Origin of the sequence: Pseudomonas sp. zjy_15 (assembly GCF_043101865.1) — a bacterium.
GTDB lineage: Bacteria > Pseudomonadota > Gammaproteobacteria > Pseudomonadales > Pseudomonadaceae > Aquipseudomonas > Aquipseudomonas putida_Y.
This window is the reverse complement of sequence record NZ_JBICII010000134.1, coordinates 1-43,711: the sequence shown is the minus strand read 5'-3', so window position 1 is coordinate 43,711 and position 43,711 is coordinate 1. Positions and strand designations below refer to the sequence as shown.

At 59.9% G+C, this 43,711-nt stretch carries 37 protein-coding genes, 4 tRNA genes and 1 pseudogene; 26 read left to right on the top strand and 16 right to left on the bottom strand.

Annotated elements, in window-relative coordinates; all coding sequences use genetic code 11:
* Positions 1 to 133: 133 nt before the first annotated feature.
* The 5 genes from ACF8EF_RS24925 (at position 134) to ACF8EF_RS24905 (ending at position 1,762) form a co-directional block, all read left to right on the top strand.
* Positions 134 to 209: transfer RNA gene (locus ACF8EF_RS24925), tRNA-Val, on the top strand.
* 65 nt (positions 210 to 274) lie between these two features.
* Positions 275 to 351, top strand: a tRNA-Asp gene (locus tag ACF8EF_RS24920).
* 99 nt (positions 352 to 450) lie between these two features.
* Positions 451 to 527 (top strand) — tRNA-Asp (locus ACF8EF_RS24915).
* Positions 528 to 668: 141 nt separating this feature from the next.
* Positions 669 to 745: transfer RNA gene (locus tag ACF8EF_RS24910), tRNA-Asp, on the top strand.
* 198 nt (positions 746 to 943) lie between these two features.
* Complete coding sequence (locus ACF8EF_RS24905) at positions 944 to 1,762, top strand: DUF2242 domain-containing protein (protein ID WP_392461022.1); 819 nt, start codon at positions 944 to 946, stop codon at positions 1,760 to 1,762.
* Between the two features lie 92 nt (positions 1,763 to 1,854).
* On the opposite strand, the gene ACF8EF_RS24900 is transcribed toward ACF8EF_RS24905, so the two are convergent.
* A complete protein-coding gene (locus tag ACF8EF_RS24900) occupies positions 1,855 to 3,201 on the bottom strand; it encodes an MFS transporter (RefSeq protein WP_392461021.1) in 1,347 nt (448 codons plus the stop codon).
* Between the two features lie 412 nt (positions 3,202 to 3,613).
* Positions 3,614 to 4,450 (bottom strand): IclR family transcriptional regulator, encoded by an 837-nt coding sequence (locus ACF8EF_RS24895; protein ID WP_176684517.1) that lies wholly within the window; start codon positions 4,448 to 4,450, stop codon positions 3,614 to 3,616.
* An 83-nt stretch (positions 4,451 to 4,533) separates the two neighbouring features.
* On the opposite strand from ACF8EF_RS24895, the gene ACF8EF_RS24890 reads away from it, so the two are divergent.
* The 7 genes from ACF8EF_RS24890 to ACF8EF_RS24860 all read left to right on the top strand — a co-directional run bounded on the left by ACF8EF_RS24890 (position 4,534) and on the right by ACF8EF_RS24860 (position 13,745).
* A complete protein-coding gene (locus ACF8EF_RS24890; RefSeq protein WP_392461020.1) occupies positions 4,534 to 5,340 on the top strand; it encodes an enoyl-CoA hydratase/isomerase family protein in 807 nt (268 codons plus the stop codon).
* Between the two features lie 3 nt (positions 5,341 to 5,343).
* Complete coding sequence (locus ACF8EF_RS24885) at positions 5,344 to 7,425, top strand: acetate--CoA ligase family protein (protein ID WP_392461019.1); 2,082 nt, start codon at positions 5,344 to 5,346, stop codon at positions 7,423 to 7,425.
* Positions 7,426 to 7,640: 215 nt separating this feature from the next.
* Positions 7,641 to 8,468, top strand: a complete 828-nt coding sequence (locus ACF8EF_RS24880) for an ABC transporter ATP-binding protein (protein ID WP_176684514.1) — start codon at positions 7,641 to 7,643, stop codon at positions 8,466 to 8,468.
* A 26-nt stretch (positions 8,469 to 8,494) separates the two neighbouring features.
* Positions 8,495 to 9,262 (top strand): ABC transporter permease, encoded by a 768-nt coding sequence (locus tag ACF8EF_RS24875; protein ID WP_176684513.1) that lies wholly within the window; start codon positions 8,495 to 8,497, stop codon positions 9,260 to 9,262.
* A gap of 39 nt (positions 9,263 to 9,301) precedes the next feature.
* Complete coding sequence (locus ACF8EF_RS24870; RefSeq protein WP_176684512.1) at positions 9,302 to 10,300, top strand: ABC transporter substrate-binding protein; 999 nt, start codon at positions 9,302 to 9,304, stop codon at positions 10,298 to 10,300.
* Positions 10,301 to 10,382: 82 nt separating this feature from the next.
* Positions 10,383 to 11,633 (top strand): OprD family porin, encoded by a 1,251-nt coding sequence (locus tag ACF8EF_RS24865; protein ID WP_392461024.1) that lies wholly within the window; start codon positions 10,383 to 10,385, stop codon positions 11,631 to 11,633.
* A gap of 27 nt (positions 11,634 to 11,660) precedes the next feature.
* Positions 11,661 to 13,745 carry a 3-hydroxyacyl-CoA dehydrogenase NAD-binding domain-containing protein gene (locus tag ACF8EF_RS24860; protein WP_392461018.1) on the top strand — a complete coding sequence of 695 codons (2,085 nt, stop codon included), beginning with the start codon at positions 11,661 to 11,663 and terminating at the stop codon, positions 13,743 to 13,745.
* Between the two features lie 9 nt (positions 13,746 to 13,754).
* Here ACF8EF_RS24860 and ACF8EF_RS24855 read toward each other — a convergent pair whose 3' ends face one another.
* A complete protein-coding gene (locus tag ACF8EF_RS24855; RefSeq protein ID WP_176684509.1) occupies positions 13,755 to 14,864 on the bottom strand; it encodes an AbrB family transcriptional regulator in 1,110 nt (369 codons plus the stop codon).
* Between the two features lie 100 nt (positions 14,865 to 14,964).
* Here ACF8EF_RS24855 and ACF8EF_RS24850 point away from each other — a divergent pair, with 100 nt between their 5' ends.
* From ACF8EF_RS24850 to ACF8EF_RS24835, 4 genes and pseudogenes are all read left to right on the top strand, one after another.
* Positions 14,965 to 15,867, top strand: coding sequence for a LysR family transcriptional regulator (locus ACF8EF_RS24850; protein WP_176684508.1), 903 nt, complete (start codon positions 14,965 to 14,967; stop codon positions 15,865 to 15,867).
* 160 nt (positions 15,868 to 16,027) lie between these two features.
* Positions 16,028 to 16,120, top strand: a pseudogene (locus ACF8EF_RS24845) (helix-hairpin-helix domain-containing protein); the annotation flags it as partial.
* A 19-nt stretch (positions 16,121 to 16,139) separates the two neighbouring features.
* The gene (locus ACF8EF_RS24840) at positions 16,140 to 16,853 is read left to right on the top strand and encodes a YafY family protein (RefSeq protein ID WP_176684507.1); all 714 of its coding nucleotides are present in this window, start codon (positions 16,140 to 16,142) and stop codon (positions 16,851 to 16,853) included.
* Positions 16,854 to 16,896: 43 nt separating this feature from the next.
* Positions 16,897 to 17,205, top strand: a complete 309-nt coding sequence (locus ACF8EF_RS24835) for a hypothetical protein (RefSeq protein WP_176684506.1) — start codon at positions 16,897 to 16,899, stop codon at positions 17,203 to 17,205.
* 144 nt (positions 17,206 to 17,349) lie between these two features.
* Here the strand turns inward: ACF8EF_RS24835 and ACF8EF_RS24830 are convergent, their stop codons facing one another.
* The 7 genes from ACF8EF_RS24830 to ACF8EF_RS24800 are packed head-to-tail and all read right to left on the bottom strand — an operon-like array spanning position 17,350 to position 23,805.
* Positions 17,350 to 18,243 (bottom strand): alpha/beta fold hydrolase, encoded by an 894-nt coding sequence (locus ACF8EF_RS24830; protein WP_392461017.1) that lies wholly within the window; start codon positions 18,241 to 18,243, stop codon positions 17,350 to 17,352.
* A 3-nt stretch (positions 18,244 to 18,246) separates the two neighbouring features.
* Entirely contained in the window at positions 18,247 to 19,053 is an 807-nt protein-coding gene (locus ACF8EF_RS24825; protein WP_392461016.1) for a molybdate ABC transporter substrate-binding protein, read from the bottom strand.
* A 25-nt stretch (positions 19,054 to 19,078) separates the two neighbouring features.
* A complete protein-coding gene (locus ACF8EF_RS24820) occupies positions 19,079 to 20,014 on the bottom strand; it encodes an SMP-30/gluconolactonase/LRE family protein (protein WP_392461015.1) in 936 nt (311 codons plus the stop codon).
* A gap of 36 nt (positions 20,015 to 20,050) precedes the next feature.
* Positions 20,051 to 20,995 carry an amidohydrolase family protein gene (locus tag ACF8EF_RS24815; RefSeq protein WP_392461014.1) on the bottom strand — a complete coding sequence of 315 codons (945 nt, stop codon included), beginning with the start codon at positions 20,993 to 20,995 and terminating at the stop codon, positions 20,051 to 20,053.
* A gap of 57 nt (positions 20,996 to 21,052) precedes the next feature.
* Complete coding sequence (locus ACF8EF_RS24810) at positions 21,053 to 21,871, bottom strand: SDR family NAD(P)-dependent oxidoreductase (RefSeq protein WP_392461013.1); 819 nt, start codon at positions 21,869 to 21,871, stop codon at positions 21,053 to 21,055.
* A gap of 9 nt (positions 21,872 to 21,880) precedes the next feature.
* Entirely contained in the window at positions 21,881 to 22,441 is a 561-nt protein-coding gene (locus tag ACF8EF_RS24805; RefSeq protein WP_392461012.1) for a carboxymuconolactone decarboxylase family protein, read from the bottom strand.
* An 11-nt stretch (positions 22,442 to 22,452) separates the two neighbouring features.
* The gene (locus ACF8EF_RS24800) at positions 22,453 to 23,805 is read right to left on the bottom strand and encodes a cation:dicarboxylate symporter family transporter (protein ID WP_392461011.1); all 1,353 of its coding nucleotides are present in this window, start codon (positions 23,803 to 23,805) and stop codon (positions 22,453 to 22,455) included.
* Positions 23,806 to 23,971: 166 nt separating this feature from the next.
* Between ACF8EF_RS24800 and ACF8EF_RS24795 the strand changes: the two genes are divergently transcribed.
* Both ACF8EF_RS24795 and ACF8EF_RS24790 read left to right on the top strand, forming a co-directional pair.
* Positions 23,972 to 24,898 carry a LysR substrate-binding domain-containing protein gene (locus ACF8EF_RS24795; RefSeq protein ID WP_176684499.1) on the top strand — a complete coding sequence of 309 codons (927 nt, stop codon included), beginning with the start codon at positions 23,972 to 23,974 and terminating at the stop codon, positions 24,896 to 24,898.
* Between the two features lie 355 nt (positions 24,899 to 25,253).
* Entirely contained in the window at positions 25,254 to 26,135 is an 882-nt protein-coding gene (locus ACF8EF_RS24790) for an alpha/beta fold hydrolase (protein WP_176684498.1), read from the top strand.
* Between the two features lie 427 nt (positions 26,136 to 26,562).
* Here ACF8EF_RS24790 and ACF8EF_RS24785 read toward each other — a convergent pair whose 3' ends face one another.
* From ACF8EF_RS24785 to ACF8EF_RS24770, 4 genes are all read right to left on the bottom strand, one after another.
* Positions 26,563 to 27,603 carry an AraC family transcriptional regulator gene (locus ACF8EF_RS24785; protein ID WP_392488471.1) on the bottom strand — a complete coding sequence of 347 codons (1,041 nt, stop codon included), beginning with the start codon at positions 27,601 to 27,603 and terminating at the stop codon, positions 26,563 to 26,565.
* 4 nt (positions 27,604 to 27,607) lie between these two features.
* Entirely contained in the window at positions 27,608 to 28,726 is a 1,119-nt protein-coding gene (locus ACF8EF_RS24780) for a carbon-nitrogen hydrolase family protein (protein WP_339444511.1), read from the bottom strand.
* A gap of 189 nt (positions 28,727 to 28,915) precedes the next feature.
* On the bottom strand, positions 28,916 to 30,559 hold the full coding sequence (locus ACF8EF_RS24775; protein WP_392461008.1) for a TULIP family P47-like protein: 1,644 nt from the start codon (positions 30,557 to 30,559) through the stop codon (positions 28,916 to 28,918).
* Between the two features lie 25 nt (positions 30,560 to 30,584).
* Entirely contained in the window at positions 30,585 to 31,817 is a 1,233-nt protein-coding gene (locus ACF8EF_RS24770; protein ID WP_245354941.1) for a TULIP family P47-like protein, read from the bottom strand.
* Positions 31,818 to 32,143: 326 nt separating this feature from the next.
* Between ACF8EF_RS24770 and ACF8EF_RS24765 the strand changes: the two genes are divergently transcribed.
* Positions 32,144 to 34,180: an NADPH-dependent 2,4-dienoyl-CoA reductase gene (locus ACF8EF_RS24765; protein ID WP_176684494.1), complete on the top strand. Its 2,037-nt coding sequence runs from the start codon at positions 32,144 to 32,146 to the stop codon at positions 34,178 to 34,180.
* A gap of 273 nt (positions 34,181 to 34,453) precedes the next feature.
* Positions 34,454 to 35,347 carry a 1-aminocyclopropane-1-carboxylate deaminase/D-cysteine desulfhydrase gene (locus tag ACF8EF_RS24760; RefSeq protein WP_392461007.1) on the top strand — a complete coding sequence of 298 codons (894 nt, stop codon included), beginning with the start codon at positions 34,454 to 34,456 and terminating at the stop codon, positions 35,345 to 35,347.
* Here ACF8EF_RS24760 and ACF8EF_RS24755 read toward each other — a convergent pair.
* Entirely contained in the window at positions 35,338 to 35,883 is a 546-nt protein-coding gene (locus ACF8EF_RS24755) for a cytochrome b (protein ID WP_176684492.1), read from the bottom strand. The genes ACF8EF_RS24760 and ACF8EF_RS24755 overlap by 10 nt on opposite strands.
* 279 nt (positions 35,884 to 36,162) lie before the next feature.
* Positions 36,163 to 37,185, bottom strand: coding sequence for a DUF1853 family protein (locus tag ACF8EF_RS24750; protein WP_392461006.1), 1,023 nt, complete (start codon positions 37,183 to 37,185; stop codon positions 36,163 to 36,165).
* On the opposite strand from ACF8EF_RS24750, the gene ACF8EF_RS24745 reads away from it, so the two are divergent.
* From ACF8EF_RS24745 to pepN, 6 genes are read left to right on the top strand one after another with little or no spacing between them, the layout of a single operon-like run.
* Entirely contained in the window at positions 37,184 to 38,074 is an 891-nt protein-coding gene (locus ACF8EF_RS24745; protein ID WP_003247220.1) for an NAD(+) kinase, read from the top strand. The two genes, ACF8EF_RS24750 and ACF8EF_RS24745, sit on opposite strands and share 2 nt — an antisense overlap.
* Positions 38,074 to 39,045, top strand: coding sequence for a metallophosphoesterase (locus ACF8EF_RS24740; protein ID WP_176684490.1), 972 nt, complete (start codon positions 38,074 to 38,076; stop codon positions 39,043 to 39,045). Before ACF8EF_RS24745 ends, ACF8EF_RS24740 begins: the two co-directional genes overlap by 1 nt.
* Complete coding sequence (locus ACF8EF_RS24735; RefSeq protein WP_176684489.1) at positions 39,042 to 39,929, top strand: rhomboid family intramembrane serine protease; 888 nt, start codon at positions 39,042 to 39,044, stop codon at positions 39,927 to 39,929. The genes ACF8EF_RS24740 and ACF8EF_RS24735 overlap by 4 nt, the downstream gene beginning before the upstream one ends.
* A 13-nt stretch (positions 39,930 to 39,942) precedes the next feature.
* Positions 39,943 to 40,203 (top strand): YeaC family protein, encoded by a 261-nt coding sequence (locus tag ACF8EF_RS24730; RefSeq protein ID WP_003247224.1) that lies wholly within the window; start codon positions 39,943 to 39,945, stop codon positions 40,201 to 40,203.
* A complete protein-coding gene (locus ACF8EF_RS24725) occupies positions 40,200 to 41,030 on the top strand; it encodes a DUF2797 domain-containing protein (protein WP_392461005.1) in 831 nt (276 codons plus the stop codon). The genes ACF8EF_RS24730 and ACF8EF_RS24725 overlap by 4 nt, the downstream gene beginning before the upstream one ends.
* Positions 41,031 to 41,043: 13 nt before the next feature.
* Complete coding sequence (pepN, locus tag ACF8EF_RS24720) at positions 41,044 to 43,701, top strand: aminopeptidase N (protein ID WP_176684487.1); 2,658 nt, start codon at positions 41,044 to 41,046, stop codon at positions 43,699 to 43,701.
* The last annotated feature ends 10 nt before the right edge of the window (positions 43,702 to 43,711 follow it).

Sequence of the window (43,711 nt, the reverse complement as noted above, 5' to 3'; positions counted from 1 at the left end):
GCGAAGAGGCCGGCACAGGCAATCACATCACGTTGCCTTTTTGAAAAAAATTCAATGGGGCTATTGACTTAGCTTCGCCACCTGCGTAAATTTCGCGGCCTCAGCGAAGCAAACGCAACAAGCAACATCGCGAGGGTGATTAGCTCAGCCGGGAGAGCATCTGCCTTACAAGCAGAGGGTCGGCGGTTCGATCCCGTCATCACCCACCACTTCCTGAGATGTTCCTGGAGCATCGGATTCGCAAGAAGCCGATAGCCAGAGAGGAACGCACTGCGCAGCGGTAGTTCAGTCGGTTAGAATACCGGCCTGTCACGCCGGGGGTCGCGGGTTCGAGTCCCGTCCGCTGCGCCATTTTTCAGTAACAGATGGGTGCCTGGCACCGGTCTGAAGCCACAAGGCGAACGCCTTGGGCTGATCCCAGTTTCAATCGGGCGCAAGCCTGAACGATACGCAGCGGTAGTTCAGTCGGTTAGAATACCGGCCTGTCACGCCGGGGGTCGCGGGTTCGAGTCCCGTCCGCTGCGCCATCTTCGTTTCAAGGTCCCTAGAACGCCTTGAAGCAAACACAAAAGAAGCGATCACGTTATCGCTTTTTTTGTGCCTGCCCTGAGGCCATTGCGTCGGAAGGGTAGACCCAGGTTTCAATCGGGCGCAAGCCTGAATGATACGCAGCGGTAGTTCAGTCGGTTAGAATACCGGCCTGTCACGCCGGGGGTCGCGGGTTCGAGTCCCGTCCGCTGCGCCATCTTCGTTTCAAGGCCCCATGAACGCCTCGAAGCAACGTTAAAGCGACCTTCGGGTCGCTTTTTTCGTTGGTGCACCTGGCAAATGCCGGCCTTTGCCAGGCTTTACACCAACCTGACAGATTCTTCACCGACCAGCGGTTCCTGTGCCTGCCTGCTGTGTTGCACAATAGGCACTTTCCATATACCCGGAATTCGCAATGACCAGATCTTCCGTCTTTGGTGCGCTCGGGCTGGCCCTGGTGCTGGCGGGCGTGACCGGTTGTTCCTCGAAAAAAGCGGCCGTCTATGAGCACGAGAATTTCGATGACTCGGGCACCTTCTCACGCAGCTTCCCGGTGAGCGATGCCGGCTCTTGCGAAGCCGCCCGGCGTGCCTTGCTTAGTCAGGGATACATCATCACCAGCAGCGGCGCCAACCAGGTGGTGGGTAACAAGAGCTTTCAGCAAAACAGCGAGAACCACCTGCAGATCAGCTTCAATGTCACCTGTGCACCGGACGTGAGCGACGACCAGCACTCGACCATGTTCGCCAACGCCCTGCAGGACCGCTATGCGCTGAAAAAGTCCAACACCTCGGCCAGCCTGGGCGTGGGGGTGCTGGGTTCGGTGTCGATGCCGATCGGCTCCAGTGACGATTCGATGGTCAAAGTAGCCAGTGAGACGGTGACTGCGGCGCAGTTCTATGACCGTTATTTCGCCTTGGTGGAGAGCTACCTGCCCAAGCCGAAGAAGGTCGAAAAGGCCAAGGTCGAGGCGCCCAAGGTGGAAAAGCCGGCGGTGGACCTGGGGCTGCCGGAGCAGGCTGCGGCGAACCCGGTGGCGCCGGCTCCGGCAGCAGCACCGTTGATTGAAGCGGCACCTGCACCCGCGGGCGTAGCCCCGGCCAGCGAGGCGGCAGCGGCGCCGGTGGTGGATGACAGCCAGGGTTCGCAGCCGGTGGCCCCGCCGGTGGAAGCTGCACCCATTCAGGTACAGCAGGATGCCCAGCCGGCCGAACCTGCTGCCCCCTCCCTTTGATTGCGAGCGTGAAGCGCTACCCCCTGTGGGAGCAAGAGGCCGTAGCCCTGACGAAGGTGGCCAGGCAGTCCCCTCGTACTGCAGTGCAAGTCTTATGACGTGCCCGAGGCGTGGGCGTCACCGTTCTGTCTCATCAGTTGCCCAGGTTTCTCCTTGACCATGCAACCCAGTACAACGGTCAGCACGGTGGCTAAGCAAAGCATGAACGCCATGCCCATCAAACCGGCGCTGAACGAGCCGGTAACGTCTTTTAGCCAGCCGACAGCGTAAGGACCCACCAATCCGCCCAAGCTTCCTGTTGCGTTGATGAATGCAATGCCACCAGCGGCTGCTTGCTTGCTTAGAAAGGTAGAGGGAATACTGTAGAAGCAGGTACGTACGGAACCCAGGCCGATGAGGGCAACTGTCAGCCCGAATAAAGCGGGCAGGAGGTCACTGTAGACCACCGAGAATATGAAACCGGCAGCCCCGGTGCCGCAGGTGAGTGCCAAGTGAAGGATATAGCGTCTTTTATGAGCAAGTACCTTGGCCCACAGCAGCATGGCAACACTGGCAATCATGTAGGGCGCGGCGGAGATCCATCCGATCTGCATGGTCGTCAGGTTATGACTCTTCAGAATTTGTGGGAGCCATACACCGATGCCCAAAATGCCGATGATGTAGCTGAACAGAATGCCTGCGAGCAACCAGACACGTGGGTCTTTGAGTGATTGGCGGAAGCTGTGCGCGCTTTTGGATTCGTGCTCAGCGTCCAAAACAGCTTGCAGAGCTGCTTTCTCTTCCATCGTAAGCCAGTTGGCATCTGCCGGTTTGTCGGCCAGCAGGCGTAAACACAAAAGGCCCAGGAAGCATGCTGGAAGCCCTTGGAGAACGAGCAACCATTGCCAGCCAGCGAAGCCCCAGATGCCATCCATTTGCAACATGGCGGCAGACAAGGGGCCGCCAAGAACGGACGACATAGGGATTGCGAACAGAAACCACGCCATAACCTTCGTACGGTAGTGAGCGGGAAACCACAAGGAAAGGAAGAAGATGACGCCAGGGAAAAATCCTGCCTCAGCAATCCCCGCGAGCAAGCGGATCACCGCATAGCTGGTGGGGCCTTGTGCCAGGGAGGTTGCGGCGGCAAACAGTCCCCACGTGATCATTATTCTGGCAATCCACCGTCGAGCCCCATATTTGTAGAGTGCCAAGTTGCTCGGGACTTCAAATATGCAGTAACCCAAATAGAAAATACCCGCTGCGAAACCAAACTGCGACGCGGTTAGCCCTAGGTCATCATTCATCGTTAGGGAGGCGAACCCGACGTTGGTGCGATCCAGATAGTTGAAAAAATAAGCAAGGGCCAAAAGCGGAACAAGCCGTAGTGCGGCTTTTTTACACGCGCGTATTTCCGCAGGATCTCTTTCCTGCGCAGTTGAAACAGTCAAGGTAGTCATCTGGCGACCATTATTTTTTTAGAGAAAGAGCTCGGCAGCATAGAGCAGCTAAAACTCAGACCGCCAAGACCTTTAGACCATGACTTGCCATACCATCACGGCATACGTTTGCCATGCCCTACAGGCATTGCACTCTATAAAGACAAAGCATTAGTGTTTTTTCGGATAATGAATAATATCGCTGGTCACGTTCCGGCCCTGGTGGGTATCCACTCTACCGACCAGAACAGAATTCTCATGTTTGGTCGTGGCGTCTGGCTTATGCTCAGGCCTTTCACACACCGCTTGGCTACCGTGCGGGTATGCCAGGCGTTTTTTTTGCCCGAGTTTCGTGGACGGTGCGGGGCATAACGGCTGTAGGCCTGCTTATCGCCGTCTGGAAGGAGCCATCGCGAGGATCGAACCTGAATGCTTACTCATCCTCAGGCAGACTAAGTGATGCACGGATGGCGTCTGCGAGGGTCAGGAGGATCGGCGCGTACCGTTCGATCACATTTTCCGGCGCTTCGGCGGTTGAGAGGCTGATGTTCAGAGCGTGTGTCTTGTAAACCGGGTGATCAAGCGGAGTCGCGATAGCAATGACCTCAGGCTGCCAAGAGGCTGCGCAATAGCCATTGGCTTTCACATCAGCAATCGCCGCTTCAATATCTCGCACCAATTGCCCCGCCTTGGCTTCGCATCGTCTCGAACTGAACAGCTCGATCAGCGGTCTTCGTTGCGCAGCGTCCAGAATCGAAAGGTAGGCCCTGCCCAGGGATGTCATATCCATGGGCAGCCGTTGGCCGGTCAGTACGTTTCGCGGGGATTTGCGTTTACTGAAGCGTATGGATTCCAGGTAGATCATCTCGTCACCGTCCGCTGCGGCAAGGCCAACATTCACTTGGTGTTCCCGAGCCACCTGCGCCATCAGAGGCGTAGCGACTTGAAGCAGGAAACTGCCGTGATACATGGAGTGAGCCATGGCCAATACCGAGGGCGCTAGCCTGTAGCCACCTGAAATGGTGTCGTAGTCGAGAAAGCCAGAACGAACGAGGGTTTGTGAAAGCCTGCTTACAGTTGATTTGGACAAACCTGTGGTTTCGCTCAGGTCACCGTTGGTGAGGTGCTCGCTGCCTGGCCTGAATGCACGAAGGATATCCAATCCGCGTTCTAGCGAGCGATTCAATGGTGCCTTGCCCTGCCCGGGAATGTAGGGGGAGGTTTTACCTCCCTCGCCTTGTTCCAACAGGTGGAACGGTCGCGTTGTCATGAAAACCCCTCTCCCTCAGATTGCAAACAAGCTTGGCTCATCGCCGGGCGGTCAATCAACCCGAATAATAAGAGAGGTACCGCATGACGACTTCCCCGGAACTGTCGACGCCGATCGACCTTGCCGTTACCGACGGTATTGCAACGCTGACGCTCAACCGCCCAGAGGCGCGTAACGCCATCAGCGACGATATGCGGACTTTGCTCATCGATCACCTCGAGCATGTCGCAGCGGACAGCAGCATCAAGGCGCTGATCGTGACTGGCACTGGCAAAGGGTTCTGCGCGGGGGGCGACATCAAGGGCATGCAAGCCCGGATGAGTGCACCGGCCGGTTCGGTCGCCTTCAACGGTTGGAAGCGTCAGCAACGCGTCCATCACGCGGTATCGCTGCTTCATAACCTGCCTAAACCCACCATTGCTGCGGTCAATGGCGCGGCGACCGGTTTGGGCTGCGATATGGCCCTGAGCTGCGACTTCATCATCGCGTCCGAGCAAGCCTCGTTTGCCATGAGCTACATCGCCCGAGGACTGATCCCTGATGGCGGTGGTTTGTACTTCCTTCCCCGCCGTGTTGGGCTGAGCAAGGCCAAAGAGTTGATTTTCAGCGGCCGTAACGTTAGGCCATCCGAAGCACAGCAAATCGGCATGATCGACCGTGTGGCCGCGCATGAGAACCTTCTCCAGGAGGCTCAAGACTGGGCTCTGCAAATTTCTGCTGGTTCGGCAACCGCTTTGGCGCTGAGCAAGTCGATTCTCAACAACACCTTCGAGCTGACCCAGAGCCAGATTTTCTCCATGGGCAGTCAAGCCCAAGGTATCTGTTACACCTCCAGCGAGCATCAAGAGTCGGTCGCTGCCTTCCTTGCTCGCAAGGCAGAGCGGAGCTGAATCATGGACCAGATTGCACGCCTTCTCAGCCCCGGCAGCGTCGCCGTCATCGGCGCATCGGGTGATGCCCGGAAGACCTCTGGCCGTCCCATCGCATTTCTTCGCAAACACGGCTTCAAGGGCCGACTGTACCCGGTGAACCCGCGGTATGAAGACATTGACGGATTGCGCTGTTACCCCTCCGTGGAGGCTTTGCCTGAGGTGCCGGACGTCGCAATCATTCTGCTTGGGCCGGAGCGGGCCAACCAGGCTGTCGCCGAGCTGGCTGCTCGCGGCTGCCCAGCAGCAATCGTACTGGCGGGAGGTTATGGTGAGACCGGCACGACCGGAGCGCTACGCCAAGAGGAGCTCAAGGCAGCACGAGGCTCGATGAGAGTTCTTGGCCCTAATACCATCGGGCTGGTTAACCTCACGGAGCGCGTGACCCTGTCTGCGAGTGGTGCTTTGGACATGGACGAACTGCTCGCCGGCCACATCGCTGTGGTTTCCCAGAGCGGCGGTATCCTGGGGGCACTTCTCTCTCGCGGTGTCGCTGCTGGAATCGGGTTCTCGAAGCTTGTTTCGACCAGCAACGAAGTGGATCTGGACGTCGCAGATTTCGTTGATTACCTCGCTGATGATCCAGCCACATCGGTCATCGCGCTCTACATAGAAGGGCTGCGCGACAGCGAGAAATTCAGCCGAGCCGCTGGCAAAGCCCGCAATGCTGGCAAGCCAGTGGTGGTCTACAAGGTTGGGCGTTCCGAGGCAGGTGCCCACGCCGCCAATTCGCACACTGGCGCGTTGGCCGGCTCCGATGACTTGTACTCCGCTTACTTCCGACAGCTAGGTGTGATTCGCGTGGAGACCTTCGCCGATCTGCTCGATATCCCCTTTGCTTTGGCTAGCGGCAGACCGATGAATGGCCACCGTGTGGCAATCCTGACCTCGACCGGTGGCGCCGGGACGCTGATTGCCGATAACCTCGGCATGAGTGGTTTCGAGACGCCTGCACCTGGGCCGGAAACTGCTGAAAAGCTGCGCAACCTGGATATCGGTGACCAGGCAGTGCTCGATCGCAACCCTATCGATCTGACGCTTGCTGGCTTGCAGCCCGAGTTGATGCGCAGCGCCATCGGCATCCTGCTGGACAGTGATGACTATGATGCTGTGGTCAGCGTGGTTGGCTCATCGGGAGTCGCGCAACCCCATTTGATGGCGGACGCTATCCGCGACAGCCTGGCCAGCTCGGAGAAACCAGTCCTGGCTTACATCAGTCCGCACGCCCCCGCTGCGGCTCAGCGAATCAACGGTTCGGGGGGAGTGGCGTTCACCGCCCCTGAGAGCTGTGCCAGCGCGCTCCGGGCTTTGCTGATGCGCACCAAGTCAAGCCCGCCAGGCGAGCCTGGGGTCGCTCCATCTGCTGCTGAAGGTTCGACCCAAGCGCTGCCAAGTGGCCCGCTTGATGAAGCACGGAGCAAGCGCTTGTACGCGAGCTTTGGCATTCCTGTTACTCGAGAGCGGGTGGTGAAGAATGCCCTCGAGGCAGCGCAGGCTGCGCGTGAGCTCGGCGGGCATGTAGCCCTGAAAGTACTGTCTGAGCGGATCCCGCATAAGAGTGAAGTAGGCGGAGTGGCCCTGCATCAGTCTTCGGACACCGTCGGTGATTGTCTGGAACGGATGCGTGACAAGGTTGGCGGTCATGTTGGCTTTACCCCGGAGTCGTTCCTTGTCCAGGAGATGGTCACTGGTGGGCAGGAGTTGATTCTCGGTTTCCATCGAGACCCTCAGCTCGGTCCGGCACTGCTGCTCGGAATGGGAGGCGTCACTGCAGAGCTTTTTCAGGATACGACTCTGCGTCTGCTTCCTGTAAGTGAAGATCAAGCCCGCGAGATGCTCAGTGAGCTGAAAACCTACCCACTTTTGGATGGCTTCCGAGGAATGCCGAAGGCAGATGTCGACGCTGCCGCCAGGTGCATCGCAGCGTTTTCGAAAATGGCCATGGCGCTCGGCGAGCGATTGGTTGAGGCGGAAATCAATCCGCTGCTTGTTCGCCCCGCAGGTCATGGAGTGGTCGCGCTCGATGGTTTGACGATCGTTGCATGAATACTGGCTGTTCCACTCTGTGGAACAGTCTCTTTGACCCTGTATTTCGCACTTGCATAATCAAAGAACGCTTCATTTCTGACTCATAAAAATAAGTAGGTCGCTATGAACACTCTCTATACCGCCTCTTCAAGGCCCAGCGCTCTGTCGACCACTTCGGTAGCGACGCTCGAGAATCTTGAGCTGAACGCCGCCTTGGTGCCGGGAGTATTGCCATGACCGCCGTGTTGAAAAGTGCCACCTCACCCGAGCCCATCGGCGCAAGAGCCGCCTCGCCGACGGTCATTTCATTTGAAGGGGTTTCAAAGTCTTTCACCGTGAAGGGCGTTGCCAAGCAAGCCTCACACAGTATCAATGTCGATATTCAACAAGGTCAGGTAGTAACCATCATCGGCCCCTCGGGCTGTGGCAAGTCCACACTGCTGAACATGGTCGCCGGGCTGTTTGCACCCACCACGGGTGAAGTGCTGTATCGGGGGCAGGCCGTTCAAGGCATCAACGGTCGCACTGGCTACATGACCCAAAGCGATCATTTGCTGCCATGGCGTGACGTGACCGGCAACATCGCCATTCCTCTGGAAATCCAGGGTGTCCCTAAAGCCAGGCGCCAGGCGCGAATCCGCGAACTGCTCTCCCTTGTAGGGCTCGAAGGGCATGAGAAGGCCTATCCCAGTCAGCTTTCCGGAGGCATGCGCAAACGCGCGGCCCTGGCTCGCCTGCTGGCTTACGATCCAGAAACCTTGCTGATGGACGAGCCGTTCGCGGCCCTCGACGCACAGTTGCGCATGCGCATGCAAACCGAACTGTTCAAGCTCAGCCGTCAGCTCAACAAAACCGTGTTGTTCGTGACGCACGACCTGGATGAGGCCGTTGCCTTGGGCGACCGTTGCCTGATCTTCTCTGGACGTCCAGGCACTATCGTTCGCGATGTGAATATCCCGCTAGGGGATGACCGCAACATTCTCCAGCTACGCAAGGACCCGCGTTATCACGAGTTGTGCGGCGACCTTTGGGAGTTCATCACTCCCTCCCATGACGCCTAAGGTCCTTCTTCCGGAGAGTTACGAACATGAAAATCTTCCTCGGCCGTGTCGCCATCTTTGCAGTGCTCTTTCTGTCGTGGCAATTCGCTTCAGGCCCCTTGATCGACCCGTTTTTCGTGAGTTCGCCATTGGAAATCGGGAGCCGCTTCATTGACCTGGTTGCCAGTGGTCGCCTGTTCTCGCATGGTTGGATCACCGTCGTTGAAACCCTTGCAGGCTTCTTCTTTGGTGCTTGTGCGGGTATATCGGTAGGCCTCATCCTCGGTCGCAATGAGCTTTTGGCTAAATTGCTCGACCCGATCCTTGTCTCGATTTACAGCCTGCCGAAAGTTGCGTTGGCACCGCTGTTCATCATGTGGTTCGGTATCGGCATCGAGATGAAAATCATCCTTACCGCCACCATCGTCTTCTTCCTGGTGTTCCTGAACACCTATAGCGGCGTTCGTGCCGTAGAACGCGAGCAGTTGGAAATTCTTCGGTTGATGGGTGCCAAAGAGCATCACCTGATCACCAAAGTCGTTCTGCCTTCGGCCATTCAGTGGGTCTTTACCGGCCTCAAGATGTCGGTGCCCTACGCGCTGATTGGCGCCATCGTGGGGGAGATCATGGCCGCCAACCGAGGTCTGGGTTATCTGCTGCAAGATGCCGCCGGTCAGCTGGATACGGCAGGGGTGTTTGCCGCACTGATTGCAATCATCTCGCTTGCACTGATCCTCCAAGCCGCTGTGCGCAAACTTGAAGCGTCCTTGATGCCTTGGAAAAAAGATCAAGAAGAACGTGAACTGTCCGTTTGATTGACACCAACACAACAACAAGAAGAAGAGGTCCTCGCCATGTCTATAAAAAGTCTGATCTCTGCGCTGGGGTTGAGCGTTGCCATGAGTGCAACCAGCTTTTACGCGCAGGCTGCCGAAACCGTTAAAGTTGCTCTGGGTACAGAGGGGTTCGTTCACATGCCCCTGTTTGTGGCTCTGGACGGCGGCCTGTTCAAAAAGCACGGGCTCGACGTCGAGCTGGTGAAATTCAAAGGCGGTGGCGCAGCGGCCTCTGGCCTTGCCAGCCGTTCGGTGGAGTTCTGCTCTTGTGCGACACAGAACGCAATCAATGCCAAAGTAAAAGGAGCGGATATCACCTTGCTGGGGCGCATGGTCGGCCAGTACGCAAGCAACGTGGTCATTCACAAGGACCTGGCTGATCGCCTCGGCCTGACGGCCGATTCCACCGTTGAACAACGCCTGGCCGCGTTCAAGGGGCTGCGCCTGGCGGTCAGCGGGGCAGGTGGCAGCGCTGATTTTCTGGTGCGTTTCCTGGGCCAGGAAGCCGGCCTGAATGCGGAGAAGGATTTCACACTGCTGTATCTGAACAACGGCGCCGCCATGTTGGCAGCCTTCGGGCAGGACAAGATCGACGGTTTTGCTCTTTCATCGCCAGCGTCAGACAGCGCCGTAATCGACCATAAAGGCTACACGCTGCTCGACATGTCTGCAGGCATGGTACCGGAGCTTGATGGCTATCCGTCGATTGCCCTCAGTGCTCGCCGGCAGTGGGCAAACGAGCATCAGGACACCGTTAAAGCCTTCCTGGCAGCACTTGGCGACGCCACGAAGCTCATCAATGATCAGCCACAGGAAGCGATGAAGACTGTCCGCAGTCGCTTTGAAGGGGTCAACGATCAAGTGTACGCAGCCGCGTGGGAAAACAACCGTAAGTCGTTCCCGCAAACCCCTTACTTGACAGAGGAAGAGGTCGAACGCGCCATCAAGTTCCTGGGTGAAATCCAGCAAGAGAAAATTCCAGGTAAAGCTCACGACTACCTGACCCAGGTGCGCTAAATCCTTTGCGACCTTCTACCTGATCGACGCGGTGGCCCTGGACTGCTGCTGCGCCCGATCCCTTGTTTGGTAAGTAGTAATGATGATCAAGAATATGCCGCTCTGCGCGGCAGGGGTTGGCTTTGCCGTGTATCTGCCGCTTGCGGGCGCGCAGGGGTTCTTTGAGGACAGCAAAGCTTCGATGGAGCTGCGTAACTTCTACATGAGCCGAGATTTTCGTGAAGGCGCGGGTCAATCCAAGCGCCAGGAATGGGCACAAGGTTTCATCCTGCGCTATGAGTCTGGCTACACGCCTGGAGTTGTAGGTTTCGGCTTCGACGCGATAGGCATGCTCGGCATCAAACTGGACTCAGGGCCGGGTCGGTCGGGCACTGGTTTGTTGCCGGTCCAGGATGATGGGGATGTACCTGACAATTATTCCAAGGCCGGCGGTACCCTCAAGGTCAAGGTATCGGACAGCGAGCTTCGGGTCGGGACGTTGATTCCAAAATGGCCGACTTTGGCCTCCAACAATGGACGCCTTCTGCCCCAGACGTTTGACGGTGCCCAGATACAGATCAACGAGTGGAAAGCTCTGGAGCTTACTGGGGCGAAGATCCAGGACACTGTTTATCGCGATCAATCCGGTTCGACAGGGCTGGCACTGAACAGCAAGAACCGTCGGTTCAGCGGTCCTCTTGATGGCGGTGATTTCAACCTGATGGGGGTGAGGTACCACGCTGACGATGCAACGGATCTGTTGGCTCAGTACGCGGTCCTCGAAGACGTCTACACCCAGCGATTCTACGGACTGACCGATCGCAGAAAGGGCGAGTGGGGCTCTTTCACAAGCGATGTGCGCTTCTTCGATAGCGACGATGAGGGACAAGCCCGCGGTGGCCCTATCGACAACCGTGCGCTCAGTGTCATGGGTACCTACAAACTGCGTGGCCACTCCTTTGGTCTTGGCTACCAGAAAATGTCGGGTGACTCGGCATTCCCATATGTGGATGGCACCGACCCCTACCTGGTGAACTTCGTTCAGATTGGCGACTTTGCCGAGAAGGACGAGCGCTCGTGGCAAGCTCGCTACGACTTCGACCTTACGAGCGTGGGGATTCCTGGGTTGTCCTTCATGGCTCGTTACCTGAAAGGCAGTCAGGCTGATGTACGCGGTGTGGACTCGGGTTCGGACCGCGAACGTGAACTCGACGTTGAGTTGCAGTACGTGTTGCAGAGTGGATCGCTGAAGGGCCTGAGCATGCGTCTGCGCAGCGCTACCTACCGCGCTGACTTCGCTCGGGATGCCGATGATGTGCGGGTGATTGTCAGCTATCCACTGTCGCTTCTGTAATCAATGTCCTTCACCAGGAGAGAAACGATGAACTCCCTCGTAGCGTATCAACGCGAAGGTGATGTCGGTTTGATCATCATCAACAACCCGCCAGTCAATGCCCTCTCTCGTGAGGTCCGTGCGCAGGTACTGGCGCGATTCGAGCAGGCGTCGAGTGACGCTGCTATCCAGGCAATAGTCATCTTGTGTGAAGGGCGTACCTTCATCGCCGGTGCCGATATCAAGGAGTTTGACCTGCCGTTGCAGGCGCCCCACCTGCCGGACGTACTGGCGGCAATCGAACGCTCGCCCAAGCCTGTCATCGCTGCGATGCATGGTTCGGTCCTGGGTGGTGGGCTGGAGCTTGCGCTTGCCTGCCATTACCGCATCGCAGCGCCAGGCACTCAGTTTGGGCTACCCGAAGTCAGTCTGGGCTTGATCCCTGGTGCCGGGGGAACGCAACGCCTGCCACGCTTGTGCGGAATGCAGGTGGCCGTCGATATGGTGGTGGGCGGGGAGCAGATCAGTGTTGAACAAGCATTGGCGGTCGGATTGCTGGATCGCCTGGGTCGCTCGTTCGTGTTCGAATCTGTTCTTGAATTCGCCAAAGAGATTGTCGGGCAGCCCATACCGCGCTCTGGTGAGCAGAGCGTGGCTGCATTCGATCCCAATGTTATCCAGCGAAGGTCGCAGGCGATTCTTCGCAAGGTCGCTGGGCAGGAAGCACCACCTCTTGCGCTCCAGGCACTGCAAGCAGCTTGGCAGGTGCCCTTCGATGAGGGCATGGCGCTGGAGCGGGAGCTGTTTATCTCGCGACGTCAAAGCGCTCAGGCGCGTGCCTTGAGGCACGTGTTCTTCGCCGAGCGTGATCTTGCCTCGCGCCGCCGCGCGTTGGCCAAACAAGCCCCGGTACGCACCGTCGGTTCGGTTGCGGTGATCGGGGCGGGCACAATGGGCAGCGGCATCGCGCTGTGTCTGGCCAACGCGGGCATCAAAACACTGCTGATCGACACTCAGCCCCCGGCACTTGATCGTGGGCGGGCGACGATCGAGCGCTACTATGCCAGTGCGCTGGAGAAAGGCCACCTCTCCCCGGAACAGGCGGCTGAGCGTGCCGGCCTTATCCGTTACGAAGGAAGCCTTGAGCAGGTCGTGGATGCGGATCTGATCATCGAGGCAGTTTTTGAAGACCTGTCTGTCAAGCAAGACGTTTTCCGAGAGCTCGATCGTTTTGCCAAGCCTGGGGCGATCCTGGCCACCAACACGTCGTACCTCGATGTCGACGCGATTGCTGGGGTCACTGATCGTCCAGGTGACGTTATCGGGATGCACTTCTTCAGTCCCGCTCACATTATGAAACTGCTCGAGGTTGTGAAAACCGCTCACCTGCAACCGGATGTGCTGGCTACCGTGCTGCAACTGGGTGGCCGGTTGGGCAAGACTGCGGTTGCGGTTGGAAACTGTTACGGCTTTGTCGGGAATCGGTTGTTGGCCGTCCGTGAGCGCGAAGCGACATTCTTGCTCGAGGAAGGCGCATCGCCAGAGGATGTCGACCGAGTGCTGCGTGGCTTCGGCTTCCCTATCGGCCCGTTCGAGCTCCGTGATTTGGCTGGCGTTGACATCGCTTGGCTGAACAGGAAAGGCCGGGGGGCGCACCTCGGGCAGGCTGAGCGTAGTTGCAATCTGATTGAGCAACTGCACGAAGCAGGCCGTCTCGGCCAGAAAACCGGGGCGGGTTATTACCGATACGAAGAGGGTCAGCGCAAGGGGTGTCCTGATCCTTTCGTTGCAAAAATGCTCGTTGAACACCGGCATGCAAGGGGGCTGGAGCCTCGTGTCGTCTCGGACGATGAGATCCTGCAGCGGTGTTTGTTCGTGATGATCAACGAAGCCGCGCACATGTTGGAACAAGGTATTGTCGATAGCCCAAATGACATCGATCTGGTCTGGATTCATGGTTATGGATTCCCGCGCTATCGCGGCGGGCTTCTCTACCACGCAGATCAGGTCGGGCTGGCGCGGATAAGCGAAGCTCTTGAGCAATGGTCTATCGAACATCCAGATCGGGAGTTGCATGTCTGCGCTTTGCTACAGGCCAGAGCGAAGAACGGCGTCTCCCTCAGCGAAACCTGAGGCTGCGATTCACTTTGGGTCGGCTGATGACCACGACTTCGGCTGACCTTCTTTTTCTGTCGGGACTGGAGGCGCGGCCCTCAATGCCTGCCGCGCTATGACCATGCTTATCAAGACCACGGAAAACAGTCGCAGCGTTTGGCTGGCGAGCACGAAGCCCGTGTCTGCGTGCGTTTCGACAGCGAGGATCGCCATCGCGTCAAGGCCACCCGGGCTTGTCGCGAGATACATCGAGAGGAAATCAATGCCCATAAGCTTCGCGAGACCCCAGGCGGAGCCGGCACACAGCAAAATCAGTGCGATAGAGCTGAGGACCATCGCTGGTATCTGCCGCCAGACGTACGCGACGGTTCGTTGGTCAAATCTGAGGCCGATGTAGCACCCGATCAAACCGTAGCCCAGGCTGAAGATCCAGCCCGGAAGATCAATGGTCATTGCACCTGAAAGCTGCAGACCACCCCCAAGCATGAGTGGCACCAGCAGTGCACCCGCTGGCAGCCGTGTTCCGGCTGCGACGCCGACCAAAATGACGCCGAGGCTCAACGCCAGGTCAATCAGGCTTCCTGCCGAGCCCATATTGGCGGCTCCCGAGGAGGGCGTATGTGCCCCCAGAAGATGGCTCACAAATGCTCCGACCATTACCACGCAAACCACCCGGACGTACTGCATGGTCGCTACCACACGTGCATCAGCGCCATAATCTTCCGACATCGCCACCATCGCCGATGCAGCACCGGGTGCTGTTCCCCACGCTGCTGTTGCTTTGGACAGACCACTGAACCGGATAGCTCCCAAACCTACCAGTGCGCTCATGGCCAATGTCAGGGCGGTAACGCCCAGCATCTGGTGCCAGGATTGAGCGAGTGTCTGAATGACTGGCCAGGTCATCGAATGTGCGACCAGCACGCCTACGCATCCTTGGCCGAAACGAAACGCATGACGATGAACGCGGATGGTCACCCCCAGTAGGCCGCAGGCGATACCCGCTAGCATGGGGCCGAGAAACAAGCCTGCGGGAACGTGCAGGTAATGGAGTAACTGCCCGGCAGCGCCGGCTGCGAGAACCACGCAAAGCCACTGCAGCAGGGAAGGCTTGGAGGTTGAAGAGGGTTTTGGCACTTGAGAGTCCTCGGATGCTGTGCCTGGCAATTATCCGAGGGGCCACCAGACGCGGTCCATTTGCTGTTTTTGATGAACCGATTACCGAGAGTTATGAATCATGGATCTTAGGGACCTCACTTACTTCGAGACCATTGCCCGAACGGGCCATCTCGGTAAAGCAGCGGAGCTGTTGCACAAGAGTCAGCCAGCGCTCAGCAAGAGCATTCAACGTCTCGAAGAAGCTTTGGGCGCTCAGCTATTCAGGCGGGACGGTAGAAGAATCAAACTCACCGAGGTGGGCGACCTCCTGCTGAAGCGTGGGCGTGAGTTACAGCTGAGCATCGCGCAAACCGAGAGAGAGGTGCGAGACTTTGCCAGCGGGCAGATCGGGACCATACGGTTGGGCTGTTCCGCAAGCATGGCCGAACACCTCCTGCCACAGCTGGCCTCCTTCTTGTTGGAGCGAGCTCCCGAGCTGCGATTGAAGCTCTCGATAGGTCAGGATGACATGCTCAGGGAATTCCTGAACACTGGACGGCTGGATGCAATCATCTGCCCTTTGAGTGCAGGCGATCCTCATTTGCTCACGTTCCCTATCCTTCAGGATGAGGCGGTAGTCGTGGCCAGCGCAGACCACCCGATCTTTTCGTCTGTCATCAACATCGCCGCTCTTAGCCAGTACCGCTGGGTTTTGCCCGGCGAGGCAGTGGCCTCCAGGCGCTGGATCGACGAGGCCTTCAGGTCACATGAGTTGCCTGCTCCTACAGTCCAGATCGAAGCGAACGCTGTATCCCTGCTGCCGAGACTGATTGCCAGAACGCAATTGCTAAGTTTCCTGGCCAGGGAAACATTGGTGTCTGGACGTTGGCAATCCGCCTTGCGAGAAGTCCCTGTTCAAGAGACCACGATGACCCGGACCGTTGCGGTATCCGTGCGAGCGGAGGGCTATCTGGCACCGGCGGTACGGTTGATGGTTGATTTGCTGAAGACAGACGGGAAGCGGTTTTTCTCCGAAGTCTGATGCCGATGGGGAGTAAGGTTTGGCACTGGCCTTCGGTAAGCCGCTGCCGAACCCACCTTCCTCATGCCTACGCTCAGGGCGATGGAGACCATCTATTGAGAGGCCCTCTCTCGTCGGGCAAACTCCGGTTGCTTCAATGGCCGAAAACAGGAGTTTACGGATGCCATTTCCACTGACGGAACACAATGCCTTGTTGGCCCTGAAGGGCATAGCCCCGGTCGTTATCGCTCGCCTTGAGCAGATGGGCATTGACTTGCAGTCGAGCACACCTGGTGCGTAAAGCTGATCGTTTGTTTCAACTGGTAAATCTGATTCGTGTCCATCAGCCAATCTCTGCGGAACGACTGGCTAGCCGAATTGGCGTTTCCGTGCGCTCTATCTATCGATACATCGACGACCTTTCGTTCAGTGGCATACCGATCTATGGTACCGCCGGCGTGGGGTATGCCTTGGATGCTGATTTTGAGATGCCGCCTTTAACGTTGAACAGGCTCGAACTGGATGCATTGATGCTCGGGATGGAAATGCTATCAGCGTCCGCCGATAACGATTTGAGTGCGGCTGCGGGGAGGTTGCTGAGCAAGATCTCAGCGTCCATAGTCCATCACAAGGTTGACCCCAGCACGGCAAAAATCCGGGCACTTGGAACAACAACTTCCTCGACGCGTGGCCATCTGGCAACCCTTCGAAATGCCATCGAAAACCATCAGGCGCTGAAGATAAGCTATACCCGTTTGGACGGTGCGGTTTCGCAACGTCTCATTTTTCCCCTTGGCCTTTTCTACTGGGGAGGAAAGTGGACAGTTGGAAGCTGGTGCAATGCCAGGGCGGCTTACCGCGATTTTCGGGTCGATCGCATAACCTCCATCATGATTGCCCAACAACCATCACCCGACAATCCTGCCCTTGATCTCCAAGCGTATATGAAGCACCAGGCAAACCAGTGGAAAGCGATCACGCCTACTGACACTACGCTGTCAGTATGAGCCACTGATAATTGGGCCTTCTTGACACACAGAGGGTCATCCTATGCAGCACTCATCTCATGTACTGGAATTAGCCATTTTCAAGGTCAAACAGGAATGTGTTGCGCAAGTTCCAGTGCTCCGCGCTGGGCTTCGTGAAACGTTAAAGACCTTTCCTGGCTTGATCGAGTACCGGGCCTACTGCCCTATGGATGACGATCGAGTCTTCGCGGACTTGGCAATGTGGGACAGTCTTGAGAACGCACAAAAAGTGGCAAAGGCGTTCAACGATGGAGATCCCAGATTTTCTGATTATATGTACGCCATCGAAAGCCTGACGTTCATGAGTCACCTCGTACCTGAGGTAAGTTGACCCCGACAGTCTGCCAGAGCGGGCAGTGGCACCGAAGCCGATCGTGTCCCGGAAAGTGGTGTGACGTCGTCGGTCGGACAGGGGCTGTGAAACGTGTATGTGTAGACCAGGACGGGCGCTTAGCGGCTCCCGTCCTGGTTTTCATCAGTGCGCGTACTGGGCTTTGGCAAAAGTCGCAATGGCGTCGGCCATAGCCTTGGGTTGCTCAGGTGCCATCGCATGCCCTGCATTCTTGAGCACCACAACCTGAACCCGATCGCCCAGCATGCTGTGCAGCACGCCCGAGAACCGGCGTGGGGCAACTGTGTCGGACTCTCCCTGCAGGTCCAGGATCGGAGCCTTGCCGGCAGCGAAGTAGTCATCTACCGGGGTGGTATTGCGTGCGTGGGACTGAGCGTCATGGGTTTCGTCGTGCCACCCACCGAGCCATACCCGTGGGGCGTTGCCTGGGGCGAAGAAGGCTTTGCGCAGATAGACCAGGCGCTGTTCTTCGGAGAGGGACATGTCACCGGCGCCATCGATGGCCTGGCGCATTTCAGCGTTGATGGGTTTCTCTGTCGACCCTGGTGGGACCTTGCCGGCAGAGGCGGCTGCGAGCACCACGCCACGCACCAGGTCGGGCCTGTCGGCCGCCAGTTGCCGAGCCGGGAAGTTGCCCCAGGCGTGGCCTACGACCACCACAGGGCCTTGTTTCTCGTGTTCGACCACTGCCGCGATATCTCGGGCAAAGTCATGGATGGACAACCTGTCCATCGGGCCTTTGCTTTGGCCGATACCGCGTGGTTCCGGGCGTACGACCCTGAACCCATCTTGCTGCAGGTAATTTGCCACCTGGTCATAGTCACGACCCGAGCGCCCCAGCGAGGGAAGCATCACGATGATCGGTCCTTTGCCTTGGGCGTTGACCTCGATTTGCACATTGTCGTAACGCACGATTTCCTGCTGCACTGCTTGGAGTGCGGCAGGAGTGCTAGCCGTCGCGAAAGACGCTGCCAGGGTCAGGGATGCACCCATGATGAAGCGATATAGCGTTTTCATTTTTTATTTTCCTTGGGCAGTTTGGATGGGGGCAGGCTCTAGACCGCTTTCCTCAAGCAATTTGTGCGCTTCGGTGCTGTTGAGGTACGCGATGAACTCACGTGCAACTTTGGCGTTGTCGGTGGTGCTGGCCACGGCTGCATGGAAGCGGCTGACCTTCTGCACTTCTTCGGGGAGGGGGCCTAGGTAATCCACACCAGGGGTCACCTTCAGTTCGCTGATCTGCTGCATGCCGATATCCGCTTCGCCACGGGCAAGCGCAGTGCCCACCAGTTCTTTACCCTGGATTTCGACGCTTTTGTGCTTGACGAGATCGGTGATGCCCAAGCGCGCAAACAGCTCTGTGCGGATGTAGACACCGCTGGTGCCTTGGGAATATGCGATCTTGTCCGAGCTCAGCAGCGCGGCACGCAGGGCTGGTACCGTGGACACATCCAGATGTGGATGGCCTTTTGGCACGCCTACGCCGATTCGGGAGTCAGCGATTTCCTTGCGAGTTGCCATGTCGAAAGCCCCGGTCGGGCCAAGCAGGTCCAGGGTCTCGCTGGCCATGATGGCCAGGTCCATAGGCTCTTTATGCCTGATTCTCTGCGGTATGGCGTCTGGGGAGTCTCCCAACGAAGGTCCCCAGCTGATACTGAGTGTGTTGCCACTGGCTTTTTCGTACGCCGGTTGCAAGTGGGCCATAGCCCCTTTCAACGCGCCGCTCGCGATTATCTTGAGTTCGGATGCCTCAACGCCGGCAGAAAGGGTCAGAAGGCTTGCGAGGCCAGTCGAGAGCAGTAGCGGAGCAGGTCTTGTTTTTTTCATATAGCTACCTTCGGAAGGGCGCCCTTCAGGCGCCGCGAGTGTTGACGAACAGCGAGTACAACGAGGTTGTGGAGGCCATTAGCAGGCGATTGCGCCGCGGGCCACCAAAGCAGAGGTTGGCGCATCGCTCAGGCAGATCGATGTGTCCAATGGGAGTACCGTCAGGCGCGAAAACTCGGACGCCATCCAGGCCAGGCTCAGGGGCGCCCCAGCCACACCACAGGTTTCCATCGACGTCGACGCGTATCCCGTCCGGCAGGCCAGTGCCTGCATCGATGAGCGCCCTGCGCTCGCTGAGCTGGTGCTGATCATCGACGCTGTACGCAACGATGCGGCGTGGACGAGCTCTTGACTCGACCAGGTAGAGGGTCTTCTCGTCAGGCGAGAACGCGAGCCCATTGGGGCCTTCAACATCTTCTGCAACGCAGTGAAGCGTTCCGTCCGGGGTCAGGCAGTACACGTTAGCCGGCAGCTCTGCTTCGCCCTGACGCCCCATGTAATCGCTGACCAAACCGAAGGGCGGGTCTGTGAACCAGATGCTGTCATCCGACTTCACCACGATGTCGTTCGGGGAGTTGAGCGGTTTGCCATCGAAGTGGCTCGCCAGAACGGTGATGCAGCCGTCATATTCCGTGCGCGTGACACGCCGTCCACCGTGTTCACATACGAGGAGACGGCCTTGCCGATCACGTGTCATGCCATTGGCCTGGTTGGCCGGTTGGCGAAACACCCCCATGGCATCCGTGGCCTCATCCCACCGCATGATGCGGTCGTTGGGCAGGTCTGTGAGGAGCACGTATCGGCCATCTGCGAACCAGGCCGGCCCCTCGGCCCATCGCATTCCGCCACCCAGGCGTTCTACCTTTGCGTGGGCAAGGCGGTAATGGGCAAAACGTGGATCAAGCTCCCGTACGGCCGGATCGGGCACACGGGTGCTTGGACGCCAATCTCTATCGTCCATTCTTCGTTTCCGTCAGTGTGTTCAGGCGGGGAATGCTTAGCGGTACAAGCGAGCCGGATTGTCGACCAGTACGGCCTGCCTCAGCGTCTGGCTGTCGCATACCTGTTGAAGGAAGTCGAGCAGTTGACGGTCATCCGGAGGAGCACCCTTGATGTTTGGATGCGGCCAGTCAGACCCCCAAATCGCTCGATCCGGGGCGAATTCGAGAAACTCCCGAACGTGATCCAATGCTTGCGGCCATGGGCCAGGCTGGCCCTGCATAGCGCGATCGATGCCGGAAAGTTTGATCCAGTGGTCCGAATGCTCAAGGTGCTTTCTCAGAGCAGCAAACGCCTCTCGATCGATGGGTTTCGTGAAGTCTGGGCGCGCCATGTGGTCAATGACCAGTGGTGTCTTCAGGTCCTTCCACTGGTCCAGGAACGGCAGCAAGGTGTGCAGCTCTCCATGTACCAGCACATGCCACCCGAATGGAGCAACCCGCTCGGCGAGCTGCCGCAATTTTTGAGGGTCCCGTGCGCCGGGCAAATGTCCCATCAGATTGAAACGAATGCCACGTAGCCCGCCATCGTGCAGGTCCTGGAGTTGCCCATCCGTGGTGGTCTCGTCGATCAGACCGACGCCGCGGTAGCGCCCGCCGCTTTCAGCGATTGCAGCCAGGATAGCGGAATGATCAGTTCCATAGGGCGCAGCTTGAACCAGGACGCCATGCTCGATGCCCAAGCGCTGATGCAATGCAAGGAGATCGGAAAAGGGGGCGGGTTCCGGGGTGTATGCGGCGTTGGCTGGAAGCGGGAAACGATCCCAGGGGCCGTAAATATGGGTGTGGCAATCCCACATCCCGGACGCAGTGATTGGACTGGACACGGTGGCTCCAATTGTCTGGCCGATTGCTTCGCCGAGCAGAGGGATACCTGCTGCAACGATCGTTGTTTGCTTGATGAACAGGCGATGCGACGCCTGAACGTGGAGTTGATCGTCCATGGTGACTTGCTCTTGTTGTTCGTCGGTGGACGAGGGCCTGGTCGGCCCCTTTTGAGATCAGCCGCAGCGGACAGTCATGCCGCCGTCGACGACGATTTCGGTACCTGTCACGAAACGCGACTCATCACTGGCCAGGTACAGTGCTGCGTAAGCGGTATCACGACCATCGCCCATGAAGCCCAGTGGGATGCGAGCCAAGCGGGAGTCGAGCAGTTTGTCGACGTCGCCGCCGGTACGCTGCCCTGCGAGACGGACCTCGACCATAGGGGTGTGAAGCTGGCCGGGTACCACGGTATTGACGCGAATACCTTTGGCTGCGTACTCAACGGCAGTCACACGGCCCAACTGGATGACACCGGCTTTGCTCGCGGCGTAGGCAACTTGCGCAGAACCGGTGAAGCGGATACCCGAAGTCGAAGCAGTGTTGATGATCGAACCGCTGCCTTGAGCTTCCATTACCGGGATAACGTGTTTGCAGGTCAGATACACACTTTTGAGATTCAGGGCGATCTGAGCGTCGAACTTGTCCTCTGGCAGCGCTACTGCACCACCCGCAGCCGAGCCGCCGACGTTGTTCACCAGGATATCGACAGTGCCGTAGGCTCTCTTGCAAGCCTCTACCATGGCAGACACTGCTGCGCTGTCAGTGACGTCGCAGGCATACGGGGTGACGTCACCACCGGCTTCACGAATCCGACCCAGTGTTTCCTCCATGGCCCCGAGGTCGCGATCGACTGCGAAAACCTTGGCACCGGCAAGGGCAAACAGTACAGCTACAGCACGGCCATTACCCCAGCCGGCACCCACACAACCTGCGCCGGTGACAATCGCGACCTTGCCTTTCAAGCGATCGCTGGTGGGAATAACTTCAGTCATGGGTAATCCTCAATTCAACGTGGTAGGCAATTCGGGCGCAATGCCAGCCGGTGGTGGCACTTCGAATACCTTGATGGTCATGGAAATAAGCGTGTAGTAGCCGGCAATGCCAACGAGATCCACGGCGGCATCGTTGCCCAGCAGCTCGGTGAACTCTTTGTAGAGGCCGTCGCTAACACTGCGGCTATCGTGGAGCTCACGAATGAAGCGATACACCAATGCTTCATCGGCTTTGTTGAAGTTCGGTTCTTCACCGTCGCGGATTGCGTCGATGATCTCCAGTGCCAGCCCTGCTTCGAAGGCGAAGGGCTTGTGTGCCGCCCACTCATATTCCGCAAGCCAGTGACGTCCCATCAGCAGGATCGCCAATTCGGAAAGGCGTGGCTCCAGGCAGCTGTCATAGCGGCAGTAGCGTCCAAGCGCCTGGGCGCACTCAGCCAGTTCTGGCCGATGGAGCCAGATGGCCAGTGGGCCACGTACGCCTTTCCTTGGACCGTTTGCAATGCGGTCGAAGACAACGCGCTGTGCATCATTCAGTTGTTGCGGATCGATGGGAGGCAAGCGATTCATGGCCATTCCTGTTACGAGTGCTGAGTTTGCGATTGAGCGTGAGACTGGCCCTTGGAGGCGGTATCCGGCGCCACGACTTGAGCTGCACTGACAGCCGATGGGCGCAGCAGGCTGCGGCCAGGTGCACGACCCGTTTCACGTTCGAATGCCTCTGGGTCAAACGCGCCTTCCCAGCGGGCAATGGCGAATACGGCGATCGTGTTGCCGACGATGTTGGTCAGTGCAGTGGCGGTGGCCATGATTCGATCGATACCGAAAAGAAGGCCCAGGCCGCTAAGAGGCAGGGTCTGAACGGATTGCAGGGTGGCAGCCAGCTTGATGAACGCACCACCTGCGACGGTGGTACCGCCTTTGGAGGTAATACTAAGAATTGCCAGCAGGCCGGCTTGTTGCCACAGCGAGAACGGCGTGTCCGTTGCCTGTGCAATGAAACCGATGGCGATCGCCATGTAGATGGCGGTGCCGTCCAGGTTGAAGCTGTAACCGGCCGGTAGTACGAAACCAACGACGACTTCATCACAGCCTGTGCGCTTCAGTTTCTCGATAAGGCGCGGGAAAGCGACCTCGCCGGACGCAGTGCCGAAGACGAGCAGGATCTCGTCGCGGATCAACCGCAGCACGGTCATGAATGGCAAGCCAACCGACCAGCTGATGGTACCGAGCACACCGAATACGAACAGGAGCGAGGCGGCGTAGTAGACGGCGATGAGCTTGAGAAGATAGAGCAGGGTGTCGCCACCGTAGCTACCGATAGCGGCGGCCATGGCGCCGAATGCGCCAAGGGGGGCCAGCTTCATGATGAAGCTGAGCATCTTGAAGAGGATGGTTTGAGCCTCGTCAATTGCACGCACGGCTACGGACTCAGGACCGCACGTACGATTGATAGCGATACCGGCCAAGACTGAGATCAGCAGGACCTGGATGATGTCGCCTTTGGCGAAGGCATCTACAAGGGTGTGCGGGATCAAGCTGAGCAGATAGGTGATGACCGAGACTTCACCTGCTGCGGCTGTAGCCTTGATGGCGGCCGAGGACTCATTCATCCCGGTTGCATGCAGACCTACGCCTGGCTCGATGACGTTCACCAATACGAAGCCTACGAGCATCGCGATGGTGCTGATGACCTCGAAATAGAGAAGCGATTTCACCCCAAGTCGGCCGAGCTTACGCATGTCTTGAACGTGGGTGAGGCCATGCACCAGCGTCACGAAGACGATGGGAGCCAGCATCATTTTCAAAAGGGCGATGAAGGCTTGGCCGAGCGGTTTCATGGCAGTGGCCCAGGTGGGCGCGGCGAAACCGAGGATGACGGCAGCGACAAGTGCTATCAGCACTTGAACGTGGAGTTTCTTCAACTGGTTCATGGTAATTCCTCGCCCACGGAATGGGCGTCATTGTTCTTGTGGTTCGCATGCCGGGATGGCCATTTCCACTGGCATAGCTATTGGAAGTGAGCATAGAGATCTGTCATAACCGGTGCAAAAACCTTATTTTGATAAAAAGCTATGCCAGTTAAGCATGGGGTGAAAGGTGGATATCCGTGAGCTTCGTTCCTTCGTCAAGGTTGCCCAATGCGGCGGATTCAGCCGTGCTGCGAGGGAGTTATTCATCGCCCAGCCGGCGCTCAGTCGACAGATTGCAAAGCTGGAGGAGCAACTGCAGGTCGAGCTTTTCACTCGGCATGGGAGAGGTGTGGAACTGACGGCAGCAGGCTCTCGTTTGCTGGAGCGCGCAGAAGTCATGCTGCGTTATATGGAAGACACGGCAGACCATGTGCGCAACACAGCGGATGAGGAGCGGGGACATCTGGCGATAGGCCTACCCCCGGCGATTGGATCGATTGTCGGCCCTCAACTGATTCGTAAATTCAAGGAGCGATGGCCAAAGGCGTCGCTGCACGCGCTCGAAGGCCTCAGCACATCGCTTCAGGAATGGTTGCTGGAGGGCCGCATCGATGTGGCGGTTGTTTACAACCAACCCTTGGTCGAGGCATTTGACGTACGGCCATTGTTCAGCGAGCGGATGGTGCTGGTTGGCCCACCCGGCGAGGTTTCGCGTAACGTTCGCCTGACTGCGCTTGGCGATTTTCCTTTGATTTTGCCAGGGTTGCCGCATAGCAACCGTCGCCTGGTGGAGCAGGTCGCCGCGCAAAACGCAGTCCGTCTGAATGTCGTGCTTGAGGTAGATAGCGTTAGCCTGACAAAGCGGCTGGTCGCTGAGGGGCTTGGCTACTCGATTCTCGCGCATGCGGCTGTTCAAGACGACATGAACAGTCGTGCGTTGGTAGGTCACGCAATTGAAAGGCCTGGTATCCGTTCAACCGTCTCATTGACCAGACTACGCGAGCGACGCAGCTCTCGTCTGGCCTTGAGCTATGAAAAAATCTTGCTAGAGGCCCTGGAGGAATTGGTTACGGCGGGTGCCTGGAAAGAGGCAACCCACTGGCTGGCGCAGTGAAAGACGTGTTCGGACCTGTGCACGCTCGGTATCAGACCTCTAGGCTCTGTACGAAAAGCCTTGATACTTGTTCATGCTGCGTTGAAAACAGCCTCGGAATGCTCATGTACTCCAGTACACTCCGCTTCCTCGGCTGTTTTCGCCTTGCCTGACCTGCGTCTCAAGACTTTTCGTACAGAGCCTAGTGCCCGAACGGGTATTTCACCGTCAAGGCACCCTGAAAAAGAGCCATGCTCAATATTCATGAGTAGCTATCGATACATGGTATTTGTCAAGGTTTGTTAAATGCATAGTCTGCTGTCAGCGAGGAAGGTATCCGCCTCCGCATCTCAGATAAAAACAAGAGGTATAGACCATGCGTTCTACATACTTTGCGACTTCACTGACGCTGTTAGGTTTTTGCTTGGCTAGCCAGTTTGCCCACGCCAGGAATGACGTATCCGTCCTGACTGCCAGCAAGGGCGATGTCCACATTGAGGCGTTGGTCCAGGGCTCTGGAAAAACCATCGTCATCCTGCCGTCCAAGGGCCGTGGCGCTCACGACTACGATCAGGTAGCCAGTTACTTGGCTGATGATGGCTACCGCGTCATTCGACCTGAGCCGCGGGGTGTCAATGGAAGCCAGGCTCCCATGGACACGCCGACGTTGCACGACTTTGCTGCCGATGTTGCGCTGGTGATGGACAAAGCACACACCGGGCCTGCAATTGTCGTCGGTCACGCCTGGGGAAGTCAGCCAGCCCGGGTCCTGGCGGTTGATCGCCCAGATCTTGTGAAAGGCGTTGTATTGGCTGCCGCCTCTATTGGCAAGTTGCCTCCGGGATCGTCGGAGAAGCCCTACGGCAGGATGGTTGAGGCCATCAAGGGCGCGGGGAATTATGCTTTGCCTGAAGCTCAGCGTCTCAAGTACCTTGAACTGGCATTCTTCGCCCCTGGTAATGATGCGCGGGCTTGGCTGACTGGCTGGTATGACAAAACCCATGTGGCTCAGGATCACGCCCGGGATACCACGCCCGTTGAAAGTTACTGGTCTGCCGGAAACACAGTGCCCATTCTGGACCTTCAGGCTGAAAAGGACGCCGTGGTAATTCCCGATATCCTCAAATCCATGTTGGGTGATCGCGTTGAACATCAGGTAATTGCCGGCGCGGGTCATGCGTTGGCTCCTGAGCGACCGAAGGAAATGGCTGATGCGATTTCCAGGTTTGCCGACCGGGTCTACGCAAGCAAGGACTGAGCGCCCCGGCTTGACTCGCTGAGGGGCCACACAACTTTAACGTGAACATCTATCCTGTTTCAGAATCTGGCCATCGCGGATGGCCAGTCCGGACTTTCTGACGAAGCGCGTAGTTGAAGCATGGCGTACCTGACAGTTGAACATCGGTTGGCTTTGCCACTTTTGGTGGAATGCGTTCAATGATGGGCTGGTGCTGCTTTCTCCACCGCCTCAGAACCGTCTACTCTGGAAATGGTACAGAGCCTAAGTACCGGATCATAAGCTTGTCATCATCCCTTCATCCCACCTGCTTAGGCTGAAGGTGATACCTACAAAGGCAAAATGAGCAAAGAGGACGCAGGGCAATGGATGAATACCAGGAAGAACTACTCGAAACCCAGGCTTACGAACTGGACACCCCGGAACCGGCCGACGACGCCACCGAACTCTAGCCCGGCTGCCGCTGGCTACGGCGGAACTCCCCCGGCGTGAGGCCCGTCCAGCGCTTGAATGCGCGCTGGAAGGCCTCGGCCGAAGCAAACCCCAACAGATAGGCAATCTCGCCAAAGGCCAGCGCCGTGTCACGGATGTAGGTCTCGGCCAGGTCGCGCCGGGTTTCGTTGAGCAGGTCGCGAAAACGCGTGCCTTCCTCGGCGAGCTTGCGGCGCAAGGTCCAGCTTGGCAGTTGCAGTTGCTGCGCCACTTCTTCCAGATCCGGTTCACGGCCGCCATTGAGCAGCGGGCCCAGCAGGTGAGTAATGCGCTCACCCAGGCTGCGCACCCGCGTGCGCTGCAGCAACTCTGCTTCGCACAGCTGCAACAGGTGCTGCCAGGTACTCGGGCAATGCCCGGGGTTGGCCAGTTGCAAGGTGGCGCGGCTCAGGCGCAGCTGATTGCCGTCGGCGGCGAACTGCACAGGTGTGCTGCAGAGCGGTTGATAGCGCGCAGCATAGGAGGGCGCGGCAAACTCGATGTCCAGGCGTTCGGCTTGCACCGGGGTGCCGGCAAGGTCGGTTAACTGGGCCAGCCAACCGGCCAGCAGTGAGTCGACCACGAAGCGGTTGTAGTCGTTGTAGGGGCTGATGGAGTAGAAACGCAGCCAGGCGCCCTGGTCATCTTCCTGAAAGCTGGAATGGCCGCGGTAGTTGGCCGCGTAAAGCGGCTCGAAACGCAGCAGGGTGCGCGCGGCTTCACCCAGGTTGGGGGCCTGGGCCGCAGTGACCCCGGCCAGACCTGTATGCGCCAGTCGGCTCAGGCGCCCCATACGCAGGCCTAAAGCGGCCTCACCGCTCATTTCAATGGCGGCGTGGCCCAGGTGCATGTAGCGGGGGATGGACAGGCGTGCGCCGGCCTCGCTCAGGCGTGTAGCGTCCAGGCCGTAGCGGCGCAGCAATGGTTCAGGGTCGTGGCCCAGCTCGCGCAGGGCTTCGCTCAAAGGCTGGACAAAACCAACCGACAGTTCGCCCAGGCGCACACGGGGGCGGGCCATGGGCTTACAGCCACACATTCAGCAGACGGGCGCCTGGGCTTGGGGTGCCGGCGAGCAGCGCTCCCGACTGGCGGGCAAAGCCCTGGCCACTGCTGCCCTGTTCCCAGAACTGTCCGCGCATGAACACGCTCATGCTACTGATGCCGGTTCCGGCCACTTCGGTCAGGCATTGCCAGGCCGTCTGTGCACTGACTTCGCCGCGCTGCAAGGCCAGCCCGGCGCTGGCATCCTGGTGGCGATTTCCCCGCCAGGGGGCTTGCCAGCTGCCCTTGCCACTGAGAAACGCCGGGTTGGCGACCAGTTGTACGGCTTGTTCAGTCAGTTGTCGGTGGTTGTCCGGGTACCAGCTGTCGCTGCCTACCAGTACCCCCAAGCGACCGGCCGGCGTCTGCACCACCTGAAGCGGGTGCTGGCGGCCTTCGTGGACGTAGCGGCGCATTTCACTGTCGGGAAATTGCTGGCGCTGCGGCTGGCCCAACAGCGAGCCATCGCCTGCAAACACCACGCTGCTGTTGAACAGTGGACCACGGCCGGCATGCAGCACGCCCTGTTTCACAAAGGGTTCGGGCAGCACGATCGAGCCGGCCACCAGGGTGACGCCAAATTCCTTGGCCAGGCTGCCGAACAGTTGCTGGTAGTCCATGGCCATCTGCTCGGCCTTCATGCGCAAGTGCGCATCGGCACGCCAGTCGTCGCCGTCAGCGCCAAGAACCGCGAGGCCATAGCGAAGCGGGTTGCTCAGCTCCAGCCATTGCAGGGCCTCGCGGCTGTGGCTGACCTGGTACAGCTCGTTCTTCTCGCCACGCGCCCACAGCCAGGTACCGATATGTTCCGGCAGCACCACCACGGTGCGCGGGCCCACCAGCCCCTGGGCACGGGCTTGCTCCAGATAAGCGGCGAGCTTGCGGTGCAGGCGTTGCAGGTTCTGATAGTCGCCCGGGTACAGCAGCGGCTCGATACCAAGCAGGTTGCCGTGCTCGCCCGGCACGCCATGGTTAAGCGCCAGTTCGATGCGCAGGTCGGACAGGTAGTGGCCTTCCGGGCGCTGTTGGGTCCAGAAACCGTAGCCGCAGACGGCGGCGATCATCACCAGCGCCAGGGCGCTTGCCAGGAGTTTTCGCATCAAGCGTGGGTATTCGCTAAAAGTGGAGTGGCCAGGCGGAGCGATGAAGCCGCAATCTCGAGCCTTTTGATCGGTCTGAGCAGCGCACTGCATTGATCCATGCACAATCGACTTTTGATCATACCAAAGGAATGGCGATGGGCGTGCAACGAACCCCGGGCGTCGGGGCCCGGGGTTGTGTTGGCAAGGTCAGGCGGCCAGCGTCGCCAGGGCGAGGCGTTTGTCCTGGATACAGAACTTCTCGAGCAACTTGAGCGAGCCACCGAATATCAGTGCCCCCGAGTAGGTGATGTCGGTCAGGACAAAGGCATCGGGTTCACTGAATGGCCATTTGACCTGGTTCGCCGCCACTTTGACCATGGGCGCTATGGACGGAATGTTGTTGGTTACCCCACCCGCCACCACGCGTTCGATGATCACGTGGATGACGATGCTGACAATGGCCACCACCAACGCTGCGATGATGCCGACGATCAATGCCATCACCTTGCCGCCCACACCACCAGCCACCGCGGTGGCCACGGCGGCAATCGCGCCTAGGATGGCTTCGGTGACGACCACCCAGGTGGCGATGTCTGTCGTGTTTTGGACATCCGGGTCTCCGACCATGGCATATATCATCACCTGTTCGCCCTTGTCGTTGACGCCCAGTTGTAGCGTCTGCTTGGTGACGATGCGGGTATAGGCCACGATACCGGGTGAGATGTCGGTGCGTACCTTGCATTCGGTACGGATATAGGACTCGTCGAAGTTGATATCGAACTTTTCAGCCACGGGATGATAGGTGATGGCACCAAACTTGACGCTGTCGAGCTTCAGGTCGTTGGCAGTGATGGATGTGCCCGCTGCATCCAGGGTGAAGTTGGCTTCGGTGGTGCCTTCGAAGATGAACGGCAATGCCGCCAGCAGTTGGTACTTGACGAAGATCTCCCGGCTGATGAGGAAGTTGGCATTATTGTCCGCCGCCAGCATCACGGCAGGCAACTGGTTCGGCAACCCGGTGGAGTCACGCTCGTTGGTCATGGCCAGCACCCCGAAGATGCTGCTTTCCTCACTGTTCTTGTCGGTATAGGCATAGCTCATGGAGGTGGCCCGCAGCCATTTGAATTCCTCGCTTTCCTTGCCCATGTTGTTGATCAGTACGGTACTGAACAGGGTGTCGAACTTCTTCAGGTTCTCGGGCTGGTTCAGCCAGTCTTCGAGTACGCCGCGCATCACGCTCTGGTCAATGCCGCTCAAGACGTTGTTCGGGTCCCTCAGGGCAATCACCGCAGCGATCGGGTCATCCGGGTCCGTCGCCTGGGTGTTGACTTGCAGTTCGTACGTGCCGTCTGAAGCTGATACTGGATTAGGCGCCGGGAAGTAACTGAGCTTGACATAGACATCCGCGGACATCCCCTGGACCTGGTAGGTTTTGCCATTCAGGCCTTTGTATGTGCCTGAGCCGAAGGGGATGCGTACCTTGACATTGCGTCCGTCGCCGCCGGTGGTAATCGACCAGGCGTCGAAGTCGGCCTTGAGCGAGAAGCTGTCGACCCCGGCGTCGATGTTGGCAGGGTAGGTTTTTTCCAGGGCGATGCGCTGGTTGAGCGCAGAGACCCGGCAGATGCTCACGGTATCCCAGCCATTGGTCGTGACCGTACTGGCCAGCGTTCCGGCATTGGTCAGTAACTGCGCGGAGCGCAAGGTGTCTTCGGAACTGTGTACAAGCGCCGCGTTGCGGTACAGCGGCGATTCGCGCAGGGTCTGGCGCGCGGTTTCATTGAGGTGATCGAGGCGCAGCGAGATGGGCTGGGCAAACCCGGCCAGCATGACCTTGCTTTCATTGCTCATGATACGGCTCCTTGTGGTGGTGGGGTCACACGTAGTTGATGACAAGGGCCTCGGCGAGGTAGCTCGACGAAGCGGTATGCGTGTCGTTGCTCCAGGACACGCAATCGATGGTGTCGGCCTTGACCGAACCGCCACGCGCGGCGATGGCATTGATCAGGTCGTCGGAGATCACAGCAGTGACGATGTGGGTGATCAGGCTGACGATGGGCGAGAGCCAGGCCAGGTACCAGGGAATATGCACTTCCTTTCTGAAGTCGGACGACTGCTTGACGAAGGTGATGGTGTTGCCATCGAGCACCAGCTTCATCCTCAGCCAGCCGTTCCACTTCATGTCGATGCCTGCGTGCAGGTCGCAGTCGCCCTGATAGTCGACGGTGATGAAGTCACCGAGCATTCGTGCAGGGTTGCAGCCGGCGAAGACAACGGGGGTGTACCAGATCGCCCCTGATTTGATGGCCTTCATGCGCAAGGTCGGTATGTTGACCATTTGCGTATTGTCGACGCGGTAGTCCTGCGCCGTGGCGCCCTGGTAAAGCTGAAGCAGCCCGGGCAGTACCAGGTGCTCCAGTACCAGGCGTGGAGACAGCACGTAGCTCGACTGCCCACCCTGGCTGATGCCTGACACATCGATATCCAGTGGCAGCTCACTGATGTCGCGCTCGGTACATACGGCCATGATCGCCAGGAAACCCGAATCGAGGTAGGCATAGGTGCATTTGCGTGGTCTGGCCCATTCCGGGGCGGTGGCTTTGCTGAAGTTGATGGTCGCGAAGGTGTGGGTGAACTGTAGGGGATGCTCGACCAGGTAGTTGCAGATACAGTCCAGCACCACGGTGGCGAAAGGGCCTAGCGAGCCGTCGGGGTCTTGCAGGGTGATGCCGCGTAGCCAGCCACCTTCGTTGTCCTGCAGGGGTTGAGTGGCTCCGGCCTTGCGCAGGAAGGCCGACTTCAACTGCATCTGGCCGTCGCCTTGTGGCAACAGCGACAGGGTGACCTCGATGATGGCAACCGCGCTAGCCAGCGAGCGGCTGGTGCCACTGGCCTCGAAAAAGCCTGAGCGTATAGGCATGCGCAGGCGCAGCAAGCGACCGCCGCCACCGTTGACGACCGACCAGCAGTCGAACACCCCGTGGCAGGCGTAGCCTTCATCCGAGGTATAGGAAAATTCGTGGTCGAGGCTGTTCCAGCTGGCTGCCAAGTCACTGTTCACGCTCTCTTGGCGAACGATGCTGATGGTGTCCCATCCTTTTGTCAGCATGAGCGAACCCTCCGGGCGCACTGAGTAGGCGCCACGTTCCATGGGTGGATGATCAAACGTGCTTGAAGAGTCTGGCAGAGCCGCGTTGTCTGGCAAATGCGCGGGGAGACTGTTTGGCGATCAAGCCAGGCGAACCTTATAGCGCTGAAGTTCTGGAGCCTTCCCGACAGTCGCTGCCTCTGCTGTTCATCACGATCATTAACTTGTCAGTTTTGATCATTGAGGCAATTCAAACGGCTGTTTAATGTCGCAGGCAGACAAACGACGGGGCCCGCCACCCAGTGAGGTGCCCGCATTCCGTGATCACGCCATCAGGGGACATTTCCATGGCCGCCGACCGCTACCCGCACCTGCTTGCCCCGCTGGACCTGGGCTTTACCACCTTGCGCAACCGCACCCTGATGGGCTCGATGCACACCGGCCTCGAAGAGCGCCCCGGCGGTTTCGAGCGCATGGCTGCATACTTTGCCGAGCGCGCCCGCGGTGGCGTTGGCCTGATGGTCACTGGCGGCATTGCGCCCAATGATGAAGGCGGGGTGTATTCCGGTGCGGCAAAGCTCAGCACCGAGGAAGAGGCCGACAAGCACCGCATCGTCACCGAGGCGGTGCACGCCGCTGGTGGCAAGATCTGCCTGCAGATCCTGCATGCCGGGCGCTACGCCTACAGCCCACGACAGGTGGCTCCTAGCGCGATCCAGGCGCCGATCAACCCGTTCAAGCCCAAGGCGCTGGACGAGGAGGGAATCGAGAAGCAAATTGCCGATTTCGTCAATTGTGCCGTGCTGGCCCAGCGTGCCGGTTACGACGGTGTCGAGATCATGGGGTCGGAAGGTTACTTCATCAACCAGTTCCTGGCCGCGCACACCAACCATCGCACCGACCGCTGGGGTGGCAGTTATGAAAACCGCATGCGCCTGGCAGTGGAAATCGTCAGCCGGGTGCGTGACGCGGTTGGCCCGAATTTCATCATCATCTTCCGCCTGTCGATGCTCGACCTGGTCGAGGGTGGCAGCACCTGGGACGAGATCGAGCTGCTGGCCAAGGCCATCGAGCAGGCCGGCGCTACCTTGATCAACACCGGAATCGGTTGGCACGAGGCGCGCATTCCGACCATCGCCACCAAAGTGCCGCGTGCGGCCTTCAGCAAAGTCACCGCCAAGTTGCGCGGCGTGGTGAGCATTCCGCTGATCACCACCAATCGCATCAACACCCCGGAAGTGGCCGAGGCGGTGCTGGCCGAGGGCGATGCCGACATGGTCTCGATGGCCCGACCGTTTCTCGCCGACCCTGACTTCGTCAACAAGGCCGCTGCCGGTCGCGCGGATGAAATCAACACCTGCATCGGCTGCAACCAGGCCTGCCTGGACCACACCTTCGGCGGCAAACTGACCAGTTGCCTGGTCAACCCGCGGGCCTGCCACGAGACCGAACTCAACTACCTGCCTGTACGTGCGGTGAAGCGCATTGCCGTGGTCGGCGCCGGCCCGGCTGGCCTGGCGGCGGCCACCGTGGCGGCTGAGCGGGGCCACGCGGTGACCCTGTTTGACGCCGCCAGCGAAATCGGTGGCCAGTTCAACGTGGCCAAGCGGGTGCCGGGCAAGGAAGAATTCTTTGAAACGCTGCGTTACTTCCGCAACAAGGTCAACAGCACAGGTGTCGACCTGCGCCTGAATACCCGCGTCGATGTGCAAGCACTGGTGGGGGGCGGCTTTGATGAAATCATCCTGGCTACCGGCATCGCCCCGCGTACCCCGGCCATTGCGGGCGTGGAGCATGCCAAGGTGCTCAGCTACCTGGACGTGCTGCTCGAGCGCAAGCCGGTGGGCAAGTCGGTGGCCGTGATTGGCGCGGGAGGTATCGGCTTCGATGTGTCCGAGTACCTGGTGCATCAGGGCGTGGCCACCAGTCAGGATCGAGGGGCATTCTGGAAAGAGTGGGGCATCGATACCCATCTTCAGGCGCGAGGTGGCGTGGCCGGGATCAAGGCCGAGCCGCACGCCCCGGCACGGCAGGTGTACCTGCTGCAGCGCAAGAAATCCAAGGTGGGTGACGGGCTCGGCAAGACGACTGGCTGGATTCACCGCACCGGGTTGAAAAACAAAGGGGTGCAGATGCTCAACAGCGTCGAGTACCTGGGTATCGACGATGCTGGCTTGCACATTCGTGTGGACGGCGGCGAGCCGCAGGTGCTGGCGGTGGATAACGTGGTGATCTGTGCCGGGCAAGATCCGCTGCGCGAGCTGCAGGAAGGGCTGGCGGCGGCGGGGCAGTCGGTGCACCTGATCGGCGGCGCGGATGTGGCGGCCGAGCTGGATGCCAAACGGGCGATCAACCAAGGCTCGCGCTTGGCGGCCGAACTCTGAGGGCGTCGGGGCTGCGTGAGCCCGATACCTGCACGGTAAACGGAGGGAGCGGGCATGCCCGCGAATTCGATGCGGCAACGGTGAACGGCGGGTGGAGATTGGCCAGCAGGCCCGGCCCTTTCGCGGGTGAACCCGCTCCTACGGCGGTCTGTACCGGGCCGTCGATGCCTGTGTCGAACCACTGATGCGCGTCCACCCTGGCACTGTAATGCCCTGGCGGGGCGAGTTCATCGATTACAAGCGCTTGCGGGATTACCCTGTAAACTGCGATCCATGCATGTATTCGACCTCCCCCAAGCCCCGCTGCAATTTCTGGACTTGCCCTGGCTGAATCAAGCCCAGGTCCAGGCCGCCATTCTGCGCCTGGACCTGATCGACCCACTGATCAGCGGCAACAAGTGGTTCAAACTACGCCACCACCTTCAACAGGCCGGCGCCAGCAATGCCCCGGGCCTGATCAGCCTCGGCGGCAACTATTCCAACCATCTGCACGCCTTGGCCGCTGCCGGCAAGCGTTTCGGCTTCGCCACCGTCGGCCTGTTACGCGGCCATGCCCAGGACACGCCAACCGTGCGTGACCTGCAGGCGCTGGGCATGGAACTGCATTGGCTAGGCTACGGCGGCTACCGTGCACGCAACGAACCCGGCTTCTGGGAACCTTGGCAAGCGCGCTATCCAGGCTGGCACTGCATCCCCGAAGGGGGCGGCGGGCTGGCCGGTGCGCAGGGCTGCGCACTGATCATGCAGCAGGCGCGCGCGCAGATCGCGGGATTGGGCTGGTCAGACCATGACGCCTGGTGGCTGGCTGCCGGAACGGGGACTACCTTGGCCGGCCTTGTACTGGCCGAGGCGGGTGCACATGCCGTACATGGTGCGCTGGCAGTGCCCAGGGATCATGGGGTGCCAGAGACGGTGGCAGCACTGGCCGGCACGCACGGCTACCAGCTACACGACGCCTGCCGTGGCGGTTTCGGAAAATTCGACGATGAGCTACTGACTTTCATCGCTGACTGCGAGCAGCGCACTGGCGTGCCGCTCGAAGCCCTCTATACCGGCAAGGCTCTGCTGGCCTTGCGAGATCAGGTTGCCGCCGGGCTGTTCAAGCCTGGCAGCCGCCTGATCTTCGTGCACACGGGTGGCCTGCAGGGCCGACGCGGTTACTTGTAGGGCAGCATGCGCAACAGCGTGTTGTCGCGCTGCACATAGTGGTGATAAAGCCCGGCCAGTGCATGCAGGCCGATCAGCCAGTAGCCCCAGCTGCCGATACGCTCATGCCAGCCTTTGATGAATTTGGCCTGGTCCGGGTTCGGGCCGATCAGATGTGGCAGCTCCAGGCCGAAGAACGGTACCGGTTTGTCAGCGGCGCTGAGAATCAGCCAGCCGGCCAGCGGCAAGCCGATCATCAGCAGGTAAAGCGCCAGGTGCATCAGGTGCGCCAGGCCGGTCTGCCAGGCTGGTGGTTTTGGCACGATGGGCGGAGTCGGGCGGCTCAGGCGCATGGCCAGACGCAGCCAGACCAGCACGAACACGCTCAGCCCCAGCATGAAGTGCAGGTCCTTCATCAGGTTGCGTTCGACGCTGTCCTTGGGGAACAGGCCACGCAGTTCGATAAGGGCATAGACAGCGGCCAGCAACACCAGCATCAGCCAATGCAGGGCGATGGACAGGCGCGCGTAATGGGTCGCGGGGTTGGATGAAACCATGATCGGTCCTCGTCATCAGGTCGGAATGGCGCTCTTGCTGGCGCTCAGGAACCATTGTAATGGTTACCAGAAACGAATCTTTGCGCTGGGTCTGTGAAAATTGTGTTGCCAGCCACCGGCCCCTTCGCGGGCACGCCCGCTCCCACAGGTATGGACTGCCCCAAGAAGTTGGACACCAATCCACCCCTTGGGGGGCAGTCCAGGTACTGCACAGGCTTCAAAGACTGTGCAGTACCTGTGGGAGCGGGCGTGCCCGCGAAGGCGCCGGACCAGGCGACATCAGTTACCGGGCAGATACGGCCAGTCATCAGCCACTAGAAACACCCGCTCCACCTCCTGCCAGGCGCCATCGGACTCCTGCTCCAGTAGCACCAGCAACTGCGCCGGTGCCTGCTGCTCCAGCATATGCAACCAGGCTGCAAACTGCTCCGCCAGCCAGCATTCGCCTGCCTCGAACCGCGCAGGTGCCAGCCAGGCATGCCGTTGCAGCGGCTGCCACCGTTCACCTTCAGCCAGCACCCAGTCCTGCCGTCGCACCCAGCGCCCGTGCAAATGCTGCGGGTTGGCGCCGGTGGGTGGCTTGGCATGGCCCGGCCACGGGTAGAAAAGATAGCCGCCCAGCCACACATGTGCCTGTACCTGCTCAATCCCCAGCTTGGCCAGCATCTCGCGGCTCTGCGCCCCCTTGGACATGGGCAACTGGTGCCCTGCCAGGTGTGCAAGCTTGGTCCCCAGCCGATCATGGCAACCAGGCCCCAGCCAGGCATGCGGGTCGTGCCCGGCGTCTTCCGGGCCCAGGTACAGCTTGATCGCCAGTTCCAGGTGGTGCACGCCGTCGCGGTCGCGCAGCACCACGTCGAGCTCGCCCAGGGTGCGCCCGCCATCGCGAATCGCCAGGTTGGCGGCCAGCAGCTCGATGCCTGGCGCCTGGCCCAGGGCAAACTGCCACAGGCGTTCGTAGTAATGCCCCAGGCGCCGGCTGCCCAATTGCGCCAGCCACGCGCGCAACGGTCGGTCATCGGCATCCAGGGCCCGCAACCATTGTTCAAGGCGTTGCGGCTGCTGCGCCCACTGGCTGCCCGCCAGCGGGTGTCGCTGGGGGCAGGGCGGGTCGCTGAGCAGGGGCGGTGACAACAGGGTCCATGCCAGGTCACGCACGGTGGCGCGCTGCAATTGTCGGGGCAGGTCGTGGAGCTGGGCGAATGGCGTCATCCTGCGAGCATAGCCGGTTTGCCGCTGCCCGGTGGTTTCGCCCATAATCGGCGCATCGTCACCCGCCGCAAAGCCTTGCAGGAGCCCCATGGAGCAATTTCGCAATATCGGTATCATCGGTCGCCTTGGCAGCTCGCAGGTGCTCGACACCATTCGCCGACTTAAAAAATTCCTCCTCGATCGCCACCTGCACGTGATCCTCGAGGACACCATTGCCGAAGTGCTGCCCGGCCATGGCTTGCAAACGTCCACCCGCAAGCTGCTGGGCGAGGTCTGCGACCTGGTCATCGTGGTCGGCGGCGACGGCAGCCTGCTGGGCGCAGCCCGCGCCCTGGCCCGGCACAACATTCCGGTGCTGGGTATCAACCGTGGCAACCTGGGTTTTCTCACCGACATCCGCCCTGACGAGCTGGAGCAGAAGGTCGCCGAAGTGCTCGATGGCCACTACCTGGTGGAAAACCGCTTTCTGCTGCAGGCCGAGGTGCGTCGCCACCACGAGGCCATCGGCCAGGGCGATGCACTGAACGACGTGGTGCTGCACCCGGGCAAGTCCACGCGCATGATCGAGTTCGAGATCTACATCGATGGCCAGTTCGTCTGCAGCCAGAAGGCCGATGGCCTGATCGTCGCCACCCCCACCGGCTCCACCGCCTATGCGCTGTCGGCCGGTGGCCCGATCATGCACCCCAAGCTCGATGCCATCGTCATCGTGCCGATGTACCCGCACACCTTGTCGGGCCGGCCGATCGTGGTCGACGGCAACAGCGAGCTGAAGATCGTGGTGTCCAAGGACCTGCAGATCTACCCGCAGGTGTCCTGTGACGGCCAGAACCACTTCACCTGTGCCCCCGGCGACACCATCACGGTCAGCAAGAAGCCGCAGAAACTGCGCCTGATCCACCCGCTGGACCACAATTACTACGAGGTCTGCCGCACCAAGCTGGGTTGGGGCAGCCGCCTGGGGAGCAGTGACGACTGATGCTCGATCCGGCGCGAAGTTTTGACATCATCGGCGACGTGCACGGCTGTGCGCTGACCCTTGAACGCCTGCTCGACGCCCTCGGATACAAGCGCGTGGCCGGCGTGTGGCGCCACCCGCGACGTCAGGTGCTGTTCCTTGGCGATATCGTCGACCGCGGGCCACGCATTCGTGAGGCGCTGTACATCGTCCACGACATGGTCGAAGCCGGCCAGGCGTTCTGCATCATGGGCAACCACGAATACAACGCCCTGGGCTGGGTCACCCCGGCACTGCCTGGCAGCGGCAAGGCCTATGTACGCGAACACACGCCGCGGCATGCCCGGCTGATTGACGAAACCCTGACCCAGTTTGCCCAGCACCCTGGCGACTGGCACGATTTCGTCAACTGGTTCTACCAGCTGCCGCTGTTCGTTGACGCCGGCCGTTTCCGTCTGGTGCACGCCTGCTGGGACCCGCGGCTGATCGAGCCGCTGCGCCAGCAATACCCCGACGGACGCATCGATGAACACTTCATCCAGGCCTCGGCCGTGAGTGGCAGTTTTGCCGACACGGTGTGCAACCGCCTGTTGCGCGGTACCGACATGCGCCTGCCGGACGGACTGACGCTGACCGGCGGCGACGGCCTGACCCGCGCGTTCTTCCGCACCAAGTTCTGGGAAGAAGACCCGAAAACCTACGGTGACATCGTGTTCCAGCCCGATGCCTTGCCCGAAGAAGTGGCCAGTACCCCGCTCAGCCACAGCCAGAAGAACGCCTTGCTGCGATATGACGAAGACCAGCCGATGCTGTTCGTCGGTCATTACTGGCGCAGCGGCCGCCCGGCGCCAATCCGCGCCAACCTGGCCTGCCTGGACTACAGCGCCGTGCTCTACGGCAAGCTGGTCGCCTACCGGCTGGATGATGAAACCCGCATCGACCCACACAAGTTCGTTTGGGTCGACGTTGACCGCCCACAGGCCAACCAATGAACATAATCGAAGTGATGCGCCTGCCGCTGTCGGTCGACCTCAGCGGCTTCGTCCAGCTGTTGCAGCGCCTGCAGGTGCCGCACCGGGTCAGCGAGGAGGGTGATGCCCAGGTCCTCTGGGCCCCCGACACCTTGGCCGAAGATGTGCTGCAGCTCTACCAGCGCTACCCCGACGGCAACGCCGACCTGCCGGCCAGCGCCGACCCTGTAGGGGCGGTTTCACCCGCGAATGCCCCCACACAGCCTTCTCTGGCAGCCCAGGCCAAGGCCTGCAAAATCACCACCCTCACCCTGCTGCTGTGCTTCATCGTCGCCGGCCTTACGGGGCTTGGTGACAACATCACCACCATCAGCTGGTTCACCTTCCTCGACTTCCGTGTCCAGGGCGACTACCTGTACTTCACCTCGCTGGCGCAAACCCTCGACCAAGGTCAGTGGTGGCGACTGGTGTCGCCCATGCTGCTGCATTTCGGTGTGCTGCACCTGGCCATGAACAGCCTGTGGTACTGGGAGCTGGGCAAACGCATCGAACTGCGCCAGGGCCCGTGGGCGTTGCTGTGCCTGACCCTGCTGTTCAGCCTGGTGTCCAACCTGGCCCAGCACTACACCAGCGGGCCGAGCCTGTTTGGCGGCCTGTCCGGCGTGCTGTACGGCCTGCTCGGGCACATCTGGTTGTACCAGTGGCTGGCGCCCGACCGTTACTTCAACCTGCCCAAGGGCGTGCTGGTGATGATGCTGATCTGGCTGGTGGTGTGCCTGACCGGCGTGGTCGGCACCCTCGGCCTTGGCCAGATCGCCAATGCCGCCCACGTCGGCGGGCTGCTCATCGGATGCCTGACCGGGCTCTTGGGTGGGGCGCTGGCCCGGCGTAAACTGTCGGCTTGAATCAGGAGACACTATGTCCACTTTCGCGCAAATGATTGAAAACATCACCCCGGAAATCTACCAGAGCCTGAAACTGGCGGTGGAAATCGGCAAATGGTCCGACGGCCGCAAGCTCACGGCCGAGCAGAAAGAGCTGTCGCTGCAGGCGGTCATCGCCTGGGAGATGAAGAACCTGCCCGAAGACCAGCGCACCGGCTACATGGGCCCACAGGAATGTGCGTCGAAGTCCGCGCCCATCGCCAACATTCTGTTCAAGTCGGACTCGGTACATTGATCGAACTCGCGCGTGGCTCGTTGAGCAAAATGGCCGTCAGCCTGCAGGCACCGGTGGTGCAGTACAGCTTCCGCCTGGATGACACGCAGGTGCCGGTCAACCCCATGATCGGCCAGCGCCTGCGCCTGGAATACCTCGGTGCCATTCATTGCATCCATTGCGGCAAGCGCACCAAGACCAGCTTCAGCCAGGGTTACTGCTACCCGTGCATGACCAAGCTGGCCCAGTGCGATGTGTGCATCATGGCCCCGGAAAAATGCCACTACGACGCCGGCACCTGCCGGGAGCCGTCGTGGGGGGAACAGTTCTGCATGACCGACCACGTCGTCTACCTGGCCAATTCGTCGGGGATCAAGGTCGGCATTACCCGTGCCACCCAGCTGCCCACCCGCTGGCTCGACCAGGGTGCCAGTCAGGCGTTGCCGATCATGCGCGTGGCCACCCGGCAGCAATCGGGCCTGGTCGAAGACGTGCTGCGCGGCCAGGTGCCGGACCGTACCAACTGGCGCGCGCTGCTCAAGGGCGATGCCGAGGTGCTCGACCTGCCGGCCATCCGGGAGCAGGTCTTCGAAGCCTGCGCCGACGGCCTGCGCGAGCTGCAGGGGCGCTTCGGCCTGCAGGCGATCCAGCCGCTGCCGGACGCCGAAGTGGTGCAGATGAACTACCCGGTCGAGGCGTACCCCAAGAAGATTGTCAGCTTCAACCTCGACAAGGACCCGGTGGCCGAGGGCACGCTGCTGGGCATCAAGGGCCAGTACCTGATCTTCGACACCGGTGTGATCAATATTCGCAAGTACACGGCCTACCAGTTGGCCGTGCTCCAGTAAAAAGGACCTGCACATGCGTACCGAACAACCGCAAGTGATCTACCTCAAGGATTACCAGGCGCCGGAGTACCTGATCGACGAGACGCACCTGACCTTCGAGCTGTTCGAGGACCACACGCTGGTTCACGCGCAACTGGTCATGCGCCGCAACCCGGCACGCGGTGCCGGCCTGCCGCCACTGGAACTCGATGGCCAGCAGCTGGAACTGCTGCGCGCCTCGCTGGATGACCAGGAACTGCAGCCAGGCGACTACCAGCTCGACGCCGACAGCCTGACCGTACAGCCCAAAGCCGAGCGCTTCACCCTCGACACCAGCGTGAAGATCCACCCGGAAAGCAACACCGCCCTGGAAGGCCTGTACAAGTCGGGCAAGATGTTCTGCACCCAGTGCGAGGCCGAGGGCTTCCGCAAGATCACCTACTACCTCGACCGCCCGGACGTGATGAGCACCTTCACCACCACGGTCATCGCCGAGCAGCATCGCTACCCGGTATTGTTGTCGAACGGCAACCCGATCGGCAGCGGGCCGACCGAAGATGGCCGCCACTGGGCGACCTGGGAAGACCCGTTCATGAAGCCGGCCTACCTGTTCGCTCTGGTGGCCGGTGACCTGTGGTGCGTTGAAGACAGCTTCACCCGTCAGTCCGGCCGTGATGTGACCCTGCGCATCTACGTCGAGCCCGAGAACATCGACAAGTGCGACCACGCCATGGTCAGCCTGAAAAAGTCCATGCGCTGGGACGAAGAAGTCTATGGTCGCGAGTACGACCTGGACATCTTCATGATTGTTGCGGTCAATGACTTCAACATGGGCGCCATGGAAAACAAGGGCCTGAACATCTTCAACTCCAGCTGTGTGCTGGCCCGTGCCGAAACCGCCACCGATGCTGCGCACCAGCGCGTCGAAGGCGTGGTCGCCCACGAGTACTTCCACAACTGGTCAGGCAACCGCGTTACCTGCCGTGACTGGTTCCAGTTGTCGCTGAAGGAAGGCTTCACGGTATTCCGCGATGCCGAGTTCAGTGCCGACATGAACTCGCGCACGGTCAAGCGCATCGAAGACGTGGCCTACCTGCGCACCCACCAGTTCGCCGAAGACGCCGGCCCCATGGCCCACCCGGTGCGCCCGGAAAGCTTCATCGAAATCTCCAACTTCTACACCCTGACCGTGTACGAGAAGGGCGCCGAAGTGGTGCGCATGGTCCGTACCCTGTTGGGTAGCGAAGGCTTCCGTAAAGGCAGCGACCTGTATTTTGAGCGTCATGATGGCCAGGCGGTAACCACCGACGACTTCATCAAGGCCATGGAAGACGCCAACGGCGTCGACTTCACCCAGTTCAAGCGCTGGTACAGCCAGGCGGGCACCCCACGCCTGGAGGTCAGCGAAGCGTATGACGACGCCGCGCAGACCTACAGCCTGACGTTCCGCCAGAGCTGCCCGCAGACCCCGGACAAGGCCGAGAAACTGCCGTTCGTGATCCCGGTGGAACTGGGCCTGCTGGATGCCGCCGGCAACGACCTGCCGCTGCAACTGGCTGGCGAAGACGCCGCTCAAGGGACCAGCCGCGTGCTGTCGGTGACCGAGGCCGAGCAAACCTTCACCTTCCAGGGCATCCAGGCCAAGCCGCTGCCGTCGCTGCTGCGTGGCTTCAGCGCCCCGGTGAAGCTGAGCTTCCCGTATGGCCGCGACCAGCTGATGTTCCTGATGCAGCACGACAGCGACGGCTTCAACCGCTGGGAAGCGGGCCAGCAGCTGTCGGTGCAGGTACTGCAGGAACTGATCGGCCAGCATCAACGCGGCGAAGCCCTGAAGCTCGACCAGCGCCTGATTACCGCCTTGGGCACTGTGCTGGGCAATGCATCGCTGGACCCGGCCATGGTGGCCGAAATGCTCTCGCTGCCAGGTGAGGCGTACCTTACCGAGATCAGCCAGGTGGCCGATGTCGACGCCATCCATGCCGCCCGCGAGTTCGCACGCCAGCAGATCGCCGAGCACCTGTTCGACACCCTGTGGGCGCGTTACCAGGCCAACCGCGAAGTGTCGCGCAGCACTGCCTATGTGGCCTCGGCCGAGCACTTTGCCCGCCGCAGCCTGCAGAACATCGCCCTGTCGTACCTGATGCAGAGTGGCAAGCAACAGGTGCTGGAGGCGACCCTGGAGCAGTTCGAGCACTGCGACAACATGACCGAGCGCCTTACCGCGCTGGCGGTACTGGTCAACTCGCCGTTCGAGGCCGAGCGCGCGAAAGCGCTGGAAGCGTTTGCCGAGCACTTCAAGGACAACCCGCTGGTCATGGACCAATGGTTCAGCGTGCAGGCGGCCAGCACGCTGCCGGGCGGGCTGGCGCGGGTCAAGGCATTGATGCAGCACCCGGCCTTCACCCTGAAGAACCCGAACAAGGTGCGTGCGCTGATCGGTGCCTTTGCCGGGCAGAACCTGGTCAACTTCCATGCTGCCGATGGCTCGGGGTATCGCTTCCTGGCGGACCTGGTGATCGAGCTGAATGCGCTGAATCCGCAGATTGCATCGCGGCAACTGGCGCCGCTGACCCGCTGGCGCAAGTATGACGATGCGCGTCAGGCGCTGATGAAGGGTGAGCTGGAGCGCATTCTGGCGTCTGGCGAGCTGTCCAGTGATGTGTATGAAGTGGTGAGCAAGAGCCTGGCGTAATTCTTGTGAA

Coding starts and splice junctions, on each gene's coding strand:
- ACF8EF_RS24905 (WP_392461022.1), top strand. CDS start 944: ATGACCAGATCTTCCGTCTTTGGTGCGCTCGGGCTGGCCCTGGTGCTG.
- ACF8EF_RS24900 (WP_392461021.1), bottom strand. CDS start 3,201: ATGACTACCTTGACTGTTTCAACTGCGCAGGAAAGAGATCCTGCGGAA.
- ACF8EF_RS24895 (WP_176684517.1), bottom strand. CDS start 4,450: ATGACAACGCGACCGTTCCACCTGTTGGAACAAGGCGAGGGAGGTAAA.
- ACF8EF_RS24890 (WP_392461020.1), top strand. CDS start 4,534: ATGACGACTTCCCCGGAACTGTCGACGCCGATCGACCTTGCCGTTACC.
- ACF8EF_RS24885 (WP_392461019.1), top strand. CDS start 5,344: ATGGACCAGATTGCACGCCTTCTCAGCCCCGGCAGCGTCGCCGTCATC.
- ACF8EF_RS24880 (WP_176684514.1), top strand. CDS start 7,641: ATGACCGCCGTGTTGAAAAGTGCCACCTCACCCGAGCCCATCGGCGCA.
- ACF8EF_RS24875 (WP_176684513.1), top strand. CDS start 8,495: ATGAAAATCTTCCTCGGCCGTGTCGCCATCTTTGCAGTGCTCTTTCTG.
- ACF8EF_RS24870 (WP_176684512.1), top strand. CDS start 9,302: ATGTCTATAAAAAGTCTGATCTCTGCGCTGGGGTTGAGCGTTGCCATG.
- ACF8EF_RS24865 (WP_392461024.1), top strand. CDS start 10,383: ATGATCAAGAATATGCCGCTCTGCGCGGCAGGGGTTGGCTTTGCCGTG.
- ACF8EF_RS24860 (WP_392461018.1), top strand. CDS start 11,661: ATGAACTCCCTCGTAGCGTATCAACGCGAAGGTGATGTCGGTTTGATC.
- ACF8EF_RS24850 (WP_176684508.1), top strand. CDS start 14,965: ATGGATCTTAGGGACCTCACTTACTTCGAGACCATTGCCCGAACGGGC.
- ACF8EF_RS24835 (WP_176684506.1), top strand. CDS start 16,897: ATGCAGCACTCATCTCATGTACTGGAATTAGCCATTTTCAAGGTCAAA.
- ACF8EF_RS24830 (WP_392461017.1), bottom strand. CDS start 18,243: ATGAAAACGCTATATCGCTTCATCATGGGTGCATCCCTGACCCTGGCA.
- ACF8EF_RS24825 (WP_392461016.1), bottom strand. CDS start 19,053: ATGAAAAAAACAAGACCTGCTCCGCTACTGCTCTCGACTGGCCTCGCA.
- ACF8EF_RS24820 (WP_392461015.1), bottom strand. CDS start 20,014: ATGGACGATAGAGATTGGCGTCCAAGCACCCGTGTGCCCGATCCGGCC.
- ACF8EF_RS24815 (WP_392461014.1), bottom strand. CDS start 20,995: ATGGACGATCAACTCCACGTTCAGGCGTCGCATCGCCTGTTCATCAAG.
- ACF8EF_RS24810 (WP_392461013.1), bottom strand. CDS start 21,871: ATGACTGAAGTTATTCCCACCAGCGATCGCTTGAAAGGCAAGGTCGCG.
- ACF8EF_RS24805 (WP_392461012.1), bottom strand. CDS start 22,441: ATGAATCGCTTGCCTCCCATCGATCCGCAACAACTGAATGATGCACAG.
- ACF8EF_RS24800 (WP_392461011.1), bottom strand. CDS start 23,805: ATGAACCAGTTGAAGAAACTCCACGTTCAAGTGCTGATAGCACTTGTC.
- ACF8EF_RS24790 (WP_176684498.1), top strand. CDS start 25,254: ATGCGTTCTACATACTTTGCGACTTCACTGACGCTGTTAGGTTTTTGC.
- ACF8EF_RS24785 (WP_392488471.1), bottom strand. CDS start 27,603: ATGGCCCGCCCCCGTGTGCGCCTGGGCGAACTGTCGGTTGGTTTTGTC.
- ACF8EF_RS24780 (WP_339444511.1), bottom strand. CDS start 28,726: ATGCGAAAACTCCTGGCAAGCGCCCTGGCGCTGGTGATGATCGCCGCC.
- ACF8EF_RS24775 (WP_392461008.1), bottom strand. CDS start 30,559: ATGAGCAATGAAAGCAAGGTCATGCTGGCCGGGTTTGCCCAGCCCATC.
- ACF8EF_RS24770 (WP_245354941.1), bottom strand. CDS start 31,817: ATGCTGACAAAAGGATGGGACACCATCAGCATCGTTCGCCAAGAGAGC.
- ACF8EF_RS24765 (WP_176684494.1), top strand. CDS start 32,144: ATGGCCGCCGACCGCTACCCGCACCTGCTTGCCCCGCTGGACCTGGGC.
- ACF8EF_RS24760 (WP_392461007.1), top strand. CDS start 34,454: ATGCATGTATTCGACCTCCCCCAAGCCCCGCTGCAATTTCTGGACTTG.
- ACF8EF_RS24755 (WP_176684492.1), bottom strand. CDS start 35,883: ATGGTTTCATCCAACCCCGCGACCCATTACGCGCGCCTGTCCATCGCC.
- ACF8EF_RS24745 (WP_003247220.1), top strand. CDS start 37,184: ATGGAGCAATTTCGCAATATCGGTATCATCGGTCGCCTTGGCAGCTCG.
- ACF8EF_RS24750 (WP_392461006.1), bottom strand. CDS start 37,185: ATGGGGCTCCTGCAAGGCTTTGCGGCGGGTGACGATGCGCCGATTATG.
- ACF8EF_RS24740 (WP_176684490.1), top strand. CDS start 38,074: ATGCTCGATCCGGCGCGAAGTTTTGACATCATCGGCGACGTGCACGGC.
- ACF8EF_RS24735 (WP_176684489.1), top strand. CDS start 39,042: ATGAACATAATCGAAGTGATGCGCCTGCCGCTGTCGGTCGACCTCAGC.
- ACF8EF_RS24730 (WP_003247224.1), top strand. CDS start 39,943: ATGTCCACTTTCGCGCAAATGATTGAAAACATCACCCCGGAAATCTAC.
- pepN (WP_176684487.1), top strand. CDS start 41,044: ATGCGTACCGAACAACCGCAAGTGATCTACCTCAAGGATTACCAGGCG.